General features: G+C 48.6%; 43 protein-coding genes and 1 pseudogene (1 of these 44 running past the window's edge). 38 read left to right on the top strand and 6 right to left on the bottom strand.

Going from position 1 to position 57,671, the window contains the following annotated elements; all coding sequences use genetic code 11:
* The 7 genes from AC1DLI_RS23395 to AC1DLI_RS23365 all read left to right on the top strand — a co-directional run.
* On the top strand, positions 1–168 hold the final stretch of the coding sequence (locus AC1DLI_RS23395; RefSeq protein ID WP_477606901.1) for a response regulator. The gene continues 1,431 nt to the left of window position 1, outside the view; only the last 168 of its 1,599 coding nucleotides appear in the window; its start codon lies beyond the left edge, outside the window; the stop codon is at positions 166–168.
* 148 nt (positions 169–316) lie between these two features.
* Positions 317–1,471, top strand: coding sequence for a GntR family transcriptional regulator (locus AC1DLI_RS23390; protein WP_477606900.1), 1,155 nt, complete (start codon positions 317–319; stop codon positions 1,469–1,471).
* Between the two features lie 204 nt (positions 1,472–1,675).
* Positions 1,676–2,986: an ABC transporter substrate-binding protein gene (locus AC1DLI_RS23385; protein ID WP_477606969.1), complete on the top strand. Its 1,311-nt coding sequence runs from the start codon at positions 1,676–1,678 to the stop codon at positions 2,984–2,986.
* 64 nt (positions 2,987–3,050) lie between these two features.
* Positions 3,051–3,938, top strand: coding sequence for a carbohydrate ABC transporter permease (locus AC1DLI_RS23380; protein WP_477606899.1), 888 nt, complete (start codon positions 3,051–3,053; stop codon positions 3,936–3,938).
* A gap of 23 nt (positions 3,939–3,961) precedes the next feature.
* Positions 3,962–4,840, top strand: a complete 879-nt coding sequence (locus AC1DLI_RS23375; RefSeq protein ID WP_477606968.1) for a carbohydrate ABC transporter permease — start codon at positions 3,962–3,964, stop codon at positions 4,838–4,840.
* Positions 4,841–4,899: 59 nt separating this feature from the next.
* A complete protein-coding gene (locus AC1DLI_RS23370; RefSeq protein WP_477606898.1) occupies positions 4,900–5,943 on the top strand; it encodes a glycoside hydrolase family 76 protein in 1,044 nt (347 codons plus the stop codon).
* The gene (locus tag AC1DLI_RS23365; protein ID WP_477606897.1) at positions 5,940–6,974 is read left to right on the top strand and encodes a glycoside hydrolase family 76 protein; all 1,035 of its coding nucleotides are present in this window, start codon (positions 5,940–5,942) and stop codon (positions 6,972–6,974) included. Before AC1DLI_RS23370 ends, AC1DLI_RS23365 begins: the two co-directional genes overlap by 4 nt.
* Positions 6,975–7,029: 55 nt before the next feature.
* On the opposite strand, the gene AC1DLI_RS23360 is transcribed toward AC1DLI_RS23365, so the two are convergent.
* Positions 7,030–7,935, bottom strand: a complete 906-nt coding sequence (locus AC1DLI_RS23360) for a helix-turn-helix domain-containing protein (RefSeq protein WP_477606896.1) — start codon at positions 7,933–7,935, stop codon at positions 7,030–7,032.
* A 222-nt stretch (positions 7,936–8,157) separates the two neighbouring features.
* On the opposite strand from AC1DLI_RS23360, the gene AC1DLI_RS23355 reads away from it, so the two are divergent.
* Positions 8,158–9,240: a glycoside hydrolase family 172 protein gene (locus tag AC1DLI_RS23355; protein WP_477606895.1), complete on the top strand. Its 1,083-nt coding sequence runs from the start codon at positions 8,158–8,160 to the stop codon at positions 9,238–9,240.
* 193 nt (positions 9,241–9,433) lie between these two features.
* On the opposite strand, the gene AC1DLI_RS23350 is transcribed toward AC1DLI_RS23355, so the two are convergent.
* Positions 9,434–10,402 (bottom strand): metal-dependent hydrolase, encoded by a 969-nt coding sequence (locus AC1DLI_RS23350; protein ID WP_477606894.1) that lies wholly within the window; start codon positions 10,400–10,402, stop codon positions 9,434–9,436.
* 61 nt (positions 10,403–10,463) lie between these two features.
* Complete coding sequence (locus tag AC1DLI_RS23345; RefSeq protein ID WP_477606893.1) at positions 10,464–11,648, bottom strand: glycosyltransferase family 4 protein; 1,185 nt, start codon at positions 11,646–11,648, stop codon at positions 10,464–10,466.
* A gap of 277 nt (positions 11,649–11,925) precedes the next feature.
* On the opposite strand from AC1DLI_RS23345, the gene AC1DLI_RS23340 reads away from it, so the two are divergent.
* The 14 genes from AC1DLI_RS23340 (at position 11,926) to AC1DLI_RS23275 (ending at position 32,399) form a co-directional block, all read left to right on the top strand.
* Positions 11,926–13,293 (top strand): acyclic terpene utilization AtuA family protein, encoded by a 1,368-nt coding sequence (locus AC1DLI_RS23340; protein WP_477606892.1) that lies wholly within the window; start codon positions 11,926–11,928, stop codon positions 13,291–13,293.
* Between the two features lie 3 nt (positions 13,294–13,296).
* Positions 13,297–13,638, top strand: coding sequence for an AtuA-related protein (locus tag AC1DLI_RS23335; RefSeq protein WP_477606891.1), 342 nt, complete (start codon positions 13,297–13,299; stop codon positions 13,636–13,638).
* Between the two features lie 18 nt (positions 13,639–13,656).
* Positions 13,657–14,796: an acyl-CoA dehydrogenase family protein gene (locus AC1DLI_RS23330; RefSeq protein ID WP_477606890.1), complete on the top strand. Its 1,140-nt coding sequence runs from the start codon at positions 13,657–13,659 to the stop codon at positions 14,794–14,796.
* Positions 14,797–14,880: 84 nt separating this feature from the next.
* The gene (locus AC1DLI_RS23325; RefSeq protein WP_477606889.1) at positions 14,881–16,425 is read left to right on the top strand and encodes an acyl-CoA carboxylase subunit beta; all 1,545 of its coding nucleotides are present in this window, start codon (positions 14,881–14,883) and stop codon (positions 16,423–16,425) included.
* 64 nt (positions 16,426–16,489) lie between these two features.
* Positions 16,490–17,272, top strand: coding sequence for an enoyl-CoA hydratase-related protein (locus AC1DLI_RS23320; RefSeq protein WP_477606888.1), 783 nt, complete (start codon positions 16,490–16,492; stop codon positions 17,270–17,272).
* Between the two features lie 228 nt (positions 17,273–17,500).
* Positions 17,501–19,276, top strand: coding sequence for a sensor histidine kinase (locus AC1DLI_RS23315; protein ID WP_477606887.1), 1,776 nt, complete (start codon positions 17,501–17,503; stop codon positions 19,274–19,276).
* Entirely contained in the window at positions 19,273–20,814 is a 1,542-nt protein-coding gene (locus AC1DLI_RS23310; RefSeq protein ID WP_477606886.1) for a response regulator, read from the top strand. The genes AC1DLI_RS23315 and AC1DLI_RS23310 overlap by 4 nt, the downstream gene beginning before the upstream one ends.
* A gap of 243 nt (positions 20,815–21,057) precedes the next feature.
* The gene (locus AC1DLI_RS23305) at positions 21,058–22,020 is read left to right on the top strand and encodes an ABC transporter permease (protein ID WP_477606885.1); all 963 of its coding nucleotides are present in this window, start codon (positions 21,058–21,060) and stop codon (positions 22,018–22,020) included.
* 12 nt (positions 22,021–22,032) lie between these two features.
* Positions 22,033–22,917: a carbohydrate ABC transporter permease gene (locus AC1DLI_RS23300; protein ID WP_477606884.1), complete on the top strand. Its 885-nt coding sequence runs from the start codon at positions 22,033–22,035 to the stop codon at positions 22,915–22,917.
* A gap of 107 nt (positions 22,918–23,024) precedes the next feature.
* Positions 23,025–24,680, top strand: a complete 1,656-nt coding sequence (locus AC1DLI_RS23295; protein ID WP_477606883.1) for an extracellular solute-binding protein — start codon at positions 23,025–23,027, stop codon at positions 24,678–24,680.
* 92 nt (positions 24,681–24,772) lie between these two features.
* Complete coding sequence (locus AC1DLI_RS23290; RefSeq protein ID WP_477606882.1) at positions 24,773–28,939, top strand: sugar-binding protein; 4,167 nt, start codon at positions 24,773–24,775, stop codon at positions 28,937–28,939.
* Between the two features lie 216 nt (positions 28,940–29,155).
* Positions 29,156–30,076 (top strand): patatin-like phospholipase family protein, encoded by a 921-nt coding sequence (locus tag AC1DLI_RS23285; protein ID WP_477606881.1) that lies wholly within the window; start codon positions 29,156–29,158, stop codon positions 30,074–30,076.
* Between the two features lie 70 nt (positions 30,077–30,146).
* Positions 30,147–30,533, top strand: coding sequence for a DUF1259 domain-containing protein (locus AC1DLI_RS23280; protein WP_477606880.1), 387 nt, complete (start codon positions 30,147–30,149; stop codon positions 30,531–30,533).
* Positions 30,534–30,773: 240 nt separating this feature from the next.
* Positions 30,774–32,399 (top strand): glycosyl hydrolase family 18 protein, encoded by a 1,626-nt coding sequence (locus tag AC1DLI_RS23275; RefSeq protein ID WP_477606879.1) that lies wholly within the window; start codon positions 30,774–30,776, stop codon positions 32,397–32,399.
* A gap of 258 nt (positions 32,400–32,657) precedes the next feature.
* On the opposite strand, the gene AC1DLI_RS23270 is transcribed toward AC1DLI_RS23275, so the two are convergent.
* Complete coding sequence (locus AC1DLI_RS23270) at positions 32,658–33,485, bottom strand: helix-turn-helix domain-containing protein (protein ID WP_477606878.1); 828 nt, start codon at positions 33,483–33,485, stop codon at positions 32,658–32,660.
* Positions 33,486–33,583: 98 nt separating this feature from the next.
* On the opposite strand from AC1DLI_RS23270, the gene AC1DLI_RS23265 reads away from it, so the two are divergent.
* The 7 genes and pseudogenes from AC1DLI_RS23265 to AC1DLI_RS23235 all read left to right on the top strand — a co-directional run bounded on the left by AC1DLI_RS23265 (position 33,584) and on the right by AC1DLI_RS23235 (position 43,336).
* Positions 33,584–35,893 (top strand): glycoside hydrolase family 95 protein, encoded by a 2,310-nt coding sequence (locus tag AC1DLI_RS23265; RefSeq protein WP_477606877.1) that lies wholly within the window; start codon positions 33,584–33,586, stop codon positions 35,891–35,893.
* A gap of 534 nt (positions 35,894–36,427) precedes the next feature.
* A pseudogene (locus AC1DLI_RS23260) lies at positions 36,428–37,087 on the top strand (transposase); the annotation flags it as partial.
* A gap of 334 nt (positions 37,088–37,421) precedes the next feature.
* Complete coding sequence (locus AC1DLI_RS23255) at positions 37,422–37,895, top strand: DinB family protein (RefSeq protein WP_477606876.1); 474 nt, start codon at positions 37,422–37,424, stop codon at positions 37,893–37,895.
* Positions 37,896–37,947: 52 nt separating this feature from the next.
* On the top strand, positions 37,948–38,730 hold the full coding sequence (locus AC1DLI_RS23250; RefSeq protein WP_477606875.1) for a class I SAM-dependent methyltransferase: 783 nt from the start codon (positions 37,948–37,950) through the stop codon (positions 38,728–38,730).
* Between the two features lie 90 nt (positions 38,731–38,820).
* Positions 38,821–40,101, top strand: coding sequence for a DUF445 domain-containing protein (locus tag AC1DLI_RS23245; protein WP_477606874.1), 1,281 nt, complete (start codon positions 38,821–38,823; stop codon positions 40,099–40,101).
* On the top strand, positions 40,102–41,436 hold the full coding sequence (locus AC1DLI_RS23240) for a DUF445 domain-containing protein (RefSeq protein WP_477606873.1): 1,335 nt from the start codon (positions 40,102–40,104) through the stop codon (positions 41,434–41,436). It abuts the gene before it with no gap.
* 268 nt (positions 41,437–41,704) lie between these two features.
* Positions 41,705–43,336 carry a response regulator transcription factor gene (locus AC1DLI_RS23235; protein WP_477606872.1) on the top strand — a complete coding sequence of 544 codons (1,632 nt, stop codon included), beginning with the start codon at positions 41,705–41,707 and terminating at the stop codon, positions 43,334–43,336.
* Between the two features lie 120 nt (positions 43,337–43,456).
* On the opposite strand, the gene AC1DLI_RS23230 is transcribed toward AC1DLI_RS23235, so the two are convergent.
* Positions 43,457–46,204 (bottom strand): alpha-mannosidase, encoded by a 2,748-nt coding sequence (locus AC1DLI_RS23230; RefSeq protein WP_477606871.1) that lies wholly within the window; start codon positions 46,202–46,204, stop codon positions 43,457–43,459.
* A gap of 248 nt (positions 46,205–46,452) precedes the next feature.
* Here AC1DLI_RS23230 and AC1DLI_RS23225 point away from each other — a divergent pair, with 248 nt between their 5' ends.
* From AC1DLI_RS23225 to AC1DLI_RS23205, 5 genes are all read left to right on the top strand, one after another.
* Positions 46,453–48,258, top strand: coding sequence for a sensor histidine kinase (locus tag AC1DLI_RS23225; protein ID WP_477606870.1), 1,806 nt, complete (start codon positions 46,453–46,455; stop codon positions 48,256–48,258).
* A 37-nt stretch (positions 48,259–48,295) separates the two neighbouring features.
* The gene (locus AC1DLI_RS23220; RefSeq protein ID WP_477606869.1) at positions 48,296–49,654 is read left to right on the top strand and encodes an ABC transporter substrate-binding protein; all 1,359 of its coding nucleotides are present in this window, start codon (positions 48,296–48,298) and stop codon (positions 49,652–49,654) included.
* Positions 49,655–49,866: 212 nt separating this feature from the next.
* Entirely contained in the window at positions 49,867–50,793 is a 927-nt protein-coding gene (locus AC1DLI_RS23215) for an ABC transporter permease (protein ID WP_477606868.1), read from the top strand.
* Positions 50,794–50,827: 34 nt separating this feature from the next.
* Positions 50,828–51,712: a carbohydrate ABC transporter permease gene (locus AC1DLI_RS23210; RefSeq protein ID WP_477606867.1), complete on the top strand. Its 885-nt coding sequence runs from the start codon at positions 50,828–50,830 to the stop codon at positions 51,710–51,712.
* A gap of 56 nt (positions 51,713–51,768) precedes the next feature.
* Positions 51,769–53,319: an extracellular solute-binding protein gene (locus AC1DLI_RS23205; RefSeq protein WP_308995869.1), complete on the top strand. Its 1,551-nt coding sequence runs from the start codon at positions 51,769–51,771 to the stop codon at positions 53,317–53,319.
* 53 nt (positions 53,320–53,372) lie between these two features.
* On the opposite strand, the gene AC1DLI_RS23200 is transcribed toward AC1DLI_RS23205, so the two are convergent.
* Positions 53,373–53,546: a hypothetical protein gene (locus AC1DLI_RS23200; RefSeq protein WP_477606866.1), complete on the bottom strand. Its 174-nt coding sequence runs from the start codon at positions 53,544–53,546 to the stop codon at positions 53,373–53,375.
* Here AC1DLI_RS23200 and AC1DLI_RS23195 point away from each other — a divergent pair.
* The 4 genes from AC1DLI_RS23195 (at position 53,532) to AC1DLI_RS23180 (ending at position 57,441) form a co-directional block, all read left to right on the top strand.
* Positions 53,532–53,873: an S-layer homology domain-containing protein gene (locus AC1DLI_RS23195; protein WP_477606865.1), complete on the top strand. Its 342-nt coding sequence runs from the start codon at positions 53,532–53,534 to the stop codon at positions 53,871–53,873. The genes AC1DLI_RS23200 and AC1DLI_RS23195 overlap by 15 nt on opposite strands.
* A gap of 116 nt (positions 53,874–53,989) precedes the next feature.
* Complete coding sequence (locus AC1DLI_RS23190; protein ID WP_477606864.1) at positions 53,990–55,324, top strand: spore germination protein; 1,335 nt, start codon at positions 53,990–53,992, stop codon at positions 55,322–55,324.
* Complete coding sequence (locus AC1DLI_RS23185) at positions 55,317–56,396, top strand: GerAB/ArcD/ProY family transporter (protein ID WP_477606863.1); 1,080 nt, start codon at positions 55,317–55,319, stop codon at positions 56,394–56,396. The genes AC1DLI_RS23190 and AC1DLI_RS23185 overlap by 8 nt, the downstream gene beginning before the upstream one ends.
* Positions 56,383–57,441, top strand: a complete 1,059-nt coding sequence (locus AC1DLI_RS23180) for a Ger(x)C family spore germination protein (RefSeq protein ID WP_477606862.1) — start codon at positions 56,383–56,385, stop codon at positions 57,439–57,441. The genes AC1DLI_RS23185 and AC1DLI_RS23180 overlap by 14 nt, the downstream gene beginning before the upstream one ends.
* The last annotated feature ends 230 nt before the right edge of the window (positions 57,442–57,671 follow it).

The following is a 57,671-nucleotide window of genomic DNA, read 5'->3' as shown; positions in this document are numbered from 1 at the left end:
CGGATGAGGCATGCAGCAGACATGCTCAGTCTGACGGATTTGATGGTGTATGAGATCGCGGAGAAGGTTGGGTATAACAACGCCCGCCATTTTAGCGATATGTTCAAAAAAATGTACGGCAAGCTGCCGATCGATTACCGGCAGGATACGAAAAAAACGACGGAATGAGCATGAAATCGTTTTGTCAGGCCAATCAGCACAGCTGGTTGGCCTGGTTCAATTTCGCGCAAAATCCATTGCAAAACAACTTCAAATGATATATCATGATATATTATTAGAGGTTGCAGATAGGTTGGAATGGAAGGAGGAGCTCGCTTTGAATGAATCATCATCTAAACCCATGTACGAAAAAATATTTGAATCGGTAAAAAATCAAATCTTAACGAAGGTCTATGGGGTAGGAGAACGAATCCCTTCGGAGAAGGAATTGGCTGAAGCCTACAGCGTCAGCCGAATTACGAGCAAAAAAGCGCTGGAGCTGCTTACGAATGAACGCTTAATCGTAAGAAAGCCAGGCAGAGGATCTTTTGTTGCCGATCCTGACACCGATTTTGGGACAGTGGCAGCCTCTTCTGGGGCACCTGTTGCTGCTTTTTCCACAGATATGACTACGATAGGGCTCGTCATTACCGATTTTGGCAACAGTTACGGAACGGGATTAATCTATGGTATGGAAGAAGCATCCAGGGAACATGATTGCTTCCTCGTACTTCGCCGGTCATTCGGCATTCCCGCCAATGAAGAGCTGTCGATTCAGAAGCTCCTTCATTTGGGCGTAGACGGGTTAATCGTATTCCCGGCTCAGGGCGAATACTTCAATGAGGAAATTTTGAAGCTGGTTATCGGACGGTTTCCATTAGTATTGATTGACCGGCATTTAAAGGGAGTATCCGCAGCATCAATTAGTACGGATAATGCCGCGGCGGCAAGAAAAGCGACAGCCCACTTATTTGAACTCGGGCATCGTCATATTTCATTTCTGTCGCCTCCGCCAACGAATACGACGGCTGTCGAGGAACGGATTGAAGGCTTTATTCAAGCGCATGCCGAGCATGGGATTGCGGTGGATCGGGGGCTGTGGGTAAATGATCTTACCTCCACGCTGCCGAATTCGTTCAGCGGGAACAATATCGAGCAGGATATCGACAAATTAATGGCGCATCTGAAGAGCCGTCCTGAGATCACGGCCTTGTTCGCGATTGAATATAACATTGCATTGCTTGCCAAAGCAGCTGTGGAAAGAATAGGACTTCGGATCCCACAGGATATCTCCATTATTTGCTTCGATAGTCCGCCTACGGGACTTGGCGGTGGATATGCATTCACCCATATCAGGCAAAATGAAGAGGAAATGGGACGTTTGGCTGTCGGCCATGTTCTGCGAATCATGCAAGGGCAGGCGGTTCCTAATAAAGTCATGCTAGAAGCGGATTTAATCATCGGTGATTCAACCGATAAGGTACGCCAGTAACGCCCCTGACCTTCAGGGGTGTTTTTTTTGAAATGGTATATCGACTATAATGATATATTAGCTTGTAAAATGTCGAAATATATTCATATTGACATACACACCTTATACCAATATACTCATTTTATGAAAGCGGTTACGGTTATAGGAGGGAAGCTTCTTTACCATAGCCAAGATAAATACGAAAAGGGAGGCATGGCAATGAAATTGAAAAAATGGTTCATGACAGGGACAGCAATGCTGCTCGTAATCGGGCTTATCGCAGGATGCTCGGGTAACAACGCAAACCAGAAGAATACGAACGGTTCTACGAATGCGGGAGACGGAAATGTGAAAAACGCGAAAGCAGTAGAATTAACCTTCTGGGGCGATTGGGGCGGCGAAGGCCAAACGCAGTTCGAGACCATGGTCGATGCCTTCAATAAGTCGCAAAGCAAAATACATGTGAAATATGTGCTGCAGCAGGATATGATTACCAAGTTCCTGACGGCTGCTACCTCGGGAGGTTCGCCGGATATCCTTTTTTGGGACCGCTGGAGAACATCGCTGTATGCGCCCAAAAACGTGCTGCATCCCATTGATGAATATTTAGAGCGTGACGGCATTTCCCGCGATGATTATTACGAGGAGTCGCTTAAAGAGCTCTCCTTGAACGATAAGCTCTACGGCCTGCCGCTGACAGTAGATGCACGCGCACTTTTCTATAATAAGAAGCTGCTTGCCGATGCAGGCATCGAGCCGCCGAAAACATGGGATGAGCTTGCGGATGCCGCAGCCAAGCTGACAAAGTGGAACGGAAACAAGCTTGAGGTAGCTGGCTTCTCGCTTGGTGATGTTGGATTGTTCAATATGTATTTGCAGCAAGCGGGCGCACAAATGCTTACGGAAGACGGAAAAACGAATTTCAACAACGAGCAGGGTAAGCAAGTACTGCAATATTGGGACCGTTTGTTGAACCAGGACAAAGTATATAAAGTCGGCTTTGAGCAAGGTCTGGGTGAAGGGCAGGACGCATTCGTAACCGGCAAGCTTGCCATGCAGTATACGGGTCCGTGGATGCTCAGCACTTATAAAAAATACGGCAAAGATCTGGACTTCGGAATCGTACCGCCGCCAGCTGGGCCAAATGGCGATAAAGCAAGCGTCATGGGCGGCTTTGGTTTAGTTATTCCGGAGGGCGCTAAGCATAAAGAAGAGTCATGGGAGTTTATTAAATGGTGGCTTGCCAATAAAGACAATGCGCTGCTTTGGGCGAAAACAAGCTTGAATATTCCGGGCTACAAGCCGGCCCTCGAAGATCCGTTTTTCAAGGACGACCCGTTCTGGAAGCCGTTTATGGAAACGCTTGAATTTGCGAAGGTGCGACCGAATCATCCAGGCTACTCCGTCCTGGAGGGAGATGCTTTGATACCGAATCTCCAGCTGTTTCAGCAGAACAAACAAAGCATAGAAGATACGCTGAAGAAGGCGCAGGAGCAAGGGGATAAGCTGCTCGAGGATAACCTCGAAGTGAAATAAGCAATATTCGAGAAAAACAGAAAGGGAGGAAAACCTCCCTTTCTCCAATTGAGGGGGAGTTCCTATGGCTTCCGTTAGAAAGCTGGAGCGTCATCAAGCGAGAACTGCGTATTTGTTTATTACGCCGACCATGCTGTTGTTTCTTATATTTACAGTAATCCCGGTTTTTATGGCGCTTTATTTAAGCTTCACCAATTACGATGTGCTGAGCCGCAAGGACTGGGTCGGCTTCGATAATTACCGCCGGCTGCTTGACGATGATTTATTATGGGTAACATTCAAAAACGTATTTCTATATGCCGTTATCTTCGTCCCTTTTAACATTGTCATTTCATTAGCCCTAGGGATTCTCATGAACCGGGCTTGGCGCGGCATTAAGCTGTTCCGCACCTTAAATTATTTGCCGACTTTGACATCGTCGGTAGCTGCGGCTACCGTTTGGATTTGGCTGCTCCATCCCGAGTTCGGATTGGTCAACGGAATGTTATCGTACATTGGCATTACCGGCCCGGCATGGGTGGCGCAGACGGAAACGGCGATGCTGTCGATCATTCTTGTTACGCTATGGCAATCCGTCGGCTCTAACATGATCATATATCTTGCGGGTTTACAGGGCGTTCCGGATTATTTATATGAGTCGGCACGGCTGGACGGGGCGACAAAGATCGATTGCTTCCGGTTTATTACATGGCCGCAGCTTAGGCCGACAACCTTTCTGGTCAGCACTTTATCCATTATCGGCGCGCTTCAGCTATTTGACCAGGCGTTTGTGCTTACGCAGGGCGGACCGGCCAACGTGACGAAAACACCCGTCTACCTCATTTACCAGCAAGGCTTTAATCAATTGCAAATGGGCTATGCATCGGCGCAGGCCTTCGTTCTGGCCGTGGCGATCCTTATTTTCTCCATTATTAATATGAGAATAACAAAAGCGGAAGAGTCTGTGATATAGGAGGCGAGCTGCAAATGGAAACGATCGGAGATACTCCTCTGCGCAAGGGTTTGAAGAAAACGATCTATTATGTCGTTTGCGCCTTGATCGCAATCGTCATGTTTTTACCCTTTTACTGGAGCGTTTTGACCTCGATAAAACCGGATGATCAAATTTTTACGATGCCGATCAAATGGCTGCCAACGGACATCACGTTCGAGCATTACAAAAAAGCGTTTACCACTGTTCCTTTTGGCTTATATTTCTGGAACTCTTTTGTGCTGGCAGCCGCAGGTGTATTATTTAATCTCTTTTTAGGCTCATTGGCAGGATACGCGTTCGCTAAGCTCAAATTCAAGCTTAGTCAGCCATTGTTTCGTGTTTTATTGGCTGCGATGATGATTCCCGGCATCGTAACGATGATCCCGAGCGTTTACGTGCTGCAGCATCTCCCGTTTTTTGGCGGGAATGATTTGCTCGGCTCGGGAGGACATGGTCTCATGAACTCCTTTTGGGGAATTATTTTGCCCGGCGCTTCTGGCACGTTTGCGGTCTTCTTCATGCGGCAATTTTTCCTGACGCTTCCTACCGATATGCTGGAGATGGCGCGGATTGAGGGCTGCGGAGAGTTTAATATCTTTTGGAAAATCTACCTGCCGCTTACGAAGCCGGCGCTCGCAACTTTGGGAATCTTTACTTTTCAAGCAGGTTGGAACAGCTTTCTCTGGCCGATGATCGTGCTTAACGATCCATCGAAAGCGACGGTTCAAATGGGATTGCAGGCATTCTCGTACAATTTTCAGACGGATTTTGGTCCGATGATGGCAGGTGCTTTGGTTGCTATTTTACCAATCTTGATTTTGTTCCTGCTGCTGCAGCGTTACTTTGTTCAGGGTATTGCTTTCAGCGGAATTAAAGGGTAACGGGAAATCAGATGGAGCAGGCGGTACATTTCATATCATGACCTAGGGGGAGACGGCCGATGAACAAAACGGCAATCGGAGTATGGGAGAAGCGGGCGGACGAGGCGCAGGCAGCGCTTGAGCATTTTTTCTGGAATGATGATATTAAGATGTACAACATAGAAACGCCTTGTCCAAACGGCAGCTGCAATACGATCTTCCATTATTGGTGGATGGCGCATGCGGTTGACGTGCTGGTCGATGGATTGTTAAGAACAGGTGAGCAGCGATATGCGGAAAAGCTGCGTATTTTCTATGAGGGGATCTTGGAGAGAAACGGCGGATCGCTGCCAAATGAACTCTATGATGATATGGAGTGGATGGCGCTTGCTTGGCTGAGGGCCTATGCGGCAACGGGAGAAGAGAATTATAAGCAAGCAGCTTTGGTTTTATGGGAGGATATTAAAACCGGCTGGAACGACCATATGGGAGGCGGCATCGCTTGGCAGAAATCCCAGCTTGACTACAAGAATACACCGGCTAACGCGCCTGCCGCGATTTTGGCAGCACGCTTATACCTGGCATTTAAAGACAACAGTGATCTGGTGTGGGCAAAAAAAATATACGAATGGCAAAAGGACAATCTAGTCGATCCGGACACCGGCTTCGTATGGGACGGCTTGAACCGAACAGGCGACGGGACAATCGATAAAGAATGGAAGTTTACTTATTGTCAGGGCGTCTATATTGGTGCTGCAGTGGAGTTATTTCGGGCAAGCGGAGAGCAGGTTTATTTGGAGGATGCCATTCGGTCATTCGACGCCGCTGTCTCAGAGCTGACAGATCCCGTAACGGGGGTGCTGCCGGATGAGGAAACGGGCGACGGCGGTTTATTCAAGGGTATCCTGATCCGATACGCAGCCGAGCTTGCGAAGGAAGAGGGCGGTGACCGCGCGGCGCAGCTGCTTCTTGTAAATGCCGAGCAGCTGTGGCTGAATGGCAAAGCGGATGGCCAGGCTTTGTTCAATCACAACTGGACGGAAAAGCCGGGGGAAACCGTAACGCTAAGCGTTCAGCTCAGCGGCGTTATGCTGCTGGAGAAAATGGCGGAGAAGCACGGATGAGCCATGACAACGGGGTTGATTTCGTACAGGACGCTTTGGTCCGGAATTATTGGAACACCAGCAGCTCGATTATGAACCAGTGGTATCCGCCAGAGGCAAACCCGCCGGAGGAAAATTATTATTACTGGTGGCAGGCACATGTCATCGATGTTTTCGTTGACGGATTGAAACGGACAAGCGACGGACAATATCAGAATCGCATTGAGGCGATATACGATGGCATCCTCCGAAGCAACGGCGGTACTTTTCTCCACCATTATTATGATGATATGGAATGGCTCGCTTTAGCTTTGCTCAGGGTGCATCAAATCACCCGGGATGAAAAGTACAAGCAGAGCGTACTAGAATTGTGGGCAGACATTCAGACCGCATGGAGCGAGCAGTTCGGCGGCGGCATGGCGTGGAACAAAGGTCAATTGGATTATAAAAATACGCCGGCCAACGCGCCTGCTGCCATACTTGCTGCCCGTTTGTATCAATGCTCCGGAGACAAGTCAGATCTGGACTGGGCTTTGAACATCTATAGGTGGAATAAGGACCATTTGGTTGATCCCGCTACCGGCTTTGTATGGGATGGAATCAACAGGAATGGCGATATGCAGATCGATTATGATTGGGCATTTACTTACTGCCAAGGGGTGTTCATCGGCGCAGGCGTTGAGCTCTACCGCTGCACAAATGATCCGACTTTTCTAGAAGACGCGAAGCGAACGGCGCATGCCTGCATCGAAAGGTTATGCAATCCGGAAAGTCTTGTATTGCCCGATGAAGGAATTGACGATACAGGGCTATTTAAAGGAATTTTAGTCCGCTACTTCGTAGAGCTGCTGCGAGTCGCTCCGGAAATGAATGAGGTCAGGGACGTGATTAAGGCGAACGCAGCGATCTTGACGAAGCAAGGGCTGAATATGGAAAACGGGCTATGCGGTCCTTCCTGGGAGAGCCGTCCTTCGCTCCCTGTTCAGTTAAGCGTTCAGCTTAGCGGCGTCATGCTGCTGGAAGCCGCTGAGATGCTGAGGCATTTGGAATAAGAGAAGTCCCCGCGTAACGGCTGCATGCAGCTGCGCGGGGACTTCTTCGTTTTTATCAGATTTCATTTGAACCGGTAAAGCCTTGGATGAATTTTCGGGGAGATATCGCTTCGATCTGTTTGAAGGCTTTGCTAAATGCATAGACGCTGCCGTAGCCTACCTTCTCCGCGATGGTCGTAATCGAAAGCGGCGTATAAATCATCAGATGTTTTGCTTTTTCAATGCGATAGCGCATCTGGAACTGATGCGGCGTGAGACCGTATTTTTGTTTAAACAGCCTTGAGAAATGGAATACGCTCAGCGTGGCCGTCTTCGAAAGCTCCTCAAGAAGGATTGTTTGGTCAAATCGCTCCATAATGAGTGATGCTGCTGCGTCAAGCGATTTATGATGAACCCGGCGCCGAGACAGCTCGCTAGCTTCTAATCCTTTCATGATCAGATAAATCAGTTTTAAAACGAGTGATTTTTGCAAAATGAAAAAATCCAGATCCCGACGCTCATAAGCATGTATGAGCTGCTGCAGCGTTTTTAGTATTTCTCCATGATTATCGACCCGAATGACATCCGGTATTTGCAGAACGGACTCCAGAACGTCTTCGCGAATCCAGCTTTTTTCTTGCTCGCTGCAATCAGCCAAGCTCTTGTAGCTGATGGGGACATCCTCCAGATTATCTGCGTAAAGCGCGTCGAAATGAATATGCGGCATCCAGCATTCCCCCACGGATTCCAAAAACTCATGCTCCTTGCCGGGCTTGAATAATACGATGTCCCCAGGAAGGAGGTGATGAATGGTATCCTTGATCCTTAAGGTGAGTTCTCCTTTCTCCAAGTAAAGCAGCTCATAATCGAATATAATGCGCGATTTTAATCGCATGCCTGATTCACGATGATTCCAAGCTCTGCGAACATTTGGCGAGAGCTGCATCATCAATGTTTTCTTAGGATCAGAGAATGCTTCCATTCTATCACTCCAAAATAGCAAGATTGGACAACTAATAACAAGTTGAACTAAAGAAGTCCCTATAAAACTATGATAACATAAGCAATGTAAACGATAACATGATTCGAATTTCCAAATAATATAAAGCATCATCTATTATATTATGGCTCGGTTAATTCATCCACCGATGGTTGTCTGTGATGAATTGAAAGGCAGCACTTAATTGGAAGGAGCATAAAAACTATGAATAAATTTAACGGTCTAGAGATGGGGATTGGCAGTTTAGCTAGAGTTTCTGACGGACAGACCCGGTCGATAAGCGCGGAAAATTTTAACGGGGAAAAGGGCAAGGGCGGTATGGCAACGGAAGGAACTGGCGCAAATTGCGCACGGGATCTAGGGATCGGCTGGAAGGTATCCCCTTCGGTGGAAATTGCGGCGGGAGCGACCTTCACGATGGCCGAAATTGATGGTCCGGGAGCGATTCAACATATTTGGCTGACATCAGCTCCATCTCATTGGAGGAATATGATCCTTCGCATGTATTGGGACGAAGAGGAACAGCCTTCCGTCGAAGTGCCGCTTGGCGACTTCTTTTGCAATGGCTGGCAGGAACGATGCGACGTGAATTCGCAGCCCATCGCCGTGAACCCGGCGGGCGGAATGAACAGCTACTGGCTGATGCCGTTTCGGAAGCATGCCAAAATTACCGTTGAGAACAAAGCGTCTGATAAGGTCGTGCTTTATTATCAGGTTGATTACACTTTAACGGATGTACCGGATGACATGGCATATTTCCATGCCCAGTGGAGAAGATCCAATCCCGTACCATACGGCGAAGTCCATACGATACTGGACGGCGTAACTGGTAGAGGACAATACATTGGGACATACCTGGCCTGGCAGGTAAACAATACAGGCTGGTGGGGCGAAGGCGAAATCAAGTTCTACATGGACGGAGACAAGCAGTTTCCGACAATATGCGGAACAGGCACCGAGGACTATTTTGGCGGGGCTTGGAACTGGGAGCAGCCAAACGGAAAGTACTCCACCTATTCGACTGCGTATCTCGGGATGCATCAGCTGATCAAGCCGGACGGATTATATCGCAGCCAACAGCGGTTCGGGATGTATCGGTGGCATATCATGGATCCGATCCGGTTCCAGAGCGATTTAAAAGTAACGATCCAGGATCTCGGCTGGCGGTCAGGAGGAAGGTATTTGCCGCAGCAAAGCGATATCTCTTCAACGGCATTTTGGTATCAGCTTGAGCCGCATGCCCCTTTTCCTTCCTTACTAGGAAACGATGAGCGGGAAGTAATCTGACGGTTGCATGCAGCGGAGGTCACTACAGTGCGGAGATTATAAATAAAGTGGTTCGAGGGCCCGTGCAAATACGCACGGGCCTACTCGAATTAGCTTCTAGGGAGAGGTATACCCCGTGAGCTGACATAAAGGGTTTGACGTGCCGATTACCGGCTGGATCATTACCGGGTCACTCACTCAATCCAGTCGATCATCAGGCAAACGGCGGCTCCCATATCTTTTTCCTCCACCCGATCGTGTCTCCGGTTACCAGCAGCCGTTCATCCAACGTTACATCCATGCCGAAGGGGAGATTATGGCCATGTCGAAAACGGATGTCTCGCAGCTCGACCCTATATCCATTCTGAAGCTTTCGACAGGAGATATGAACGCGATGCGTGAACTGAAGAAACGTGCGCACCCCGTCGCTGCCCATGACCGCCTGAACCACATCGTTCTGTTCCTCTTTTTCGAAGATTGCCTCTTCCTTCAGAATCAATCCGCGAATCGAGCCGGTGATATAGGCCTGCCCGGTTTCATGGACGTATTTCCACTGGTGGGGAAGTCCACGCGGAATCAGGAAGGAGTAACCGGCCATTCCGTAATGCCTGCGGACATGATGCAGCATTAAGCGGCCGATCAGGATACGGCATCCGATAAAGAGAAAGGTTAAAGTATAGACGAATGGGAAAATATCCGCTGACCCAAAGACGCCGAACAGCCATAGGAGCAGTCCCGCGGCATGAAGAAGGAACAGAACCGGATCGAAGATCGGGATGGTGTTCGCGTGGAACCATTTCTTAGAAACTGGTCTGAAACATTGTACGCCGTATGCATTAAAAAAATCGAGGATGACGTGAAGCACGACCCCGGCCATCGTCCATAGAAATATCGGGATCAGGTAAACCCAGGCATGAAATATAAGGGCAATCAAGGGGGCGAGGACAACAGGCCACCCTGCAAGCATAAGAAGCGAATGACTGAAGCCCCGATGATGCCGCAAGTACGACTTGTACCCGCGAATACGAATGACGGCATCGAAATCAGGGGCGGTTGATCCGATGATTGTCGCCGCGAATAATCCATAAACGACAGTCGAATGACTGATGAGAGCGGGATCGGCAAGAGAGCTCGCCAGTCCGCCTAAAGTGGCGCCAAGAAGAAGATGAGTTCCGGTATCCATAACCCTGTACCTCCTACTGAAGCTCAGATTTGAACATACCCAGTTCCAATGTCTGTCATCTTCAAGCAGTCTCGACATCTTCATGTATGCTTGCCATCGTTTGTCTTGCGGCGGCCAGCTGATTATGCTCCGTCTCTGCGATCTGCAGGCAGCGCGTGTAAATCGACTCCATCGCTTGGTCCCATGTGCGCGTGAGCGCAAAAGCTCGGGCCTTTACCCCGAATTCCTGCCATTTGTCCGGTTGTTCAATCCAATCGGTTAAGGCCGAGAGAAAGCTTTCCGTATTTCTCGCCTGTACATGCATCCCGGTTATCCCATTCTGAACAATCTCCGTCACGCCTCCGCTATCGGCGACAATAGAGGGAAGCCCGGATGCCGCAGCCTCTAATACGACGTTACCGAATGTTTCGGTCGAAGAAGGGAACACGAACAGATCCGAGGAGGCGTAAAATTCCGCTAACGCTTCTCCGCTTTGGTAGCCGGCGAACGTTGCATTCGGAGGAGCTTCCTGACTGGCCTGCTCCATCATGGGGCCGTCACCGACGATCAGCCAGTGGACCTGTCCGCGGATCTCTTCGGGCAGCCGATGCATGAGTTGAAGCAGGATATCCAAATCTTTCTCCGGGGCCAGACGGCCGACAAACAGGAGCAGATACCGCTCCTTAATCTCGTAAATCTCGCGAATACGGTCCGATCGTTTCTCGGGCGTGAACAAATCGCAGTCAACCCCACGGGTCCACAAAGCAAGATTGCACAGTCCTTTGTCTTCTAGTCGGTTGATTGTCTCCAGCGAAGGGGCGAATATGGCGCTGCAGGAACGATGGAACCATTTGATATACGGCCAATAACACGCCCGGGCGAACGGAAAGCGATAGGAGTCCAGATAATGGTCGAAATGGGTATGGTAAGAGGCGACTACAGGAATGTGTAGTTTCTGAGCGGCAGTCAGACCGGCGAGTCCAACATTGAAGGGGGTGGCGATATGGACAAGATCAGGCTTGAACCGGGAAAGCTGATGGCGAATACGCAGCAAATTAGGAATGGCAAACCGATGTTCCGGATAGAGCAGGAGAGGAATACTGGCGAGCCTGCACACTTCTTCTTCATAGGATGGATCCGGTGCGGTAGGCACAAACAGCATGCATTCAACACCATGGTCGGACAAATAATCGGTCCATCGCTTCAAAGTAAGAGCAACGCCATTGATCTGCGGGACATAAGTGTCTGAAAACACGGCAATTCGCATTGAATCACTCCTCTTCCGGGATGATATCCTCACAGTAGTGCATGATTATTATCTCTGATGTACATTTGAGTAAAGAATTTATGAATTAAAATTAAACAATCTGACTCAAGCTGAAATAGGCTTGAGTCAGATTGTTTTTTTGTCGTACCGCCTTGCGGAAGAGAAAGTCGAATAGGGTGTTCAGCTGCTCCATACAATGGTTAATAAGTAACGATTGACAGAGGAGTAGATCATGCATAAGCAGCCATTGCCGAAAAAAGTCGAAGGGGGGGATGAGATGAAGAAGATACGGATTGGGGCAGGGCAAGGATTTTATGGGGATTCCATTTCACCTGCAATCGAGACGGCGAAGAGAGGGAATGTCCAATATCTATGCTTCGATAGTCTTGCTGAATTAACGCTGGCCATTCTCCAGAAAGACCGGCAGAGAGATCGGACCAAGGGATACGCACGAGACATTTCCGTAACGATGAGGGAACTGCTTCCTTTTGTCAAAGAGAAGGGCATTAAGATTCTGACCAATGCCGGGGGAATGAATCCGCTTGGAGCTCAGCAGGAGATAAAGCGAATCGCTGAGGAGCTTGGCATAGAAGGGCTTAAAGTGGCGGTAATCACAGGCGATGATGTATTAGATCAATTACAGGCATGGGAACTGCAGGGGTTATCACTAGCACACATGGAAGATGGTAGAGACATTGCATCCGTTAGGAACCGCATCGTATTCGCCAACGCCTATTTAGGAGCCGGTCCCGTTGTAGAAGCGCTTCGACAAGGAGCTGACGTTATCGTCACCGGGCGAATAACAGATTCCGCGCTATTTCTTGCTCCACTCATCTATGAATTTGGCTGGGAACTGGAGGATTGGAACCGGCTGGCCCAAGGAATACTGATGGGCCATCTTATGGAGTGTTCCGGACAGGCAACAGGAGGTAATTTCAGCGGCGATTGGCAGTCTATTGAAGAGGATTTAGACAGCATCGGCTTTCCTGTGGCGGAAGTCCGGGAAGACGGAGAGTTTGTCCTGACCAAGACGGAAGGAACAGGCGGGCTTGTTTCCATAGATACCGTAAAGGAACAGCTGCTCTATGAGATTCACGACCCGTCTGCTTATATGACGCCGGATGTCGTTCTGGACCTGACGGGCGTGAAACTGCAGGATGCAGGCGTGAATCGTGTCCGGGTGACAGGCGCCCGGGGAACGAAACGTCCCGGTACGCTGAAGGTTGTCATGGGATATGCGGACGGCTGGCTTGGGCAAGCGATCTGGGGATATTCATGGCCTGATGCATTGGCTAAGGCTAAGGCTGCAGACCGCATCATTCGTAACCAAATGCAGCGGTTGAATTTAAAATATGACGAAGTCCGTACCGATTATCTCGGCTACAATTCCTTACATGGGCCGCTCGCGAAGGAGCCTTCGGAAGAGTTAAATGAAGTGTACTTGCGGATGGTCGTGCGCACGGGCAGCAAGGAAGATGCGGCTAGGCTCGGCAGACTTGTCCCCCCGCTAATGCTTAGCGGTCCTCCTGCAATGGGCGGATTCCTCGGTATGATGAATCCGCGTGAGCTGCTTGGCATGTGGTCCTGTCTCGTACCCCGGTCAATCGTTGAAAGCAGCGTTCAGGTGAACGTCCTGGAGGTGTAAGTAATGACCTTGGTACAGCTTCGGCATCTTGCGCAGGCGCGTTCCGGCGATAAGGGGAATACGGTGAATATTGCCGTTTTTGCCTCGGATGCATCCACATATGAAGTATTGATTAGAGAAGTAACCGCTGAACGGGTAAAGACGCATTTTGATGGACTGGTGAAGGGAGAAGTGACTCGTTATTTAGTGCCAAATCTCAAAGCGATGAATTTTGTTTGCAAGGAGGCATTAAGCGGGGGAGGCTCTGCATCAACGCGAATGGATAATCTCGGAAAGTGTTATGCGGCAAGCTTAATGCGGTTGGAAATCGAAGACGGGGACAACGGTAATCTCTCCATGTCATAAGCAGAGAGGTCGTGTGCTATGCATTTCGATTTAACGGCAGAACAAACAATGATCAAAGATTTGATCCATGAGTTCGCACAATCGGAGGTTGCCCCGGGGGCGGTTGAAAGAGACCGAACAGGTGCATTTCCGTTAGAAATATTCGAGAAAATGGCAAAGCTCGGGTTAATGGGGCTTCCTTTTCCTGAGAAATACGGAGGTGGAGGAGCAGATACCATAAGCTTTGCCATTGTCGTAGAGGAGTTAAGCCGGGTCTGCGCCTCCACTGGAATCACATATTCCGCTCATATCTCTTTGGGGGGAGCGCCCATTGACCGGTTTGGAACAGAGGAGCAGAAGGCGGGCTATTTAACTCCGCTGTGCGAAGGCCAATACCTCGGCGCTTTCGGGCTTACGGAGCCGGATGCCGGATCCGATGCGGGCGGAACCCGAACGACAGCCGCTCCAGACGGGGATAAATGGGTGATAAGCGGCTCCAAATGTTTTATTACCAATGCCAGCTATGCCCGTAACCTCGTTCTGACTGCCGTAACTGACCCTTCGAAAGGAACGAACGGCATAAGCGCTTTTATCGTTCCTACGGATGCGCCTGGTTTTACGGTGTTAAATCATTACGAGAAAATGGGACTGCACGCCTCAAATACAACCGAGCTTGTGCTAGATCAAGTGGTCGTACCGAAAGAGAACCTTCTGGGCATTGAAGGCAACGGTTACAAGCAGTTTCTGGCTGTCCTTGACGGTGGAAGAATAGGAATCGGGGCCATGGCTGTCGGAATAGCGCAAGGTGCATTCGAGAAATCTCTCCAATATGCCAAACAGAGAAAGCAATTCGGGAGCACCCTGTCTACCTTTCAGGCGATCCGGTTTAAACTGGCGGATATGGCGATGAATTTAGAATTAGCCCGTAACATGGTCTATAAGGCAGCCTGGCTTAAGGATCAAGGAAGAGGGTTTAAGAAGGAGGCCGCAATCGCCAAATTGTTCGCTTCGGAGATGTGTATGAAGGTCTGTGACCAGGCTGTTCAGATTCATGGCGGCTATGGATACATGAGAGAGTATGAAGTGGAGCGCTGCTTGCGTGATGCCAAGCTATTGGAAATTGGGGAGGGAACCTCGGAGATCCAGCGGATGGTGATCGCAGCTCAAATCGGATGTTAACGGGAACCGAACCAAACGAGTGCCGCCGCAATCGACGCTTTTCAAGGTAAACGCCACCCGGTATTAAAAGGGGAGTGCTAGAACATGTCCAATGAAGTTGAACCTGGGAAAGCCGCTTTGCAAGAGCGGATCGATCGGATCAAACAGGGAGGTGCCTCCAAGTATCATGAGAAAAATGCGGAGCAGGGAAAGCTCTTTGTCCGTGACCGGTTGATGCTGTTGTTTGATCCGGGATTCGAGCTCGAGGATGCCCTGTTTGCCAACTGTGGAGAGAAAGATCTGCCGGCTGATGGAGTAGTAACGGCTATAGGAAAAATAAATGGACAGACGGTTTGTGTGATTGCGAATGATTCGACCGTCAAAGCCGGCTCGTGGGGAGCCAGGACGGTAGAGAAAATGATTCGCATGCAGGAAACCGCGGATAGAATGCGGGTGCCGCTGCTTTATCTAGTCGATTCGGCGGGCGCACGGATAACAGACCAGGTAGAGATGTACCCGGGGCGGCGCGGCGCAGGCAAAGTTTTTTATAATCAGGTGAAGCTTTCGGGGAAAATCCCGCAGATTTGTATATTATTTGGTCCGTCCGCAGCTGGAGGAGCTTATATTCCTGCGTTTTGCGATATTGTGATTATGGTCGAAGGAAATGCGTCCATGTATCTCGGCTCGCCGCGGATCGTGGAAATCGTTACAGGGGAGAAGACAACCTTGGAAAAGCTGGGCGGCGCCAAAATGCACTGCTCCGTATCCGGCTGCGGCGATGTGCTCGCTCACAGCGAAGAAGAAGCGATTGCGCTCGCCAGAGACTATCTTGCTTATTTTCCCGCCAATTGTTCGGAAAAGCCTGCTGTCTTGGACGCGAAGCCTTCTGTCAGTCTCGAGAAGACGCTGGAAGACATTATCCCAGGCAATCAGTATACAGCGTTTGATATGTACGACCTCATTGAACGAATTATCGATGAAGACTCCTTTTTTGAAATCAAGAAGCTGTTCGCCAAAGAACTCATAACCGGATTAGGGCGTTTTGCCGGGAGAACGGTCGGCATCGTTGCCAATCAGCCACGGGTGAAGGGCGGAATCTTATTCCACGATTCTGCTGACAAAGCCGCTAAATTCATTTGCTTGTGCGACGCCTTTCATATCCCGCTGCTGTTTCTGGTCGATGTTCCCGGCTTTATGGTAGGCACAAGAGTAGAACAAGCGGGCATTATTCGACATGGCGCGAAAATGATTTCTGCTGTATCGGAAGCCACGGTTACCAAAATTTCGGTTATTGTCCGCAAGGCTTACGGTGCAGGCTTATATGCAATGGCTGGACCGGCGTTCGAACCCGACTGCTGCCTGGCTTTGCCGACCGCCCAAATTGCCGTGATGGGAGCTGAAGCAGCGGTAAACGCGGTGTATGCGAATAAAATTGCCGAATTGCCGGAATCCGAAAGAGCCGATTTCATCACAAGCATGCGGGAAGAATACGTAAAAGACATCGACATTTACAACCTTGCCTCCGATATGGTCATCGACGGGATTATCCCGGCCAATTCTTTGCGAGGCGAATTAATCAAACGGTTTGACGCCTATTCCTCGAATAGCGCCGCATCCGCAGAGCGAAAGCATCCCGTTTATCCGGTTTAATCCGGAAGGAGGGTATCGGTGTTTTTGAGGAATACGTTAAAGGGTTTTCGCGGAGGTGGAAAGCGTGAGCAGATCGGTGCTCTGGGAAAAGCATGGACCTATCGGTTATATCCGGCTCAATCGCCCGGAGGCTTTGAATGCGTTTAATTATGATATGCTGGTCGCACTTGGTGAAATCGCGGAAACGATCAAGCAAAACCCGCGCGATATTCGCGTTGTAATCTTGGGAGGCGAGGGCCGGGCTTTTTGCGCTGGTGCGGATTTAAAGGAGCGCATAACGCTGGATGAACAGCAGGTACGCCGAAATGTAGTGAAGATCCGAGAGGTGTTCGCCGCGATTGAACGGCTGCCTCAGCCGACAATTGCGGCGATAAACGGCTATGCATTAGGAGGAGGTATGGAGCTTGCGTTATGCTGTGACTTCCGTTATTCGATCCGTGAAGCTAAGATGGGGCTTACGGAGGCTGGACTTGGCATCATTCCAGGCGCGGGTGGCACGCAGCGGCTGCCGCGTCTCATTGGAGCGTCCAAAGCGAAAGAGCTTATTTTGACAGCACGGAAAATTTCTGCGGATCAGGCTTTTGAGCTTGGGTTACTGAACGGTGTTGCGGATGACCGGGAACAGCTGAAGGAAATGAGTGAGGGCTTGGCCGCTGAGATACTCGCCAATGCTCCTTTGGCTGTCTATCAGGCTAAACGTGCAATCGACGAAGGCATAAATACCGATCTGGATTCGGGCATGGATTTAGAATTCAAAGCTTATGAAGCGGTCATCGCGACAAAAGACCGGCTGGAGGCGCTGGAGGCGTTCCGCGAGAAGCGCTCTCCCCGTTTTACCGGGGAGTAGCGGGTACCTATTTAGCGGCGAGGGGAACAGTCGATTTTATCCAGCCTCACTATTAGGAGCGGGGCTTTTTGCAATTAATTGTTCCTCAAGTTAGCAGTTAACCGGATGGGTGAGAGTTGCTTGAGGTCGAGCAGCACGTTTAAGGTAGAGCTACTTTATAGAAATATACATAAATACTTCCTGACAATTCCTGCTCTGATAAGTCATACGAAAGAGAGGGCTGCCTTCGTGTGGACCAGCTGGGGGAAGAAGATTAGTTTTAAAAGCAAGCTGCTGTTCGGGATTTCAGCCATTATTTTCTTTACGGTCAACTTGACCGGACTAATCTCCTATCGAACCCATCTTCGGTTGTTTGAGGAGGAGGTGACGGGACAGTACGTCAAGGCCAGCGAGCAGGCGATGATGCAGCTGGAGCTTCGTATTCAGGAGATGTACCGTATTTCGAACTATATTGTGTTTAATCCGACGATTGAGAAAATAATTACGAAGCTGTCCACCTTCAGGGAGGAGCTTTCGATTGCGGAACGCCACTTTGAGCAGGAGCAAATCGCGGAGCAGCTTCGGCAGGTCAAGTTTGATGCTCCACAGCTGCTCTCGCTTTATTTATACGATTTAACCGGTACGAACTATTATTACGGTCTTTTGAAAGAAACGGTCGAGCCGCTCAGCCAAGCCGCTTTTCATGATGTGTACAGCACCTTGGCTTCTTCTAAGGGGGACTTGGTATGGATGCGAAGATCGATCCCCAGTCATATAGAGCAAAGCGGGTACCGGGACGTCATTATCGCGTCGCGCTGGATGAAGGGTAACCAAGGCGAGAACTACGGATTGCTCGTCATGGTCATAAATGAAGAGTTCTTGACCCGTTCGTTCCGTGAAATCGGAAGCGGTGACGATGGACGCGTCTATTTATACGATCAGCAGGCCAAGCTCCTATATACCGATGGGCCAGAGGAAGATACGGAGGGACTCGAGCGGTTATTAAGCGGCAGGAATAGCAGTAAGATTAAAGAGCAGGGAGATACTACCTATTTTTATACCTCTGTCTATTCGAAAGAAATATTGTTTACGCTGATCAGCCGGGTTTCGCTGTCGTATATTTTTCGAGAAAGCCAATTGATTTTAAATATCAGCTTATGGCTTGGGCTCCTCAGTATTTGCTTAAGCAGCCTGCTCATTGTTTTATTGAGCAGCCGATTGCTGTCACCTCTTAAAGAGCTGGTGCGGGCGATGCGTACGATGAGGGAAGGTGAATTTAATATTCGGATCCGGTCCCGCACACACGATGAGCTTGGTTTTTTGGGAGAAAGCTTTAACTCCATGGCATCCAGCGTTCAAGACATGATTCAAAAGGTATATATGAGCCAGATCAGCGAAAGGGAAGCGGAGCTGAAGGCGCTGCAGGCGCAGTTAAACCCTCATTTTCTGTATAACACCTTAAACGGACTCTATTGGAAGCTGTACATACAGAACGACTTGGATTCGGCCAATCTGGTGTTTTCATTGTCGAAGCTGCTCAAGTATTCCTTGGAACGAATTAATAAAAGAACAACGCTTCGCGATGAGCTGGAGCAGGTTGAAAACTATTTGCGTATCCAAGCGGCCTTTCTGGAAAATAGTTTCGATGCCCGCATTCATGCGGATGAGGATGTATATGACTGTGAAATTCAACGTCTGCTGCTTCAACCGCTGGTGGAAAATGCGTTCGTTCATGCCTTCAAGGATAGGACTTCATCCAAGGTTCTAGAGATTCGGGCCTACCGGATCGATGATTTTTTGAAAATCGAAATTGAGGATAACGGCTGCGGCATGAGCAAGGAACGGGTGGAAAAAATTTGCGCTCCTGACTTTACAGGAGAACGAGATTCGCTTGGTGTACAAAGCGTCCTGCGTCGAATTAATTTGGTATACGGGCTGCCCTATCGGTTGGAGATCATAAGCAGCGCCGATCAAGGAACAACGGTGCATTTATATTTACCCCTAAGAGGTGATGAATTGCAATGACCGGAAAACTGCTGCTTGTCGATGATCAAACGTTATTCAGAAAAGGGCTCCGCAAGATGATTGAGGATCATTCCTTAGGCTGGACGGTGGTTGGGGAGGCTGAGAACGGACATGAGGCACTTGAGCTTCTGGAAGCGTTACAGCCGAACCTGGTGCTGACGGACATTCGAATGCCGGGAATGGATGGAATTGAGCTGTCGGAGCATATCTATAACAAGCATGCTCAAACAGACGTTGTCATTTTGACCGGTTATGATGATTTCAAATATGCACAGATGGCTATCCGCTTCGGTGTCATCGATTTTCTGCTGAAGCCGTGCAATGATCGAACGTTGATGGAGGTCCTACATAAAGCCCAAGAGCGGCTGAAGTCCGTTTTGCGCAAAAGGGAGGAGCGGGAGGCGGATCTTCGGATGAAAGAGGAAGCGCTGCTGCGGGCGCTGCTTCTCCGGCTTCCCGCTACCCGCGGGGAGGAGCATCGGTTGAAGTCATGGGTGGTCGGGAATAGGCTGCTGTTTGTCGCAGTGAAGGATTATTTTACTGTGAATAAGCTTTATGGGCCGAACGATTTGGGTCTGCTGCAATTCGCCTTATTCAATATCTTGACGGAGTTGATGCAGCAGCATCAACTAACCGGACCGTTCATTTCACTCGAATTCGACCGGTTTTGTTTCATTGTAGAGGATGGCAGGGAGGCGAATACACTCGGCCGTTTAATGGAGGAAGCAGTGCAATCCTATCTTGGCATCGGTCTGACGGTAAGCTGGACCCCTCCTGTTACAAGCTTGAACGAGCCGCCTTCGCTGTACGAATCGTTTATTTTGAAAGAAGCTTCTGCCTCGAAACGAAAAGGGGCGGAATCTGCCTTTTTGTCCAGCGGGGTAGCCAGCAGACAACGTGTGAAGGAGCTTCAAACGCAGCTTACCGGAGGTATACTTCTCGGACAGCCTGATAAGCTGGATGACCAAATAAACGAGCTTGTGTCTAAAATCGGTACGCTTTCGCCCGAGGATGCCAAGATGGAGGCACTGGCTCTAGCCTTTGCGATGAATAGTGTGGCTAAGCAACAGCTGGAGCAGTCCGGTGAGACACCGGGCTTTGCCGAGCAAATCGAGCGGCTTCAGAGGTTGCAATCGGAGCATGCCGCAGCAGAATGGGCCCGGGGTGAAGCGGGGAAATTCATAACGGGATTCGAAGAATGGAGGCTGCGCAACAACGAGAGCATCATCAGCCGTTCTCTCGAGTACCTTGACAAGCATTACATGGAAACCTGTTCACTAACGGAAATGGCCGAGATGTTTAAAGTCAGCTCGACGTATTATAGTAAATTGTTCAAGAAAGTGACCGGTGACAACTACAGTGCTTATTTGACTCAAATTCGCATGCAAAAGGCCGTGATGCTGCTAATGAATACGGATATGAAGGTGCTTGAGATCGCGGCCTCAGTCGGCTACGATGACCCGAATTATTTTACGAACGTGTTCCGCCTGCTCCATAAGATGTCGCCGAGCGATTACCGCAAGCAGTTTAAGCGATAGTTTTTTATATGCCGTTTTGAGGGGGGACCCTTGAAGCGGCATTTTTAAAATTCTAAGAATTTATAAGTTTCACACTTATATTTGCTTAGATTTCTCCGCGAAACGAAGCTTCGCCGCCAGAGGACGGCGAAGCCGTTTACGCTTGATTGGGCAGTTCAAATAATTACAGGTTTTGAGCCTGTAATTCAAGGCAGCGCTTACAAAATACCGCTATGATAAACCTAACGATACGCAGATGAGGTGATGGAGTTGGCTGTTCGGTCAAGCCTGACGGATTCGGTGCCCCAATCGAACAAACGGCTTAAAGCAAGCACTGTCAAACTAATAAAGCAAAACATTCCGCTCATGATTATGTTTTTGCCGGGACTTTTGTTTTATATCATTTTTAAGTACGCGCCTATGGGCGGCATTATTATTGCCTTCAAGGACTTTAATCTTCGTGACGGCATATTTGGAAGTCCCTGGGTCGGGATGGACAATTTCGTGCAGCTGTTCAACCAAGCGCAGTCTCTCCAAATTATCCGCAATTCGTTCATGATCAGTATTCTTGGCATTGTTGTCGGTTTTCCGGTGCCGATCATTTTAGCCATTATGTTAAACGAGGTTCGCAAAATGTGGTTTAAACGCGTCGTACAGACGCTTGTATATTTACCGCATTTCCTATCATGGGTTATCGTCGGCGGCATCGTCCTTTCATTGTTCGCTTTAGAGTCAGGAACGATCAACCGCTGGCTGGAAGGCTTTCTCGGAGAACCATACCCTTTCATGTATGAAAAGGTTTCATGGCTGATCATTTATTTGGGCTCAGGCATATGGAAGGAAATGGGCTTCGCGGCTATCATCTACTTAGCGGCCTTGGCGGGTATCGACCCTCACTTGTACGAAGCAGGCAGTATTGACGGTGCGAATAAATGGCAGCAAATGCGGCACATAACGATTCCCGGTATCAGCACGACAATCATCCTATTGTTAATATTGTCCGTCGGTAAAGTGATGGATGTAGGCTTCGACCAAATTTATAATTTGCAAAATGCCGTCGTTTCCGATGTCGCAAACGTCATCAGCCTCTATATCTATCAAATCGGAATACTTCGAGGACAATACAGCCTGACGGCAGCGATGGGTATATTTGAAAATCTCGTTGGCCTCGTTCTCATATTATCGGCGAATTATTTCGCTCGCAAATTCAATCAAGGCTTGTGGTAAGGAGGTGCACCGATGAAATCGACCTTGGGAGAAAAGTTGTTTTACGGCATTAACTATTTCGTCCTGCTCTTGTTGGGATTAAGCTGCTTGCTGCCTTTAGTGCACATTCTGGCCTTATCCATGAGCGATGCGCATGCGATCATGTCCGGTAACGTGTCACTTCGGCCTATAGGCTTCACGATGGAATCATTCCAATCTCTGTTCCAAGGAACGCGTATACTAGATTCGCTCAAAAATAGCATTATTATTACGGTCGTAGGAACAACGCTTGCGATGATCGTCACGATACTAACCGCTTACCCGCTGGCCAGGAAATATTTTATCGGGAGACGCTTTTTCATGCTGGCCTTTCTGTTCACGATGATGTTCGGCGGAGGCACGATTCCTAATTATCTGATTATGAAGTCTCTGGGGATTATCAACACCTATTGGGCACTCTGGCTGCCGGCATTAGTGAATACGTATAATCTCCTGATTCTGCGGACGTTCTTCGTCGGGATGCCCGAAGAAATTGAGGAAGCGGCCCGAATTGACGGCTGCGGCGAGTGGCGGCTGCTCGGTTCCATCATTCTTCCGCTGTCGCTGCCCGTGCTGGCTACATTAACTCTGTTTAACGCGGTCGGGTTTTGGAACTCATTCTTGGCCGTTCTGATCTATATCAACGATACACATCTATACAACCTAACAGTTCTCGTGCAAAACATGATTCAGAGCCAATCCGTACTTCAGGAGGTCGTCGCCTCACAAATGATTCAGGCCGACGACACCGCTCAGATTACTCCGGAAGGGATAAAAGCCGCCGGCATTATCACCTTAATGGCGCCGATGGTCATCGTTTATCCGTTCGTTCAGAAATATTTTGTGAAAGGCGCTCTGCTGGGCTCGGTGAAGGGGTGAAGTATTCAGTGTTCTTAGGGCAGGAGGGATGCGAATGAGATTATAAGAAGATTTGAAGCTGTAATGAGTACAGTACGATTTCAATCCTATTGAAAAGGGGAATGGCGATGAAAAATACGGTTAACCCATGGTTTGCAAGAAGTGCGGCGCTGCTCTTGATCTTAGGCTTGCTGCTCGCCGGCTGCTCCCAAACGCCAGCATCGACTGAACCTGAGGATGTGACGGACGTACAGACACCCGAAGCAAAAAAAGATATTTCCGTAACCGTCTACGACAGGGGGTCCGTTCCGGCTGCAGAAGGAACTATAGAGGACAACCGCTGGACCAAATGGTTGAACGATAATGGTCCGGCGAATGTAAAGTTTGTTGCGGTTCCGCGATTTGAATCTCAGCAGAAGCTGAATGTATTATTTGCTTCCTCGAGCGCTCCCGATTTGATATTCGAGTATGCGCCTCATATTAAGAATCCGTTGATCGATCAAAAACTGCTTATGCCGCTCGATGATATCATCGAAAAATACAGCACGACGTACAAGCAAATGCTGCAGCAATATCCGGCGCTGAAGAAGGTCGGTACGAAGGCGGATGGTAAAATTTACGAGTTCGCACGGCTGGCCGAGGTCTATCCAATCCATGCCCTGCTGATCCGTGAGGACTGGCTGAAAAAGCTGAATTTACAAATTCCCCAAACGACGGAGGAACTATATCAGGTAGCCAAAGCATTTGCCGAGAACGACCCTGACGGCAACGGAGAGAAGGATACCCACGGTATCGCGGTCAGCTTCCAATCAGGTCAAGTGATCGACCAAATCTTTCAAGCGACCCGCTGGGTGGTGAAGGACGGGACAGTGACCCGCAACTGGGATAACTTCACGGCTGTGACGGACTTTAAGAAGCGGTTGTTTGATGAAGGCATCATCGATAAAGATTTCTTGAACGATAAGAATGGCGCGAAAGCAAAGCAGGATTTTGTCAACGGCAAGGTCGGTATTTATCCGCTTCAGATCAACTGGGTAAGCTTCAGCCAGAATGAGCTGGCTTCACTGAAGAAGAACGTGCCGGACGCCGTCGTGACGCCGATTCCTTATCCGAAGAGTCCTGCCGGCCAGTTCAATCCTGCTTTCTCAAATCCGGTTCAAGCGACAGCCGTAGTCAATGCGAGCGCGAAAAACCCGGATTCGGTCATGAAATATATCGACTTCCTGGTGAAACCAGAGACAGCGAATACACTTAGAAACGGTATCGAGGGCGAGCATTGGAAGGCTGGAGCGAATGGCTGTCCGGAACCGGTAAGCATGGATAAGCGCAAGGAAGAGGTGGCATGGAACGGTGACTTCCAGATGATGAGCAGCACCATTCTCGATACGCAGTGCGGCAAGCTCGAGACAGGGTTCAATCTGAGTGACCCGGTGCAGAAGGAAGGCTTCGACATGTACAAGAAAGCGATGGAAATATACACCGATCCAAATAAACCGTATGTCGAAATCACTCACCCTGAGCATATGCCGCAGCTTCCCGAGGATGTTGAAGCAGTCTCCGCACCGATGGTGAAGCCGATTGATGATATGTTCATCAAAGGAATTTTGGGCGGCAAAGGGTATACGGCTGAACAGGCAACGAAAGATGCGAAGGATACTTGGGATAAAGGGAATGGGAAACTGATAGAGGACTGGTTCAAGGAGTGGTATGTAAAAGACAGCAACAATGCATTCTTAGCGAAGGATATTTATGAGGTCATGGAGCAGCAGCAGTCTCAAAAGTAAGTTGGATGAAGGGACGTAGTGTGCAACAGCTATGTCTCTTTCCAATTCATTAGGGGCTAAAAGCGCATCCAGACATGTGGGAGGTCAACATCATGAAGCTACGCAAAATTATCACCTTAATATGCTTGTGGTCGCTCTTTGTTACCCTTGTAATCCCGGGACTTACCGCTAATGCCGAAGAGAACGGGTTTGTCGATGAGATGAACAACTTTACGAACGTGTTCCAACGCTCAAATATACGGATTGAGACAGCTGATCAGTCCTATTTTGGAAACGATGCCAGCCGTATGGTCCGAAACACAACGGCCACCGGATTTATGCTTTACAAAACCTCGATGCCGATCAACACCTTTACTGCCTACAGCTATTCATTTATAGGCGGGGGTATGCCGATGGTCGGGCATCGCTTCTATGCTTCTGCCGACGGCTCGACCTTTACTGAAGTGAATCCGTCAGTATTTAGCTCCGGTGCGCCGGTGTCTAACTGGCAGCTTGTCATTTATGAGGCTGCTGAAATGCCGTCCGATACGCGATATTTGAAAATCGAGTTCACCGGAGCTGATAAGGCTTGGACGCCTCAGTTATCCAAGCTGGTCATTAACCAAAATGTTAGTTCGGTGATGGCGGATCCGCCGAACGGTCTGATCGGCGATCAGCCGCTTACAGTTGCTATGAGCTCGGGAACGCCGGGAGCTTCCGTGTTCTATAAACTGAATGACGATACCGATTATAAACCGTATACGGGCCCGTTGTCACTTTCCGGGTTTACTACACTGGATACGTATGCTTCCAAGGAAGGATACGTAACCAGTCCGGTCAAAACCTATAAGTACTATGCCAAAGCGGATATGCTGATTGACCGGTATGGCCAGGTCAAAACAGCTGATTTTCCTACAAAAGTGATTAACGATGCGGAATTACAGGCAGACGTTGCGAAGGATCAGGAATATTACGGCAGTCTTGGGGTTCCATCCGATTTCGATGAGCTTGGCGGTTTAAAGGGCAGCAAGGAAGAGCTCCAGTTGGAAGCCACAGGATTTTTCAACATCCAGGAGGCAAGCGGTAAGCCGATTCTGGTTTCACCGAGCGGATCGGCTTATTTCAGCTTAGGTATGAACGGGATTACGAACAATGAAACATTCACCTTGCTCAAGGGTCAGGAGACGAAGTTCGAATGGGTGCCGCCCTATGACAGCGAATATAATGATGCCTTCCAAGGCTCACAGGACGTATTTTCTTTCTACATGGCTAATAAATACAAAAAAAAAGGGTCGATTCCGACGAATACGGAGCTTTTCGCGGAGGCGGTCGACCGGCTCAAAAAATGGGGCTTTAACAGCGCCGGCGCGTGGGGCTCGGGAACTTTGTCAGCGCAGAACGGTTTGCCGTATACCCTTGTGCTTCCCCTCAACGGCATGAGTAAGCCTAGCGAAATCAAAATATTCGACATTTTTGCTGACGATGCGGAAGCCAAGATTGATGATGCGTTTTTTAAAACGCTGCCTGCTCTTAAGGATGATCCTTTGTTGATCGGGTACTTTGTCGATAATGAATACCATTATGAAAAGTTTTTTACGGCGGTTCCCAAGCTGAAGGCAAGCAAAACGGGGATTAAGAAGCGTCTGGTTCAGATGCTTCAGGAAAAGTACGTTGATATTGCGGCCTTTAATGCGAATTGGAGCACGAATTATGCAAGCTTTACGGATTTAAACGAAGCGGCTTTGTATATCGATACGGCGGAGGCTGACAAAGATATCGAGAGCTTTTTCCGGTTGTATTTGAACACGTATTACAGTACGGTGAAGCGCCTCTTTGCTAAATACGATTCGAATCACCTGCTGCTCGGCGATCGATGGCTCACGCTGCCGATGCAGAATACGAAGGTTCGGGGGATTTTGGCTGAGGAAGCCGGTAAATATATGGATGTTATCAGCATTAACCACTATGCGCATAATCTTGATGTGACGATGTTGAATGAGATCTATACGAAGTCAGGCGGCAAGCCGATTTTGTTAAGCGAATGGAGTTACGGCACAGCGGAGCAGGGGCTAAACCCGATTGTAGTGGGAGCTGCTGTGAATGAACAAGAACGTGCTTGGCGTTATCGCAATTATGTCGAAGGAGCGGCTTCTCTCGGATATGTCGTCGGTACGCATTGGTTTGACTATGTAGACCAGGCTGCTACCGGACGCTGGTTTGAAGGCTTGACCGGGGAACGCTACAACACCGGATTGATTAACGTGGCGGACCGGCCCTACAAGACCTTTCTGGAAGGCGTGATGCAGACGCATCATGACATTTACGATGTCATGCTCGGTAACAAAGAACCGTTTAACCACGATTTCGGCGATACTCCAGTCGGTACGGGGAAAAATCAAATCATCAACATCCCTTATACGTCTGCACCGATTCCGCTCGACGGAGAAATGAACGGCTTTCCAGCGGGTTCCGAAGGAAAGGCGACGTTAACGGTCGAGAATCGGGCCGGAGGCAGCGGGGGAGACAGCATTACCGCAGATTATGCCTTCGCGTGGGATGAACAGCATTTGTATGTGACGGCCCATATCAAAGAACCGACGCCGATGATGAACAACAACCCGAACAGCAACGTTTGGAAGGGTGACGGCGTGGAAATGTTCTTTGGCCCAAGCGAGCCTGAGCTAGCCGGCCTTCTCCTATACGATGACCGACAGATAATTATTAGCGCGGGAGCAGGGCCTGAAGATCAGCCAAACTTTTGGCTATGGTTTAACACAGGACGTCAGAGCTCAATAGAGATGATTAAAAAATTATCGGCAGACGGTCAGGGCTATGTTCTTGAAGCCGCAATCCCATGGGAATCGGTGATGATGCAGCCGGAGAGCGGCCGGGAATTTTTATTTGATTTTGGCTTTAATGAAAGTGAAGACGGAATCACCAGGAAGCGGCAATACGAATGGAACGGCACAAGCCGGAACAACCTCGATCGCGGACTTTGGGGCAATGCTAAGCTGATAGAAGCCGTTGCCGTTGATCACACTGATCCTGTTGTTACCGTAACGGGAGTAGAACATGGCGGTGAATATACGGATCAAGCGATGCCGGAAGTGTCTGTAGATGACCCGGAAAGCGGTGTGAAGCATATCTCTATCAAGCTTAACGGCGTTGATTGGGCAAGCGGTACCGCTATAACGCAACCAGGGGCATATGTGCTGACGGTAGAAGCGGAGGATAACGCTTCCAATCAAACTTTGCAGGAGATACACTTTACGATTTACGCCTCCACGAAGCTTGCTGCCGCGCAAGCAAACGGTGTGTATAGTGATCAGGCCAAGCTGGAAGCGACATTGACTGACCGAAATGGTATCCCAATCTCAGGGGAAACCGTCTCCTTCCTGGTGAACGGCCAATCGGCGGGAACGGCTGTAACCAATGAACAGGGAACGGCGGAGCTTACGTATTCTGTTCAACAGGGCGCAGGAACGTACACAGTGGATGCCAAGTATGCCCAAAGCGAGAGCCGTTATCTTCGCGGCTCCGCTTCATCGTCGTCGCTTATGGTGTCGCGTGAAGCTTCTTCGATCAGTTATCAGGGCAGCCTGCTCGGAACGACATGTGAACCTATCTCTCTTGCGGCGCAAGTATCGGAGCCTTCTGACGGCAGCCAAGGGACTCTCAGCGGACTCCCGGTTACATTCGCGGTATATGCGGTCGAGCCGGACGGATCAAAAACACCGGTTGTACTTCCGCCGAATGAAGCCGAGGCTCTAACCGACGCTGCGGGGCTTGCTTCCTCCATGACAGCGCTGCCTGCAGGATTATATGAAGTGAGTGCAGTGCTTTCGGACAATCCGAATTTTATGTCCGCCAGCGCGAAAACTAATATAGCCGTGACGGGGATAATCTCTCAAGAGCTTAAAGTGAAAGGGTATGTGGAGCTGCCATCAGGGTTTGGGTCTGATGCGATCTGGAAAGAGAAGCTGTATTGGGATGTATATTTCAAAGACGGACTTTTAAAATATTGGACCTTGAAAGCAAATAACACAAGCCAAAAGATCGACGTTAAATCTGACTGGATCGTTACGGAAAGCGGAAACGCTTATATTCAAGGTCTGCTGCAAATAAACAGAGAATTGTACACCATCCGTTTGATGACGCAGGAAACGGGAGCAAACAATGGCCGCGTTAGCATTCAATTATGGAAAGGTCAAGCGGACGGTCCCGCACCGGACTTTGAGCTTCTCAATGCTGTCTTCAAAGGCACAATCAACATCGAGTAACAGACAACCGCCCTGTCCCGCAGCTGCTGCGGGGCGGGGCATTAGTTTAGATGTTCATTTGCAAGTAAACCCTGGACACTCGAAGGAGCCCCAGGCAGAGCAATCAACGCGAGCGGCACGTTTCATTACGAATGATTCCATTGAAAAGTTATATATATATATATAAACCCATCGTACTCTCGTATAACTCCTGAAGGACGGAAAGGAGAGACGTCTATGAAAGCGGATGCCGTGTTTGAAGGCGGGGGCGTAAGGGGGATTGCTTTTATTGGCGCTATTCAAGTAATGGAGGCGAATGGTTATAAATGGGAGCGCTTGGCTGGAACATCCGCCGGCTCTGTCGTGGCTGCACTTCTAGCCTGCGGGTATAGCGCCAGGGAATTAATAGAAATCATGAATACGCTCGATTACTCCCGATTGCTCGGAAAAACATGGCTTCATTATTTACCCTTTGTCGGTAAAGCGCTTCCGCTTCTGTTCCGGTCAGGAATCTACTTAAATACACCACTAGAAGACAAGTTAACCTATTTGCTGAACCAAAAAGGGGTGTCTACCTTCGCTGATTTGCCCGAGGGAAAGCTGAAAATTATTGCTTCCGATATTAGCAGCGGAAAGATGTTGGTCCTGCCGGACGACCTGTCTCGTTATGATATTTCTCCTTCCCAGTTCCCGATTGCCGCCGCAGTTAGGATGAGCACAACGATTCCCTACTTCTTTCAACCGTATCGTTTGAAAACGAAGATAAGAAGAAAACCGTTTTATATTCTGGACGGCGGGCTTCTAAGCAATTATCCAATCTGGCTCTTTGATGTGGAGGGAATTCCGCGTTGGCCTACGTTTGGATTCCGGTTATTAGGAGAACATACGGAAATCCCATTTCATGACATACATGGTCCCTTCTCGATGTTTCGTGCCATTTTCCAGACCATGCTTAAAGCTCATGATCAACGGCATGTGGACAAACACGCCAAAAGACGGACTGTTTTTATTCCGACAGGCCGAGTGACTGCCACTCAGTTCGATCTGAGCGCAGATGATCGGGACTCGCTCTTTCAATCCGGGCAAGATGCAGCTCTCAAATTTCTATCTGGTTGGGACAGTGAGCAGTATATTAAGGAATATCGAATCTCTTACTAAGTAGGCGGTAGTCCGTTTCAACCCTGTTCTCATACTCATACCTTAATTGGAACAGGGGAGGAATGAACAAATGACAAATAACGGATCGCTATGTAATAAGTTCTCGACTATTATCGGGGGCGAGGCCGGCTTCACTGGCGGAAAATGCGTATCGACCATAAACCGAGATCAGATAAGAGCAACCATCTTGGGAAAAAGATTCAGCGTAACGTCTTCTTTTTCCTTCGAATCATTAAATAGTAAAACGGGCAAAGCACTATGTTTAGGCAGAGCAGCTTTCTTACAAAAAGAAGTTAATACATTTATTTCGGCTATTCGTAAGCAAGGAATTAAAGTCACGTCTGTACGCAACGAATGGCTGTTCGAGCATCCCCGTTTAATTTATATCAACATCGAAGCCGTTGAACATCCGCTTGTATTCGCAACAAAAGTCAGGAAAGCGCTTGATGCTATTTAATAAAAGTGGAATTTCGCATTTTTGGAGCCGTGTGTTTACACTCGGTTCTTTTTTTAATTTCAAAAGAGAAGGTTGATCCTTATCGAAATGAAATAGATCATTATTATCTAGTGAAAGTAAACGATGATAGAGACTAATCCCATAAGATGGGTGTATTAGACTTTTGATGGAAAATAGGCTATCATACTATCGACCAAATAAATAGAGTTATAGATTTACTCTAATAGGGAGAGGGATTCGGTGAAGCTGCGGGGAAAAACGGTTACGCTTATTGGGATTTTGATGCTTTTTATAATAGGGACGTCTATGCAGGCATTTGCTTATGATGCGCAATTGAAGCTGTATCGTGATGTGCCGGAGAAGGATTGGGCAGCGGAATCGATCTATCGGTTAGTTGCAATGGGAGTCGTAACGGGATACGAGGATGGTAGCTTCCGTCCGAATGCGGCATTGACGAGAGAGGCATTTGTTAAGCTATTGGTAGAATCCGTGAAGCCGATAGTAGTGAAAGAGAAGACAGCCGCGATTTCTGACGTAGCGAAGGAGCGCTGGTCCTACCGCATGATTAAACAGGCCTATGATGCTGGATGGTTGGATCTATTCATTCAGAATGGCAAATTTAATCCGGGCCAAAGCATAAAGCGGGAGGAAGTAGCGGCATTAACCGCTTTTGCGCTGCTGCAGGACAAATCCGCCGAGGAGAAACAGCAGTGGTTGGATTCGGGATGGGTTGAGGCAGGCGAGCAAGCAGCTTATGGGGATAGGGATCAAATCGATCCTAAGCTGGCTCCTTATGTAATGAGAGCTTACTCGGATTCTATCATGCGAGGGGACAACAAAGGCCTGTTCCTCCCGAAAAAACCGTTAACACGCCGCGAAGCCGCAGTTATGGTTGATCGCTTGATCGGCTTCCGCAGCGAGGGCCGTCAGCTTGAAATTTCCGCTTTCTATGCGGAATCAGGGCCATATAAGAAACAAGAGCGCTTTGCCAATGCTGACGAGCTGATCTTTGATTGGGCAAAGCTGAACTACCAAGGAAATGGTATGGCATCCGTCGCCTTTGCGCCGCCGAGCGACTGGAAGCAGACGCTTACTGCGGCCGAGGCAAGCGGATCAACGAAAACACTGATGGTTTTCGGGAATACGACGCTTCAAAAGCTAGGGGAATTCGTTGTCGATGCGGAAGCCCGCAAAGCTTTTGTTTCATCTCTTAACGAGATTCTTGCAAATCCAGTTTACGGATTTGACCGTGTTGCCATCGATTTCGAGGGTCTCGTTCCGGCTTCCGCTAAGGAACCCTTCACAAGCCTGATCCGTGAGATTAAAGCAGAATTAAGCAGCGATACCACGCTGACGGTTGTTGTCCCGCCTTCTTATTATTATGCCGGTTATGATTACAAACAAATCGGGGAGATGGCTGACGAGGTCGTGCTGATGGCTTATGAATTCACGCATGCGGAAAGCGGGCTGCCTTCTGCGCCGCTTACGCTGGTAGGAGATTCCGTTCGGAATGCGCTGTCGCATATTCCTGCTGATAAGCTTCTGCTCGGCATATCGAAGCAGGCGAACCAATGGACGACAAAGGCTGACGGTACGGTGGAATTTTTCCGGTCTCCTTCCATTGCCGCGGTTGAAACCCGGATTGCGAACCCGGATACGACATCAGTTTTGCAGCTGCCGTACTTTTTGAACCGGGTAACCTTCACAGATACAAGGGGCTCGCATTTGCTATGGTACGAAAACACGCAAAGCATCCAAGCGAAGCTGCGTTTAGCGAAAGAGATGGGGCTTCGAGGCGTTGCTTTATGGCAGATCAATCAGCTTACGGATGAGGATTGGAGCATGATCTCCACCTTTAATAATTAGAACTCTACGAAAAATAGGACAAGGCAGTGTATGAAAGCTGCTTTGTCCTATTTTTATTTATATATAAGAATTTATAAGTTTTCACTTATAAATGTGCTTATATATCACCGCGAAACGTCAGCTTTTGCCACAGAGGACGGCGACAGCCGTTTACGCTTGTCGAAGGATCTTAGATTTATACCCCTATATCTTAGTTTCTTCCATCGTCAACAAATAGCTGCGCTCTTATAATCATAGTAGCGCGCGGAATTCGGCTTGTTATGAATATGCTGAGCGATATTCTGAAGGCGTGAGGCTGGTCTCCTTGCGGAAAAACTTCGTAAAGTGACTCGTTTCTTTAAATCCGGTTTGATCCGCTATTTCCTTGATGCTGAGGGAAGTGGAAGTTAAAAGCAGCTTGGCACGGTCGGTGCGTTTGCGGCTGACGTATTTAAGCGGCGGTATGCCGAAATGCTTTTTGAAATAGGCGCTAAAATAGTTCGGATGCAGATGGAGGGACTCCGCCATTTGATCGATGCTGATGCCCGTATGGAGACGGCTGTCTACATATTGCTGGATAATGTTTAAGCGGTTCATTTCCTCAGATCGGTGCTGGAGGACCTGAATGGGAACGGATTCCAGGAAACGGCTTACGATTTCCAGAAGCAGCGCCTTCTCGCGAAGCCGGGCTACAATTGTGTGCTGCTCATGCCAGCCGATCAGCTCCTCAAACAAGATGGTCATGTGAGCGGAATCCTCAATATTAAGGCACAAAGGAACGCCAATCCATTGGAATAGGTCGAAGGGACCCGCAAGGATGCTGAAATGGCACCAATATTTTAAGTAAGGACGTCCATTTAAAGCAGAAAATGATACCCGGGAATGGGCCGGAGTCAAAAATAATTGACCTGGCTTTGGATAATAATCGTCATTGCCGATTCGAATCCAGCCCTCGCCTTCGCAAATGTAATACAGCTTATTGTATTCGGGTGTGGAATTGGTTTCACCCCAGCTCATGGATACCTGAGTCTTATGCGCAATAATTAACTGCAGCTGCAGCGATTGGAGCAAATCGGATAACGCGTGTTGTTCGCTTTTTCTAATCATCTCGTGCACCGCCATCCGGTGGTTTTAATAAGGATATTACCATAGTAATAGATTGCTGAAGCAAATAAAAGTTTGATAGATGAAAAGGAGATTTGAAAATGACTGTGAATGCAGAAAATCGGTTGTGGTACAAACAGCCTGCCTCCATTTGGGAGGAGGCTTTGCCCGTAGGTAACGGCAAGCTGGGCGGCATGGTATTCGGAGATACGAAGCGCGAGCGAATTGCGCTGAATGAAGACAGCGTCTGGTACGGCGGACCGCGTGACCGGAATAATCCGGATGCTCTTGCTCATTTGGAGCGTATTCGCAAGCTGCTGAGAGAAGGACAGCTGCGGGAAGCACATGATTTGTCGGCGATGGCGCTCTCAGGCGTGCCCGAGACACAGCGCCATTATATGCCGCTTGGCGATTTGCAGCTATCGTTCCGTTACGAAGAGAAGCATGAGGTTAGGGCATACAGCCGCGATCTGGATCTAACCAGCGGAATCGCGGCGGTTACTTATAGCAAAGGGGAAACGACTTACTCCCGTGAAACGTTTGCCAGTTTTCCGGATGAGGTGCTCGTTACACGGCTGACAGCCGATAAGCCAGGCCAAATTAGCTTTACGGCAAGGCTGCTGCGGGGAAATAATCGATACTATGATGAATTGGTAAAAGCTGACGAGAGCATGATTCTCATGCGCGGGGTATGCGGCGGTTCGGGAGGCTCGGACTTCCGTATGGCTTTGCGCGCGGTTGCCGAAGGCGGCTCCGTATCTATTATCGGCGAGCATCTCGTAGTAGAGGGCGCGGATCGCGTGACGCTTCTATTAACTGCAGCCACATCGTTCCGGCATGCCGACCCTGAGGCCTACGTTATTCGCACGGGAAAAAACGCGGCAATATCTGATTATGAGACCTTAAGAACGCGTCATGTCAAAGATTTCACTGCGCTATCCGAACGGGTACAGCTTCGTATTAATGGTGACGACCGGTTCCCAAGCCTCGCTGTTCCAACGGATGAGCGGTTAAAGCTTGTTCAGGAAGGGAAGGAAGATGCAGGACTGATGGCGTTATATTATCAGTTCGGCCGTTATCTGCTCATATCGAGCARCCGGCCGGGCTCGTTAGCCGCAAATCTTCAGGGCATATGGAACGATAAAATGCTTCCGCCATGGGATAGTAAATACACGATCAATATTAACGCGCAAATGAATTATTGGCCGGCAGAAGCGGGCAACTTGGCGGAATGCCATGAGCCGTTGTTCGAGCTGATCGAACAGATGCGCGAGCCGGGGAGAGTAACCGCCAAAGCGATGTATGATTGCGGAGGTTTTGTCGCCCATCACAATACCGATATTTGGGGAGACACTGCGCCGCAGGATATTTATTTGCCGGCATCTTATTGGACGTTGGGCGCGGCGTGGCTTTGCCTCCATTTGTGGGAACATTACGAGTATGGGCTGGACCGGGCTTTTCTAGAGAGGATCTATCCGACCTTGAAAGAATCGGCACAGTTTTTCGTGGAGTTTTTGACGGAAACAGAGGATGGCCTGCTGGTGTTAAATCCTTCCGTGTCACCTGAGAATACGTATATTTTGCCAAGCGGTGAATCGGGTACGCTTTGCATTGGCGCCTCGATGGATAGCCAGATTCTATACGAGCTGTTCACGGCCTGCGCAGAGGCGGCAAAGGCGCTCGGCATTGTGCCATCGGAGCAGCAGCAATGGGAGCAATTTAGGGATCGCCTGCCGGAACCCGCGATTGGCAGGCACGGTCAAATCCAAGAGTGGATGGAGGATTACGAGGAAGCAGAGCCTGGACATCGCCATATCTCGCATCTCTTCGCGCTTCATCCCGGTAAGCGGTTCACAATAAGAGAGACACCGGAATGGGCAGCGGCAGCCAGGGTAACGCTTGAACGCAGATTGGCGAGCGGCGGCGGACATACGGGTTGGAGCCGAGCGTGGATTATTAATTTCTGGGCAAGGCTTGAGGACGGCGAAAAGGCGTATGAGAACATACAAGCGCTGCTGGGCCATTCGACGCTCCCGAATCTGTTCGATAACCATCCGCCTTTCCAAATTGACGGCAACTTCGGCGGTGCAGCGGGCATAACAGAGATGCTGCTTCAATGTCACGCAGGGGGAATTCATCTGCTGCCGGCTTTGCCTGCTGCATGGGCAGAAGGCGAAATATCCGGCCTTCGCGCTAGAGGCGGCTTCGAAGTGGATATCCGTTGGTCCGGCGGGAAGCTGCAAGAAGCGCGCATTCGTTCGAGCGCAGAGAACCTCTGCTCCGTATTAACGGATTATGCGCTTGTCGTTACGAGTGATGGAGCAGAAGTAAAGGACGCAGTCACTAAGGATGGGCTGACAGCTTGGACGGCATCTTCCGGAAGCGAGTATGTGCTTACCGTTCGCAATTAAATGATTTATTGTCGGCCATAGGATGAATAAGAGAAGGGGCTGTCTCAAAAGGTCTGAAGACCCGAGAAACAGCCCCTTTTTGCATGGAAATAAATGGTTTCTTGGTGATCTGGAGTTGTTGCCGAGCGGTATGCGGAAGGTGGGTGTCGATTTAAGTTTGAGCATGCGGCGATTGCTGCAGCAACGCGAACGATTTTTATCAGGTGTAAGGGGGTCCTCGGTCTAAATGTTCTTTGAAAATTTTTGGTCGTACGGTCCTGCAGAAGCTAAGAGTAATAAAAGTTCGGTCAGAGCTCTACGTTGTAGTTTCTGCAATATATGGACAAAAAACGAGTTGGATCGGGGCGTACAATGCAGTTTCTGCAATGGGAGTGCCTATTTTTGAGTGATTAGGAACGTGTGGCGTCTATTTTGCTGTAGTAAATGCATTGTAGCTAAAATAAAGAAGCGTATTCCGTAATTCTGCTGCAGAAACTGCAGTGTACCGGAGCGGCTGGCGGCTAAGAGGATGTCCTGGATTTGCGAGACTAATGCCCTACGGATACACGATGCTTGAAACCGCATTTAGAGAAATTGAAAGCCGCACTTGGAAAGCTGCCGGGAACAATCATCGCAGATGCTGGATAGGGCGGAGAAGAGAACTAGGCTTACCTAGAACAGGAAGAGCTTGAGGCGTTGGTCAAATACAGCACGTATCATAAGGAAAAATTGAAGAAATGGCAAACGGACATCAGGAAGCTTGACAATTGGCATTACGACGAGGAAGAAAATACGTGGACATGCGCAAATGGCCAGAAACTTGTCTTTCGCTTTGAAAGTAAAGATACAACAGAAAGTGGATTTGAAATCCGACATCGTCATTACCGCAGTGTGAGCTGTGAAGGGTGCCCCATCAAACCCGCTTGTACGAAGGCGCAAGGCGACCGAGAGTTTCGAGTCAGTCTGAGATACATGAGTTACAAGCAGCGGGTGCGGGAAAAGCTGCGCAGCGAGGAAGGTTATGCGCTGTCGGTGAGACGAATGATTGAACTCGAAAGTGTATTCGGGCAGATGAAGAATAACCGGGGATTCCGGCGGTTCCTGCTTCGCGGCTTGCCAAAAGTAAGCCTAGAGGTCGGGTGGCTTTCGCTTGCCCATAATCTACTTAAGCAAGCAGCCATAGACCAGAATAGAAAAATAGCGCTACAGGAATAGCCCACTGCAGCGCTATTTTTTCATATTTTCCAACATTTCTGTTCAAAGCGAGCTATCTCTCCAGCGAGCTTACTACTTTTGGGACAGCCCCTTTTTGTTTATGGGAATCTAGACAATGCTTAAATCAACGTCATCCATATCCATCGATCGAGCCGACTATCTTATCCTGCATGCTTTCAGCAGCAGGAGCTTGAACAATTCTTCCGCCATAGGCTAATCTGCTAAGTGATGATTTGCTATTAATCTGGATTTATTTTACCATAATCAGGATTGAGATACTTTCATTTTTTCAATAGCTTTCAGAGTTAGAGATTTTATGAGGGGGAATGGCATCATGCACTATCAATTTAATCGAGAGTGGCTGATTCATAAGTTTGAAGAAATCAGAAGACGAATACTAAAAGCCGTGGATCAGCTTGATGACGAGCAATTGAATTGGCGCCCTGACGAAACGAGCCACAGTATATCCATGCTGATTAAACATATCGAAGGGAATATGCTGGAGCGCATTGTTAAGGGGATTTTGCATGAAGAGATCGTGCGTGACCGTGAGAATGAGCTCAAAGAAACCTTCCTGAATCAATTGGAGCTGAAAGCTATCATTCAGAATCGATTTCAGTTAGCAATTGATACAATAAAGAGCATTTCCGATGAGAGATTGAATGAGAAGCAGCTGGTAAGAAGCCGCGAGCGGACAAACCTGGACATGCTGCATCAATGCGCCGCGCATTACTCCGAGCATATGGGCCAAATCTTTTATATCGCTAAGCAATGTTTGAAAGAGAATTACCAATCGACCTCCGTGTAGGAAATTAAAAGGTACGCAGCGTGAAAAGAATAGATGAAACGGAGGTTTACGAATGCAAAAAGAACAAAGCGAGATGAACAAAAAGGCATGGTCTCACAAAGCATATGAATGGTGGGAAAAGAAAAGCGGCAGCCCGAAGGAAGCAGCCGAGGACATCAACCGGGATCCGGGAAAATACGTGAGAAAGCATCTTGGTTACATGGGCGATGTGAATGGGAAGCGCATAGCCGTGCTGCTCGGGAGCAGCGGGAGAAAAGCGATACCTCTTGCACGGCTCGGCGGCATCGTTACCGTTGTCGATATTTCGCCCGAGAATGAACGTTACGCGCTTGAAGTAGCGAGAGAAGCGAATGTGGAAATCGAGTACATCGTTTCGGATCTATTTGACATCGACATGGAAAAGCTTAAGCATACCTTCGATATCGTTTATCTAGAAGGCGGAATTTTGCATTATTTTGCAGACCTCACCCCTTTTGCACGCATTGTTTATGAGCTGCTTAAGGATGGCGGGAGACTGGTGCTGAACGATTTCCATCCTATCCGAAAAGTCATTCATGTCAGTGAAGACCATACGGCGGAGCTGAAAGGCGATTATTTTGATAACCGGTTATTCGGCGGCGACGTTGCGTATAAAGGCATGTTTTCATTAGATGAACAAGAAAGCTTTCCAGACTGCCTGCTGCGGTATTGGACCCTCGGAGAAATTGTAACGGCTGTTGCTGCCTCTGGACTTGTATTGGAGCAGTTTGCCGAAGAGCCGAGAAACGATCCGAATACCCATCTTCCGGGGAGCTTTACGCTTGTCGCGAATAAATTCAGAGTGGATCGGGTTTAATCATGGAGAGACAGGCGCGCTGCATTGTTTCATACCCCATAGTTATGGGATAATTAATAAGGTAAAGATCACCAGGAATGGAGCATAACGATGAACAATTTTAGCATTAAGAAAAAAGCGGATGCAGCGCTGCTCTTTTCAGCTATCGGAATACTTGTCGCTTTTCCCTTTCACGATACGTTTGCAGGTGGACTGTTTTTTTCATTGTTTAGTGCCGCGACGATTGGCGGGCTGGCCGATTCATTTGCGGTAAGTGCATTGTTCGGCAACCCTCTGCGGATCAAATGGCCGGTTTGGATGGGGACGAATATTATTTCCCGCAATCGGGAGCGCTTGATCGGCGAGCTCGTTAAGATGGTTCAGAACGATCTGCTGACGATTCCGAATATTAGGGAACGGCTGGATGAATACAACATCGCCGATGTTCTTGTCACTTATTTGAAGCAGCATGGCGGCGAAGAGGGTATTAACGATATTTTGCAGCAGGTAGCGAACGACGTTATTACGACCATCGATTTGCAGGAGCTGGCCAAAACCGTACAGACATTCTTGCTTGAGCATGCGGATGCGATTCCCGTCGCGAATATTGCTGCGGACGCGGGAGACTGGACGATCAAGAACGGCTATGATGACCGTATCATCGAATTTATGATCCCGGAGCTGATTAAAATCGTGAAGTCGGCCGCATTCGGTTCGGTTGTCGATCAAATCGTAAATTCAGCCATCCGGTCCTATGAAGGTGATAAATTCAGACGGAAATTGATTGATTTTACCGCGGGGTTAGAAGCGGCCAATCTAAGCGGAAGATTGCAGGATTGGCTGGTGTCTTTCTTGGAGAAATTCCACTCCGAGGATCATCCGCAGCGCAAGCAGCTTAAAGCATTTATTGCGGGATTTGTTGCGAGACTGCGCACGGACGAACAGCTGCGCGACCGGATCGAAGCGGGCAAAGAAACGCTGCTGGCAGCCGTTAAGGATGACCTCAAGTTAGACGTATACATCCAGCGCGGCCTCGAATCGCTTCGGCAAGCTGCGGCGGAGAATGCGGAAGGGCAGCTCGCCCGCTATCCATGGATAAGAGAAAAGCTGCGTGAAGGCATTGCTTACATGGAGGGAAATGGCGAGCTGCTCTCACGGATTGATCAGTATGTGAAAACCACGCTGCTGAAATGGATGGAGCAGAAGCATTCGTATATTGGTAAAATCGTTACCGACAAGCTTAACAGCTTCTCGGAGGAAGAGCTCACCGAGCTCGTGAAAGAAAAGGCGGGACGGGATCTGCAGTACATCCGGATAAACGGAATCGGAGTCGGAGCGCTGATTGGCGTCATTTTGCATCTAGCGACCTTTTGGATAGGAGGGCAAGCTTAAATGGCAATGAGAAAAAAAGCGAATCGCAGCTTGATATTGTTGGCGATCTTGTTCGTTTTTGCCGCCTGCTGCTTATATGTCTTCCCCGATCGGTGGTGGTCTCGGATGCTGCTCTACACGACCGAAGCAGGACTCGTGGGCGCATTAGCCGATTTGTTTGCGGTAACGGTGCTGTTTCGTCATCCGTTTGGCTGGAAGTGGATTCCTCATACGGCGATCATACCAAAGAACCGCGATAAGCTGATCGAAGGTGTCGCGAATATGGTTGAGCAGCAGTTGCTTAGCAAGGATCTGCTGAAGGACAAGGTGAAGCAAATTTCGCTTGTCGAGATCGGGATTGCTTGGATTGACCGGCGTCCAAGCGGCATACTGGCGGAGCAAGGCTGGAGGCTGGCAGCGGGGCTGCTTGCTAAGCTGGACATTAAAGGGCTCTCTGTTCAATTGGATGAGAAGGCGCGCAAAGGCTTAGGAAAAATCAATCTATCGCCTTATGCGGGCAAAGCGCTGAAATGGGTAATGGATAACGGGAATTTCCAAAGCTGGCTCAGCCAGATCGTAGAGCTTGCAGCGGAACGCGCGGCAGATGAAAGGACGAAGCTCGTCATTCGCGAGCTGCTCGGGAAGGAAAAGGAGAAGTTCGTCAATCAAGGCAGCGTATTCTCCAAATGGCTCAAAAAAATGGCAGTGGAAATTGCGGAATCGACCAATGCGCTCAATCTTGATGATGCGACAAATGTGTTGTTTGAGGATTTGCAGCTTTTGATTCAAGATTTGCGAAATCCTCAGCATGAACTTCGTGTATTGCTGGAGAACATGGTCTATCAGCTTGCCGACAATATGCAAAGCCGTGAAGATGTCTCCGCTGCGGTTAACGAGTGGAGGGATGAGCTGCTCGAGAAGATCTCATTGCTGCCGACGATCGAAGCCTTAATGGGCAATTTGCAGAAGCTTCTAATAAGTGAACCCGGGATGCAGCTTGCGGTAAAGGAGAAGCATACGGTAAACCAATCGGATATAAAGCATCTGATCAATCAGTTCATTGCGTCGTATTGGGAATGGTTTAAAGCAAATGAGGAAACGAAGGGCTGGCTCGAGCAATACGCACAGAGTTTTGTGGGCAAAATGATTGAGACGGAGCATGCGATTATCGGGATTATCGTGCGAAAGACATTGGACAGCTTTACCGAGCAGAAGCTGGTGTATTTTATCGAGAGCAAGGTCGAAACCGATCTGCAGCGTATCCGGTTAAATGGTGCTTACATCGGCTCTGCGCTGGGCGCGGCTTTTTATCTTCTGCTGTACGGGATATATGAGCCGTTATTGAAGCTCTTATAGAAGGAAGCCTTCACTCATGGGATTTTTTATGAGTGAGGCTTTTTTTTTATATATAAGAATTTATATGTTTTCACTTATAAATGTGCTATCTCCGCGAAACGACTGCTTTTGCCACAGAGGATGGCGACAGCCGTTTACGCTTGTTTAAAACAACCCCATAAAGTTTGCTTTTACCCCCGTGCAATCCAAAATCCAGTCAGGTAGTATGGAGGTAAGCAACGATAGGTTTGCGATACTGATGAAAATGCAAGAGGGGTAAGGTGAGGGAATGCTGCGAGTTCTAATCGTGGACGATGAATTCGAGATCCGGGAAGGTTTGCGCAACCGCTTTCCTTGGGAATCTTTCGGCATTGACGAGGTGCTGGTAGCCGATGACGGAGATACAGCCTTAATGCTCGCGCTTGATATGCGGCCGGATCTTATCGTGACTGATATTAAAATGAACCGGATGTCGGGACTTGAATTTCTTCGAGCCTTGAATCCGGTTCAGGACTATAAACCTGAATCCATTGTTGTCAGCGGGTATGACGATTTCGAGCTGGTCAAGCAGGCGATGCAAATCGGCGTGCTGGATTACATTCTGAAGCCAATCAACCTCGAAGAGCTGGACCAAATTGTTCGTAAAATGATCGATCGTATTCACAAAAAAAGAATGGATCAGCATAATGAACAACAGCTTATCAATCAAGTGAAGTTTGCGATACCGAAAATGCGCGAGGAGCTGCTCAGAGAGATGATCGAGCAGGAATACGATCCTTACCGCGAAGCAAGGAGACGCCACCGGCTGCAGACGCTGAATTTGGAATGGATGGTTAATCAGCAAATGACGCTTATGGTCGTTGAAGCGGATGATTTGAAGGCGATTGAGAACCGCCATGCCAAGGAAAAGGATTTGATCCTGTTCGGTATCGGCAATGTGGTGAGTCAGACGCTGGAGGAGGAGTATCCTTATCCCTTCGCGCTTTGCATGGAAAGCGGCAGCCGTTGGGTCGCTATTATGAGCTGCTCACGCTCCGAGCATGCAGAGCTGAGCCGCGGGATGGCGCAGCTTTGCATCCAAAGAATCAATGATTTCGTTAAGGTCAAAGCAAGTGCGGGCATGCGAACGATCCCGTGCACATTTGAGCATCTGCATGAGATGTTTACGGAGGCCGTTAACGTGTTGGAACAGAAGGCGGTATACGGCGGAAATCGATTATTTACGGAGCAGGGGCTTTATTATGAAGGTGATGGCGGAGACTTGTCGCTTGGAGAGCCGGAAGAAGTGCTTGATCTCGTCAAATACGGGTCGGATGAAGAAATAACAGCGGCCATGGACCGGTTCGTCGAGATGGTCCAAGCCTGGCGGCTCAATCAACTACGCGATATTCAGCAAAAAATATTCGAATGGCTGTTTGAGGTGTTCCGTAGGGCGGCCGCGGCGGGCATACCGAACAAAACCTGGGGCAGCAATCCGATCGCAGTGTGGGAGCAGCTTGAACAGTATGACACGCTGCAGTCGCTGCGCGAGCAGACGGAAATTTTCCTTCATGCGATTGCAGCAGATTTTCGCAAGCTGTCCTCTTCACCCAGTCAGATCGTATCCGAAGCGGAGAAAATATTGCATCGCGATTATGCGGAGAGCTTGACGCTCCAGAGTGTGGCGATGGCCGTTCATGTTACGCCTGTATGGCTGAGCAAGCTGTTCAAGAAAGAGAAGCGAAAAACCTTTTTGGAATATTTGACGGAAATACGGATTGAGAAAGCAAAGGAAATGCTGGGCGATATCCAGCACAAAGTTTACCAAATCTCGTACCAGGTGGGCTATAAAGATCCCGTGCATTTCTCTAAGCTGTTCAAAAAGCAAGTGGGCTGCACGCCAAAGGAATATCGGAGACAAAGAGGCATTGCGGAGGAATAACCCGTAGCTGTAACCTATAAACGAATTCATCGCATGAGAGGCAGACTCCAAGGTAGGTATTGCAAAACCTTAGGAGGCTGCCTCTTTCAGTCAAACGATGATCCGTAGGGAACCATTTACTTATTTCGAATGAGATGCAGTTTCGGCTGAAACGCCGACGGTAACGATTTTAAAGCCTTCTACTTGTAGTGTAGGCTGAAGCGGATCGGTGCTCGGGTCCTCCATAATGTTGCTTATATAAGTGCGGGAGGCTCCATTCGGTTGAATAGCCAATCGGGTTGCCGATCCAGCTAAATTGTACCAACGGGCCATCAAATCGCCTCTTTCTTCATTGATTTTCAAGCTTGAGAAAGCAAGCTGATCGCCGTTCCATTTCAGAAAATGGTTGGAAAGAGCAAGCTCGCCATCATGCAAGCCGGTACCCATCGCGGTGAGCGGGATTGGAAAACGATACGCCTCCCGGTATGCGTCGAACCGGTTGGCGGAGCCGCCGTAAGGGATAATCATCCATTCCGCTTCTTGTTCACCAAGGCATTGTGCCTCAGGCGTAGGGAAGACGCCCCAATCACCGAGCTCTCCGACGGAACGAAGCATCGTTAACGCGATTGTGTTTCGGCCATCTTGAAGCACTTCGTATTCGTTTAAGCCTTTGGCGGCAACGGTTAGGCCCCTATGCTCCGCATGAACATCAATGAAGGATTGCATATGCTGACAGTTGCTCGGATTCTCCCATTCCTTTGCAGGTACGTTTTGGCGCTCGGCCACCTCAAATATAGAATCGGCAAAATGGGTGGCTGCGAGAATGTCCGAAGGCAGCAAGACGCGAAGCCTATGGTCCTTGGACTGATTCTCGATGCTGGCATGAACGTGAACGCCTTTGCCTTCCCGTTCAAGACTGACGCGTGTCACAATGACAAGCGGAACCAGCGATTCGGACATGGCCGCTGCCCGCTGCCGGAATTCAACCATCGTGCGGATTTCTTCAGCGAGCTGCTCATCTGCCTGAGAAGGGATAGCAAGGCGATGTATAATCTCAATGGCTGCCCGGTAAGGCGTATCTTCAACAATCCGAACCTCGGCATTGCTGCCCTTCGTCGTTATCGGGCAATCTCCAATCGGCTGCTTGAAAATGTATTCGTTGCCGATATCGCCGACGTCCTCGTAATGGCCGAGATCCAAGAACAGCTGTTTGTTTTTCTTGTCATAGACAGAATAGCTTCCATCGCTTTCAACCGTAAGCCTGAGATGACGATTTTCAAGCGTTGTTTGGCCAGACACCAAGGAATCGCGTTTGCTAATTACGGATTTGTTGTTATTCCGGCTCGGAATCCATGCGAAGGTCTCGTAACCCATAGCAGGCAATGCACCGGATTCAAAGGTCAGCCGCAAAGCGCGGGCCATATAAGGCTGACGGAATTTATCTTGAGGCAGATCATAGCCGAAGCGGACACCCAAATCTTGAACGGAGTACTCCAGTCTCTCGCCGCTCGCGTTTATCAAATAGCCTTCCCCATGCGTCCTTTCTTTGACAAGCGCAGCGATAGCAACGGGGTTTTCGCTCTGGTCGAAGTAGCGATGGGACCACTCGATCTCAACTGTAATGACGGACGATCCCTCATAACCGCTGGTATTGAATAGGACAAAAGGAGCTGCCGACTCGCTGTACTCGGCAAAATGGTTCGTATTGACCTTTGCGCTAATAAATTTGGCGCTTTCGTTTGCTAATACTTTGCCAACCTCCATGCTTTTGGAAAAACGCGTTTTCATCTCGTGATATACCTCGTCCACGCTGCAGCCGCAAATGCTGTCATGCGGATGGTTTTGCATCAAGGTTTTCCAAGCGTATTGTAAGAGCCCGTGCGGATAAGGCTTGCCAAGCTGATGGGCAATCGCCGAGATCGGCTCGGCTACCTTCTCCAGCAGCGTCTGGTTCTGTTGATTCAGCTGTTTGATATAAACTCTGGCGGAAGCCGTATTGACTAAGGAATACCAGCCGTCCGTTTTCTGGCCGCGCAGTTCTCCGCGCGTGAGGCTCAGGTCGGCAGGTTTCTCGGCTTGGACGGCTTTCATGTAATCGTCAAAGTTGGAATGAACAAATTCGTAGTCCGGAAACAGCTCTCTTGCAACGCGGAGCGCTTCCGACAGATCGGTCTGAACGGGCTGATGATCGCAGCCGTTCATAAGCAGCAGCTGCGAGGTAGACGCATATTGTTCGGCCCGCGAAAGGCGTTGCTCCCAATAAGGCTTCGCTAGAGCGGGATCAACGGGAATTTCCATGCCGTTGTTATACCAATTGGCAAACAAGATGCCGAGAACGCTGGAGCCGTCAGGAGCCTGCCAGATAAGCTCGGAATACGGCGATTCCAAGCCGGCGGTATCTTCCACCCTGTTATTGAAGCCGGTTGCTTTGACTCCTCTGCCGAAAACGGCTGTATCGATGCCGGCTTGTGCAAGGAGCTGTGCCGCTTGCCCCATATTGCCGAATGAATCGGGAAAATAGCCAAGCTTCGAAATCGGGCCAAACTTGCGGGCATCCCGATGTCCGATTTGCAAATTTCTAACGTTAGCTTCGCTGCTTGTAAGAAATTCATCCTGCAAAATATACCAAGGCCCTAGCGAAAGCTTGCCTTCATCGCATAGCTGCTGTATTTGTTCGCGCTTCTCCGGATAAACCAGCAAGTAATCGTCTAAAATGATCGTTTGTCCGTCGAGATAAAAGCTGCGGAAATCCGGATCGGCTTCGAAAGTATCGAGGAGCGTGTCCATCGTCTCAATAAGCTTCACATGATGGGCTTCATAAGGCATATACCATTCTCGATCCCAGTGGGTATGGGAAATGACATGTACCACCCGTTTCGATGCAGTCATCGTTGTTCCTCTTTTCCTTGAAAGGTTAGGTATTACGGAAATAGTGTAATGAATCCGCAAAATACTAACAATGAGGGAATAGCAAACTTTAAGAGGCATTATTATCGTCTTTGAAAAAAAGGGACCGAAGACATGATCATCCTTGGTAAAGCCGGATCTGCGTATTGCAAGAATGAAGGAATGAAGGTTAAAATCGAGGACAAGATTACTCAATCGAATGGATAGTCAGGGAAAGCAGGTGCTTGCAGATGAACAAAGTCTCCTTTCGGCTCGCTTCATCTTTCCGTAATCGGATGATTCTTATTTTCTTTATGATCATCATCGTTCCGTTTTTGTTATTTGYGTATTACGCTCATATTAAATCAATCGAAGGCATCTCCAATACGAATACAAAGATGTCCATGAGCTATTTGCTGCAAGCGAGAAAGAACTTTGAAATTTATCTCAATACGTTAAATGAACAGGTCAATGAAGTGATCGGCAACAAGGCGCTTCAGGATTTGCTGGAAAAAGAGCCTTTAGACCAAGCAGAAGAGGAAGCGTTTACAGTAAATCTGCTAACGGTGCTTTATCATGCGACACCGGTCATCGATGCATTTAGGGTCAAGGTTTATCCCATAAAACCGACGGTTTATCCCTCCTATATGCGGACCATCGACGAATCGGTGCGAATCGGGGACCAGTATTGGTTCCAGCGCTCCAAGTCGACGGTCAGTCCCACTTGGTACCTGACCATGCCGCAGCAAGGAAAGTACGCGAAGCCGCTGCTCTCTTATGTCAAACGGTTCTCGGGACTGTATGATCAAAAGTTGAGAGGCATCATCGCAACGGATTTATCCGAGGACTATTTAAAACGTTATTTTTCTCCGTCGGATCAGCTTAAGGATCAGAAGCTGCTGCTCATTAATGAGAAGGGCATTGTTCATTATGATTCTTCCATGAATGAATGGACGGGCAAGGAATTCCCGTCTGATGCCTTTATTTCTTATATGCAAACGGGTGATGAGGGCTCTAAATCCATTGCCATCGGCGGTCAAACCTATTTGGCTACCTACTTGAAGATGGCCAACCATCCTTGGACCATCGTAAGCTTGACTCCCCTGCATGAGCTGACGGGAACGATTGATGAAATTAACCGCATGCTGGTGATCTTTCTTGTCGTCTATCTCATTTGCTGCATCAGCGTTGTTTTTTATATTACGGCGTACTACACGCAGCCGATTGCCCACCTAGTTCGCATCATGCGCAGGCTGGAAGCGGACAACCTTCATTATTTGGTGCCCTCGTCTTCCCGAAAAGACGAGGTTGGCTGGCTGTATCGCGGGGTCGGCAGCCTTGTCCAGCGAATTGAGAGGCTGATCACGGAAGCGGCGCGTTCGGAGAGGAATAAGAAAGCACTAGAGTTTCAGGTGCTGAGCCATCAGATCAACCCGCATTTTCTATACAACACCTTGGAGTCTATAAGGTGGAAGGCCGAAAATCACGGCCGCAGCGATATAAGCGAGATGGTATCGGCATTAGGCAATCTGCTGAGGCTCAGCTTGAACCAAGGCAAGGAAATTACTACGCTGCGCCGCGAAATCGAGCAGGTCAAGGCTTATGTATTAATAGAGCAGGCAAGAATGGGAAAGGTTGTAAGAATATTGTATTCATGCGAGGAAGTGACGATGGATATGCCGTTTTTACGGCTTTTGCTCCAGCCGCTTGTTGAGAATGCGATTCAGCACAGCGTTAGGGATGATTTCGAGAAAGGGAAAATCATGATAACGGCTAGGAAGGAAAATGAAGATATCGTTATCGAGCTGGCGGACAACGGCAAAGGCATTCCGCAGGCGGTCCTCGCTCAGCTTGAGCAAGAAGAGGAGCCGGGCGATACGTTCTCCCATGCTCGCAGGGGAGTCGGGCTTCGCAATGTCAACGATCGATTGAAGCTTTATTTCGGAGATGCTTACAAGCTCAAAATCGAAACGGGACCCGATATTGGCACCAAAATCATCTTAAGGCATCCGATTTTAAAGGAAGGCCATGATTTGGATTCCATAGGCAAAGGGTGAAGCGTAAAGCGCGTTGAGTATGAAAGGAGGAATGATCTTGAAAAACAAACGTACATTTACCTTTGTTATAAGTATTCTTCTCATGTTTATGCTCGTGCTTGCCGCTTGCTCACTACAAGAATGGAAGGGCGGTCATGCAGCGAAGGGAACAGAATCTTCGAAGGCAGATCTTGCCCTGAGCAGAGCGCCCGTCAAGCTTAAGCTGCTTACCTGGGCGGATGATACGTATCAGGAGCTTTATGATATGTTTCATGCGAAATATCCTTGGATTACGATAGAACCTATCCGTATTGATGGCGGCGATGATACTATCATGAATAAAATCATTGAGCTTGAGGCGGCGGGGACGCCTGTCGATCTCACATGGGTCGTCGGAGATCTGCTTCGGTACGAGGAAAACGGGCTGTTGGAAAATTTGAAGCCTTACATGGACAGGGATGTGTCCTTCCAAAGCAAATTGCTGCCGGATGGCTATTTCGATACGATGGCCTTCAATGGCCGAAGGCTTGCCGTTCCGTTCGTTGACGTGCCGATGTGGATTGTAGTAAATAAGGATTTGCTCGCAAAGCATGGCGTAGAAATGCCGCCTAATGATTGGACCTTCGAGGATTTTCGGGAAATTGCCAAGCAGGTTACGGATCCTGCGGCAGGGGAGTACGGGCTGACGACGAGCAGCGACTTTGTTATGCGCTTGCTGCCCATGAAATCGGCAGCCGACGGGAATGCGCCTAATTTGGCTTACTTGGATGAGAAATTGAGGCAAAGCCTGCTTAGCACACCCGCTGTTATGGATGATGTGCGCTGGCTGTCGGAATTCGTAACCAAGGATGGCTCGATGCTGTCCTGGGAAGAATCCGCAGAGAAGGGGGATGTCGTGCGGCAGTTCACCAATGGCAAAACGGCCTTCGAAATCGGAGGTGACTGGCTGCTGCCGAGGCTCCAGAAGGAAGCCTTGTTTGATTGGGACATTCTTCCTTTTCCCAGGGGGAAGGTCAATCAGTACTCCTTCCATATTAACGGACCGCTTGCTTTGCTTAGCGGCTCGAAGCATAAGGAGGAGGCTTACAAATGGATTAGCTTTCAATTCGAGATGGAGGCTCAGAAATGGAAGGTAGAGAAAGGCGCTAACGCTTCCGTTATCGATCCGGAGCTGACCGCATATATCGATCAAGTACCGCTGTGGCAGGGGAAAAACATTGAAGCGGTCAAGATGACGAAGGATAATGCGCTTGTATTGCCGGGAGCAACCATACCGGGATTCTCCGAGTATAACTGGATCAATGTCATTAATGATATCGTTTTCCAAGGCAATGGCATTCATCTCATTATTCCGCTGACGGAAGCATGGAACCAAAAGACGCTGGAGCTGCGGGAGCAATGGAAACGCAAGCCTTAAAAGAAAAGTAGCGTCTCGCCAAAAAAACATAGACCAAGAAGGAGCTGTCCCCCAAGCAGATTGATCTGCTGAGGATGCGGCTCCTTTTTTCATTTTAGTAGCGGGACAACCAGGAGGATAATACGAAACAACAAAGGATAAGAATGGCTCATAGTAAGCCCAAATGCGCTCCTTTAGAATAAAAGTATCACATTTGGGAAAGGGAAATCGATATGAAATCAAATGGAGTCATTCGGGAATTGCTTAGAAATCGCACCTTGCTGCTCATGTTCCTGCCCGTCGCGACGCTCCTATTTCTCTTTAATTACTTGCCGCTCGCAGGGCTCGTCATCGCCTTCAAGGACTTTGACTTTGCCAAAGGAATTTTCGGAAGCGATTGGATGGACCCGCTGTTCGATAACTTTGAGTATTTGTTCTCCTCCCCCACCGCATATCGGGCGATGAGAAATACATTACTGCTAAATGCGTTGTTCATTACGGTAGGGCTTGTTTTTGAAGTTGGGTTCGCTTTGCTGCTTAACGAAATCAGGAACAAATATTTCAAACGGGTGACGCAGTCGCTCACGTTCCTGCCTTTCTTCATCTCATGGATCGTGGTAGGCGTATTCGCTTATAATCTCATGAATTTCGAGAGCGGGGCCGTCAATCGTCTGCTCGAGAATATTGGGCTGCAGCCGATTGATTTCTATAGCGAAGCGGGCCTTTGGCCGCTCATCCTAACGATAGCCATTCGTTGGAAGGTCACGGGCTACGGTACGATCATTTACTTGGCGGCGCTAACGTCAATTGACAATTCGTACTATGAAGCGGCTTCCATCGACGGGGCCACAAGATGGCAGCAAATTCGCTATATCAGCATTCCGATGCTGAGGCCAACGATTATAATTCTGACGCTGCTTGCAGTCGGCAGGATTATGAATGCGGATTTCGGGATGTTTTATGCCATGGTTGGCGATGCCTCTCTCTTGTTCCCGACAACCGACGTTATTGATACCTTCGTTTATCGCAGCTTGCGCAAATCAGGAGATATCGGCATGGCATCCGCAGCTGGTTTCCWGCAATCCATTATTGCATTCGTGCTTATTATTGGCAGCAATTACGCAGCGCGCAAAATAGACAAGGATTCAGCGATTTTCTAAAAACGTCTTATTACATCAAGGGAGGATCTCTTATATGCTTGCAAAAAAATTATCAGTCTCACAGTTTGTCATCATGATTGCGATCTCCCTGTTCAGCTTGTCCTGCCTGTTTCCGTTTATTATGGTGATTTCGGGCTCGCTTAGCACGGAGAAGGACATTATGGATTATGGCTACTTGCTTTGGCCGAAGACCGTAACCTTTGATTCTTACCGGATTCTGTTTCTCGGCTCCACCCGTATCATTGATGCGTACGGCGTCAGTCTATTCGTTACGGTGGCCGGAACGGTGCTATCGCTGTTTGTCACCAGCATGGGCGCCTATGTCATGGCAAGACGCTCGTTTAAGTACCGGAACATCTTATCGGTCTATGTCATTATTACCATGCTGTTTAACGGCGGTTTGGTTCCGTGGTATATCATTTGCGTGAGATACCTGGATCTGAAGGATACGCTCTGGGCGTTAATCCTGCCGATGCTCGCCAACGCCTTCAATATGTTCCTTATCCGGAATTTCATGCTGTCCATTCCCGAGGATATGAATGAATCGGCCAAAATGGACGGGGCGGGCGACTTTAAAATCTTTTATAGTCTCATTGCGCCGCTCTCCTTGCCTGTACTTGCCACTGTTGGCTTGTTCGTAGCTTTGAGTTACTGGAATGACTGGTTTCTTGGCTTAATGTTTGTAGATAAGCAAGAGCTGCAGCCGCTGCAGCTGCTGTTGCGGACGCTCATTTCCAATGTGGAATTTCTAAAGAGCTCCAGCAACGCCTCAGCCATGCAGCGCATCTCGGCTCAAATTCCTTCGGAATCGATCAAGATGGCGCTTACCGTCATTACCATCGGGCCAATCATTTTCTTGTATCCGTTCGTTCAGCGTTTTTTTGTGAAAGGCTTAATGGTTGGCGCTGTAAAAGGATGACTATGCCGGCTTCGGCCGTGTAGTATATAAATCACAAGCTAAGGGGAGAGATTCAGATGCAAAAAAGAAAGACAAGACTGCCGCTATTGCTTGCTGCCATTATGCTGATAAGCGTTATTCTAGCAGCGTGCAGCTCGAACAACGGGAATTCCCCAAGTAACGGGAATGCGACGAATGCGCCTTCGGGCGAGTCCGGAGAGAAGCAGGAAGATGAGGTTACGCTAAAGTTTTATTTTGGCGGAGATAAAAAGGCTGCTACGGACGAGGTTTGGTCCAAGGTCAGCGAATACGTCAAAGCGAAAGGGCTAAATATTAAGTTTGATATTAACTTTATCCCGTTTGGCGACTTTAAGGAGAAAATGCTCGTTATGGCGGCTTCTGGCGATAACTGGGATATGAACTTTGACGGCGATTGGCTGTCGTACAAGCAAATGGCGGCAAAAGGCTCCTATATGGCGCTGAACGACCTGCTTCCGGAGTATGCTCCTAATTTGCTAAAGAAATATGAAGAGCAGGGCACGCTTGGGGCTGCTACCGTAAACGGCGACATCGTCGGGCTTCCTTGGACGATGAAAATGAATGAGCGCAAGTTTACCGGCTGGCGCTCCGATCTTATCGAGAAAGCAGGCCTGGATATTCCTGCCGGTTCGATTAAGACGATCGAGGATGTTGACCGGTTGCTGCGTGAGCTGAAAAAAGCGTATCCAAACGAGAGAATTTCCCGTACGCCGCCCGTTTCGCTCATTATGATTCGCGATGAGTGGGTGGATCTTAACTTCCACGGCCTGGGCTTCTATTTGAGCGACGATAAAATTACGGTGCAAGCCGTTGAGCAGCAGCCTTTCTATCTCGAAGCGGCTAAGCTGGCAAAGGTATGGTATGACGATAACCTGATTAATAGAGACGCCATGATCGACAAATCGGATGAAGCGGCTGAGTGGAGAAACGGCAAGAAGCTGTTTACGGTAACGTCTCATGAATGGGTAAGCGCGAATCCGGGCTTCTCTGATCCGTCCTTCAAGATGGAATCTGCCGAGCTGTATCCCGATAAACGATTCGTCAACCGTACGGCGCTTGCAAACGTGGTAGCGATAAACCGCAATTCCAAAAATCCGGAGCGCGTGCTTCGTTTCCTGGATATGATGGAAACCGATAAAACCCTGTATGACCTTGTTCAATACGGCATCGAAGGCAAAACCTACGTGTTGAACGGCGAGACTGCCGAATATCCGGAAGGCATGGAAACGACTACGAGCAACTACATGGAGTGGGGCGGTCAATGGGCATTCTGGAAGCCGCAATTCATGCGTCCGACGATGACTTACGGACCAGATTTCTGGGTGAAGGAAGCGGAATTCGCAAGCAAGCCTAATAATGTAAACTCACCTATCGACGGCTTGTTTATCGCGGAAGACAACATGAAAAACGAAATTGCCAAGCGCGACACCGCAAACGATGAGCTCAACAGACCGATTGAATTCGGCGTCGTGAAGGATGTCGAGAAGGCTGTTGCCGATTATATTGAAACGCAAAAGAAAAACGGCCTTGATGTCATCATCGCCGAAACGCAAAAGCAAATCGACGCATTCCTTGCAGCCAAAAAATAATTCACACACCATGAGAGAAGCCGACCTGAAGCAATGAAGGAAGGCTTCTTCTTTTAAAATGCGGTGAAAGCGAATACATTTCTGTACGTGGAAGTAACGAGCACATAAACCTTATCCGATGAGCTTATCGATACCAGCTCGGTGTTAATAAACGACAAGCCGGCAGGTCCCGCGCTGTCCAGCACTGCACCTTTTTTGCTTCCGTCAGTGCCATGGCCGATGATCACCGCTTCAGGTCCGCTGCCGTCCTGCTCCTCAAAGTGAATCAGTTCCGTCCAAACTCGGCCATCACACGGGAAGAAGCAGCCGTATTCATAGCTCGGGCGCTTCGTTTGGCGAAGGCCGAACTCTCCGAGGGTGCGGACGCCGCACTAGAGGGCTTTGCCGATCATGATCAAATTTCTACTTATGCGGAGGGCAGCATTCGTGCCCTGGTTGAAGCAGAGCTGCTGCAGGGCGACAATGGCAGCCTGAAGCCAAAAGGAAGCTTGACGCGCGCCGAAGCAGCCGTGCTCTTGTATCGCATTTACAACCTTCCTACCACTCACCAATAAAGTCTCTCGATTCACAGAGGAGTGTCCTGATTATAGGGCACTCCTTTTAAGTATATAAAGCCATTAGAAGGGGAGAATCGTAAGAGGAATTGTTTATTTATAAGGAGAAGCGGACTATGGATTCTTTATTGAAAGAATTAGAGGACAGAATGGGCGCAAATGATGATTTCTTCATTCAGCCGGATAAAATCGGCGGGGCAAGCGTCGTGTTGTTGGGATTCGTAACGTTAATCGATTTAACGAGGACTAAAATAGCGATACATAAAAACTTTGAAAACACGAGCAAGGGATCCGAATCTATTGTATCCATCATGGCGGAGATCGGCGAAATAAGGGAAATCGATCTGCATGAAGCGATCTCATTATTTATGGGAGGGAAACTAATCATTTATTTTGAAAGCGAAGCAGCTTTCGTCATCGTTGACCCCTTCCCAATTGTTCTAAACCGGGCCGTTGAATCACCTACGAACGAGAATGTGCTGCAAGGGCCGATGAGCTCATTCATCGAAGATATTGATACGAATATTGGCATCGTGAGGAAACAAATCATCTCGCACCATATCAAGGTGAAATCTTACTTGGCGGGCACCCGGCAGCAGAAAAAAATTTCTTTGATTTACGATGACAGCCACGCTGATCCCGGACTAGTGAGCAAAATCATGGACCAGCTCGAGCGCAGCAGCGACAAGGAAATCGATAACATACAGAATCTATCGACATCGCTGGGCTTATCCTCTTGGTCAGCTGTGCCCAAATTCAATACGACGGAATTGCCGCAAGAGGTAGCGAGTGCGTTGAAGAAGGGAAGAGTAGTGCTGTTCATTGATCGCCTTCCGTTTGCGCTTGTGCTTCCTAACTTGATCTGGGATATGTTTTCGCTCGAAAATGACCATAACTTCCCGCGTCCATTAATGGTTATCATTCGCCTCCTGCGTGTTATCGGCGTATTGATAACGCTGCTGGCTCCCGGCTTGTACGTTGCTCTCGTCGCCGTAAATCCGGAGGTTCTCCGAATAGAGCTTGCTTTAACAATCGCGCAAAGCCGGGAAGGCGTGCCGTATCCGGCAATCGTGGAAATCATATTGATGCTGGTCATCTTGGAATTAATTATCGAGGCCAGCACCAGACTGCCTAAAAGCATCGGTCCGACCATAACGATGGTAGGGGGAATCATATTGGGGCAAGCCGTCGTAGTGGCAAGATTGGTAAGTAATTTATTGATCATTGTGCTTGCTGCCACGACGATTTCGAACTCAACGGTTGTCGGATTCCAAAATTCGCTTACGATTCGGGTATTCAAATATTTAATTGTTATTATGTCCGCTATATTTGGAATTCTCGGGCTGCTTGCAGGTATGGTGCTGCTGTGCGGTTACCTTGCAAGTATCAAGACGTTCGGCATTTCCTATTTGGATTTCAGTATGAAAAAGGGTGAGACAGAAAATGGATAGAACTTTACATGTCGTACTAATGTATAGCCTGACGAAGCTGGGATTCGTTTTCTTCTTCTATTCCGGTGACATCATCTCAAGCACGACAGAGGGGCATTGGGTTGCGATTACCTTGGGAATCGCGATAAATATGCTGATGGTTTGGGCGTACATGAAAGGTCTCAGCTTTTTCCCGAAGCAGGATATTATAAGCATCTACGTGGGTAAAGGAAAGTGGGCAGCCGTCCTATTTCTGCTGCCCCTTGTAGTTTATTTGATTGTCGTCAACATCGTAACCATCCGAGCCTTTTCCGAAATTATTACGCTTGTTTTTCTAGCAAATACGCCCATATGGGCGATCATGGGGCTTATTGTTGTTATTTCAACCTATATTGCGTCGAATGGCGTAGATGCTATTTTCCGTACGGGCTTTCTGCTGGCTATTCTTTTTGTTCCATTTATTTTTTTCGTGATTGTTACTTCCTTTCATAATGTGGATCTCCGTTATTTATTTCCGTTAATCGATCAGAAATTTTCATTTTTGACGAAGCCAGCCTATTTTCACAGCTTCTCTGCATTTTCCGTTAGCTACTTATTTCTAGGTTTCATTCAGCCCTATTTTTCTTACAGCCGTAGAAAAATGATGTTAACCCTAACGGCACTCGTTCCGTTTTTCTTCTTATCTGTCTATCTTCCGCTGCTGACTTTCGGACAAGCTACCGCCTCAACCTTTAAATTTCCTTTCATTATGCTGGTAAGCACGGTCCATATTAACTGGCTGATGTTTGACCGGATTACGATGTTTTTGCTGCTGAGTCTCATCACCTTCACGATGCTGTTTATTTCGATCGTACTGTGGGAAATCAGCCGGATCCTGCATCGAAGCATGCCGAAGGTGAAGCCGGGCTATCTAATGATCACGACAGCTGTGCTTATCTATTCGGCTTGCTTGTTCATTCAGAATTKGGAGTCGATAGATAAGCTGACGACGTGGAGTACGCTGCTGCGGTTTTTTGTATTCTTAATCATACCCTGCTCGATATGGTTTATTGGGCTTCGTTCCAGAAGGATGATCAAAGATGAAAGTGCTTAAGATAGTTATAATCGTTTGCATGACGTTAGCGCTAAGCGGCTGCTGGGATAATATTGATATCAACCACCGAGTGCTGCCGGTAGTGATGGGCGTTTCAAAGAAGAACGGCGAATATTTGATCTATCTTCAAATTCCTGAACCGGGTCAAAATTCGACTCAAATAAAAATTGTGACCGGAACCGGGAACACGATCAATCATGCGGTCGATAAGATCAGCGCTAATTTGGAAGATCGCGTGGATTTGCTTCACGTGAAGGTGATTTTGATGGATAAGAAATATGCGCAGGATGGACTCGAAGATACCATAGCCGATTTTATGAGAGGCCGTGACGTGTCTCCTAAGTCGCTGGTTACGATATGCGATGAAGATATGGATTATTTCTTTAAGACGGTAAAAAGAATGATGGAGCCCGAGGGCACGACCCTCTATGATTTTTTTGAGAAAAACGCAGGCTGGAATCCGCAAATTGCATTAACTCGGGTGTGGGAGGTATATCGCAGTATTCACTCTTATACGCGAGACGTTGCTATACCGCTTATACGGTCGGGAAAAACCACCGCCATTCAGCATATAGGCTCGGCGGTTATAAAAAACGGAAAAATGGTTGGACAGATCAATGCGGACGAAACACTGCTGTTCAATGCTTTTAATGGCGAAAGCACGCAAGGGAAAATCGAAGTTTTGAATCATGCTAGCGTACTTATCGTTAACAACGATATGGATACGAAAAGCTCGATGAGCAGCGGTAAGCCTATTTTAAAAAGTGAATTAAAATTGAAGGTCGTTATCTTGGAAACAAAGGGGAACCCGACAAGCGAAATGATCAAGCAGGAGCTTGATGCCATGCTGACAAAAAAGTTCGATCAAATGTTCGCAAGGCTACAAGCGAGCGGAGCGGATATTTTGGGCACAGGCCAATATTTCCGCCATAAAATTCCGCGGCAGCAGTTGAAAAGCTGGCGTACGGAATATTACCCAAAGCTAAAGCTAGAGCTTCAAGTAAATGCGATTATCGAAAATACAGGATTTCTCAATATGCCTTAGCGTTAACAATAACGAAGCGAAAAGGATGGTTTCCAGCGCGGCTTGCCCGTATCTTGGAAACCGTCTTTTTTTTATATGACGGATTGTAATATGAAGTGCGACAGCTAAAAAACAAAGAGGCCCATGTTTGGATTCGTGTAAAATGGAAGTCACCACAACACCATTTTTCACAGGAGAACCCAACATGAGCTACTCCCATCTTAGCATAATAGAACGTGGACAACTCAACT

The organism is Paenibacillus sp. 01T443 (genome assembly GCF_056398325.1).
Note: the sequence above shows the minus strand (reverse complement) of the source record. Positions and strands in the feature narration are given on the sequence as shown.

What these genes read in the sequence shown, in the direction of transcription:
- AC1DLI_RS23380 (WP_477606899.1), top strand. Translation starts at nt 3,051, where the DNA reads ATGGCTTCCGTTAGAAAGCTGGAGCGTCATCAAGCGAGAACTGCGTAT.
- AC1DLI_RS23370 (WP_477606898.1), top strand. Translation starts at nt 4,900, where the DNA reads ATGAACAAAACGGCAATCGGAGTATGGGAGAAGCGGGCGGACGAGGCG.
- AC1DLI_RS23365 (WP_477606897.1), top strand. Translation starts at nt 5,940, where the DNA reads ATGAGCCATGACAACGGGGTTGATTTCGTACAGGACGCTTTGGTCCGG.
- AC1DLI_RS23360 (WP_477606896.1), bottom strand. Translation starts at nt 7,935, where the DNA reads ATGGAAGCATTCTCTGATCCTAAGAAAACATTGATGATGCAGCTCTCG.
- AC1DLI_RS23355 (WP_477606895.1), top strand. Translation starts at nt 8,158, where the DNA reads ATGAATAAATTTAACGGTCTAGAGATGGGGATTGGCAGTTTAGCTAGA.
- AC1DLI_RS23350 (WP_477606894.1), bottom strand. Translation starts at nt 10,402, where the DNA reads ATGGATACCGGAACTCATCTTCTTCTTGGCGCCACTTTAGGCGGACTG.
- AC1DLI_RS23345 (WP_477606893.1), bottom strand. Translation starts at nt 11,648, where the DNA reads ATGCGAATTGCCGTGTTTTCAGACACTTATGTCCCGCAGATCAATGGC.
- AC1DLI_RS23340 (WP_477606892.1), top strand. Translation starts at nt 11,926, where the DNA reads ATGAAGAAGATACGGATTGGGGCAGGGCAAGGATTTTATGGGGATTCC.
- AC1DLI_RS23335 (WP_477606891.1), top strand. Translation starts at nt 13,297, where the DNA reads ATGACCTTGGTACAGCTTCGGCATCTTGCGCAGGCGCGTTCCGGCGAT.
- AC1DLI_RS23330 (WP_477606890.1), top strand. Translation starts at nt 13,657, where the DNA reads ATGCATTTCGATTTAACGGCAGAACAAACAATGATCAAAGATTTGATC.
- AC1DLI_RS23325 (WP_477606889.1), top strand. Translation starts at nt 14,881, where the DNA reads ATGTCCAATGAAGTTGAACCTGGGAAAGCCGCTTTGCAAGAGCGGATC.
- AC1DLI_RS23310 (WP_477606886.1), top strand. Translation starts at nt 19,273, where the DNA reads ATGACCGGAAAACTGCTGCTTGTCGATGATCAAACGTTATTCAGAAAA.
- AC1DLI_RS23305 (WP_477606885.1), top strand. Translation starts at nt 21,058, where the DNA reads ATGGAGTTGGCTGTTCGGTCAAGCCTGACGGATTCGGTGCCCCAATCG.
- AC1DLI_RS23300 (WP_477606884.1), top strand. Translation starts at nt 22,033, where the DNA reads ATGAAATCGACCTTGGGAGAAAAGTTGTTTTACGGCATTAACTATTTC.
- AC1DLI_RS23295 (WP_477606883.1), top strand. Translation starts at nt 23,025, where the DNA reads ATGAAAAATACGGTTAACCCATGGTTTGCAAGAAGTGCGGCGCTGCTC.
- AC1DLI_RS23290 (WP_477606882.1), top strand. Translation starts at nt 24,773, where the DNA reads ATGAAGCTACGCAAAATTATCACCTTAATATGCTTGTGGTCGCTCTTT.
- AC1DLI_RS23285 (WP_477606881.1), top strand. Translation starts at nt 29,156, where the DNA reads ATGAAAGCGGATGCCGTGTTTGAAGGCGGGGGCGTAAGGGGGATTGCT.
- AC1DLI_RS23280 (WP_477606880.1), top strand. Translation starts at nt 30,147, where the DNA reads ATGACAAATAACGGATCGCTATGTAATAAGTTCTCGACTATTATCGGG.
- AC1DLI_RS23270 (WP_477606878.1), bottom strand. Translation starts at nt 33,485, where the DNA reads ATGATTAGAAAAAGCGAACAACACGCGTTATCCGATTTGCTCCAATCG.
- AC1DLI_RS23255 (WP_477606876.1), top strand. Translation starts at nt 37,422, where the DNA reads ATGCACTATCAATTTAATCGAGAGTGGCTGATTCATAAGTTTGAAGAA.
- AC1DLI_RS23250 (WP_477606875.1), top strand. Translation starts at nt 37,948, where the DNA reads ATGCAAAAAGAACAAAGCGAGATGAACAAAAAGGCATGGTCTCACAAA.
- AC1DLI_RS23245 (WP_477606874.1), top strand. Translation starts at nt 38,821, where the DNA reads ATGAACAATTTTAGCATTAAGAAAAAAGCGGATGCAGCGCTGCTCTTT.
- AC1DLI_RS23240 (WP_477606873.1), top strand. Translation starts at nt 40,102, where the DNA reads ATGGCAATGAGAAAAAAAGCGAATCGCAGCTTGATATTGTTGGCGATC.
- AC1DLI_RS23235 (WP_477606872.1), top strand. Translation starts at nt 41,705, where the DNA reads ATGCTGCGAGTTCTAATCGTGGACGATGAATTCGAGATCCGGGAAGGT.
- AC1DLI_RS23230 (WP_477606871.1), bottom strand. Translation starts at nt 46,204, where the DNA reads ATGACTGCATCGAAACGGGTGGTACATGTCATTTCCCATACCCACTGG.
- AC1DLI_RS23210 (WP_477606867.1), top strand. Translation starts at nt 50,828, where the DNA reads ATGCTTGCAAAAAAATTATCAGTCTCACAGTTTGTCATCATGATTGCG.
- AC1DLI_RS23205 (WP_308995869.1), top strand. Translation starts at nt 51,769, where the DNA reads ATGCAAAAAAGAAAGACAAGACTGCCGCTATTGCTTGCTGCCATTATG.
- AC1DLI_RS23195 (WP_477606865.1), top strand. Translation starts at nt 53,532, where the DNA reads ATGGCCGATGATCACCGCTTCAGGTCCGCTGCCGTCCTGCTCCTCAAA.
- AC1DLI_RS23190 (WP_477606864.1), top strand. Translation starts at nt 53,990, where the DNA reads ATGGATTCTTTATTGAAAGAATTAGAGGACAGAATGGGCGCAAATGAT.
- AC1DLI_RS23180 (WP_477606862.1), top strand. Translation starts at nt 56,383, where the DNA reads ATGAAAGTGCTTAAGATAGTTATAATCGTTTGCATGACGTTAGCGCTA.